The organism is Afipia massiliensis (genome assembly GCF_001006325.2).
GTDB classification, from domain to species: Bacteria; Pseudomonadota; Alphaproteobacteria; order Rhizobiales; family Xanthobacteraceae; genus Afipia; species Afipia massiliensis_A.
Genome location: NZ_LBIA02000001.1, coordinates 2,004,640 through 2,060,241 on the forward strand (window position 1 = coordinate 2,004,640; position 55,602 = coordinate 2,060,241).

A 55,602-nucleotide genomic window follows, 5' to 3' on the forward strand; every position below is an offset into this window, starting at 1 on the left:
TCGCGGGTGTGGCAATCGTTGTAGCGGATGTTGAAGCGTGCCCGTGCCTGCGCGGGGATGACGTTCCATGCGGTGTTGCCGACATCGACCGAGGTGAACTCAAGGTTCGACGGCTGGAAATGATCGGTCCCCTTGTCCAGTGGGTCGCTGCTCAATGCCGCGATCAGCGCAGCGATATCCGGAACGGGATTCGACGCGCGGTGCGGATAGGCGACATGGCCCTGCACGCCATCGACAATCAGCGTGCCGGATTGCGATCCGCGCCGCCCCGTTTTAATGGTGTCGCCCATCTCGTTGACGTTGCTCGGTTCGCCCAGCACGCAATGATCGAATTTTTCGCCGCGCTCCGCCGCCCACTTCAGCAGCTTGACGGTGCCGTTGACGGCGATGTCTTCCTCGTCGCCGGTGATCAGGAACGAAATCGAACCTTTCGGCTTGCCGCCATTCGCGGCGAGATATTCAAGCGTGGCGGCGACGGAGCAGGCGATGCCGCCTTTCATGTCCACCGCGCCGCGCCCGTACAGCATGCCGTCCTTGACGTCGCCCGCGAACGCACCGTGGGTCCACGCCGCCTCGTCACCCGGCGGCACCACGTCGGTGTGACCCGCAAACGTAATGTGCGGGCTGCCGGTGCCGATCCGCGCATAGAGATTGTCGATGTCGGCCGCGCCCGGCTCGGAGAAGGTGACGCGATGCATCTCGAACCCGGCATCGCCCAGCAATTTTTCGAGCACGCCGAGCGCGCCGGCATCCGCAGGCGTGACCGACGGGCAGCGCAACAGATCGCGGGCGATGGAGAGGGCGTCGTTCGACATCAGGCTTTCTTTATGTGCGAGCGAGACCGGAGCGTCAGTCCCGCAGCAATTCGTTGATGCTGGTCTTGGAGCGGGTGCGCTCGTCGACGCGCTTGACGATGACCGCGCAGGCCGTGTTCGGACCGGGTTGGCCATTCTTCAGCGGCTTGCCCGGCAATGAGCCCGGCACCAGCACCGAATATTCCGGCACTTCGCCGATGAAGGTTTCGCCGGTTTCGCGGTCGACGATCTTGGTCGATGCGCCGAGGAACACGCCCATGGCCAGAACCGCGCCCTTGCGCACGATGACGCCTTCGGCGACTTCCGAGCGAGCGCCGATGAAGCAGTCGTCCTCGATGATGACGGGGCCTGCCTGCAACGGCTCAAGCACGCCGCCGATGCCGACGCCGCCCGAGATGTGGACGCGCTTGCCGATCTGGGCGCATGAGCCGACGGTGGACCAGGTATCGATCATGGTTGCTTCATCGACGTAGGCGCCGAGATTGACGAACGACGGCATCAGCACGACGTTCTTCGCAATGTGAGCAGAGCGGCGCACGATAGCGCCGGGCACGGCGCGGAAGCCGGCTTCGCGGAAACGGTTCTCGCCCCAGTCGGCGAACTTCGACGGCACCTTGTCCCACCACTGCGCGCCGCCGGGGCCGCCGGTGATCGGGGACATGTCGTTGAGGCGGAACGAGAGCAGCACCGCCTTCTTCAGCCACTGATTCACTTTCCACGCTCCGTCCGCCTGCCGCTCTGCGACGCGGGCCTCGCCCTTGTCGAGCAGATCGAGTGCCAGCTCCACGGCGTCGCGCACCTCGCCTTTGGTGTTGGCGTTGACGGTATCGCGGGCCTCAAAAGCGGCATTCAGCGTGGTTTCAAGCGCGGACAGAGACATCGGGATTCCTTGGGTATTTCTCGGGACGAGAGCGGTCGTTGGATGCGCTTTTGTCGGGATTTGGCGGCGTTGAGTCAAGCTGACGGGGTCAGTTTGAGGCCTTTATGGCTGCCAAAAACCCCGTCAGATCGTCGGTGATATGATCGACATAGGCGGCGTCGCGGCCTTCCAGCTCCCAGTCCTCGCGGACCACGCTTTTGGTGCCGTCGGGCACCACCAGAACGGTGGTCATGCCCAGATCGTGCGGCGTCACCAGATTGCGCGCCAGGTCCTCGAACATCGCCGCCTTGGCGGGATCGACGCCGTGCAGCTTGAGGAACTTCATGTAGGTTTGCCGCGCGGGCTTCGGCTCGAGTTCTGCGGCGACAATGTCGAACACGTCCTCGAAATTCTTCGCGATGCCGAGGCGTTCCAGCACTTTGCCGGCGTGGGCACGCGAGCCGTTGGTGAGGATCAGTTTGCGGCCGGGGAGCTTTTCGATCGCAGCGCCCATCGCGGGGTTGGGTTCGAGCGGCGAGTGATCGATTTCGTGGACATAGGCAAGGAAGTCGTCGGCGCGCAGGCCGTGCTCGGTCATCATGCCGCGCATGGTGGTGCCGTAGCGGCGATAGTAGTCCTTCTGGATCCTGAAGGCTTCGTCCTTCGGCACATTCAGATACTGCGCGACGAAATCACGAATCCGCACGTCGACTTGCTGCCAGAGATTGACGTGATGCGGGTAGAGCGTGTTGTCGAGATCGAACACCCACGTCTCGACATGGGAGAAGTTGCGTTTGTCTTTGTCTGTCATGGCATTCCGAACCGGATTGTTTTGCCGGCGCCTGCGGTCATGTCGACGCGCTCGTAGCCGCTCGCATTCAGTCCGCGCGGGCCGCAATCGCCCTGTTCGGTGAATTCGAACTGCGCTTCACGCGTGCAGAGCATGGTCGAACCGCCCCAGTTCAGCGGCCGGCTGTTGATCTTGATGGTGCGGCCGTTGCTGTCGACCGCTTCCGCGAAACTGAAAATTCGGCGCGGCTGTCCCGTCACATCGGGATGTAGGCATTTGCCGGGCTCGATACGATACCAGCCGCGGCTGGTGACGGCCTTGCCGTCGTCGGTGGCGATGGAAGCCATCACGCGGTACTGCGTGTCGTTGCACCAGGTGAGGCCGGTCGCGGACGGTGTCTCCACCGCTGCGATCATGGTCTCGAAGAAATTCGGAGCCTGCGCAGCGTCCGCGCCGAGGCCGCGCGCCTTCAGGAATGCGGCCAGCGCGTTTTGCGTCTTCCGGCCGTCGACGCCGTCGATAGGGGCCGCGTCATAGCCAGCGATCACCAGCAACCGCTGGATGGCGGCCAGCCGCGCCTGCTCATCGTCATACTCCGCGCCTTCCGCCAGATACGCGACCTGATGGCCGTCCTCGCCAATGCTTGGCTTGATCTCGGTGAAAGGCACGGCGGTCTGGCTGCCGCGGCACTGCCGCCCGGCGATGACAAAATCCTTCGGCGCGATGCAGAGATTGTCGGTGCCGTTCTGCGGTGCGGGCGATGCGCCGTAGACCGGCAAGGATCGCGCGTGGAGGAGGATGCGCTCCGCCGTGATGTTGCCCTGCGCCACCACGCGACAGGCCGCCGGATCGATCCGGAACCAGCCGCGCGTTGCGGTGGCGGACTTGTCGTCGATGCCGATGGCGGCTTCGACCACGTAGCTCATGCGGTTGCAGAGCTTCAGGTCGGCGCGGGCGGGGGTGCTGAAAAGCAGCGTCGGTGTCGCGAGGAGAAAAAGCGCGGCGACCACAGTGGTTTTGCTGTCGTCCCCGCGAAAGCGGGGACCCATTGTGCACCATAGACTTCGCATCATGCCCATCGATGCTGCTGGTTCCCTGGCTGCCCGCTGGAAGAAAGATGGGTCCCCGCTTTCGCGGGGACGACATCGTGAGTGAACTCTTTTGGCCGTCTCACTTGTGGATCAGCGTTCCCGTGCCCTGATTGGTGAACAGCTCGAGCAGCACTGCGTGCGGCGTCTTGCCGTCGATGATCACCACGCCCTCGACGCCGGCTTCCAGCGAATAGATGCAGGTCTCGACCTTCGGGATCATGCCGCCCGAGATCGTGCCGTCGGCGATCAGCTTGCGTGCGTCCTTGATCGACAGTTCGGGAATGAGCTTCTTCGATTTGTCGAGCACGCCCGGCACGTCGGTCAGCAGCAAGAGGCGCTTGGCCTTCAGCGCACCTGCGACAGCGCCTGCGAACGTATCGGCGTTGACGTTGAAAGTCTGGCCGTTCGCAGACGATGCCAGCGGCGCCAGCACCGGGATCAGTTCGTAGCCGATCAGCTGGTTGAGCAGCGTGAGATCGACCTTGTCGGGTTCGCCGACGAAACCGAGGTCGACTACCTTCTCGATGTTCGAGCCGGGATCGACCATGGTGCGGGTCGCCTTGGTGGCGGTCACCATGTTGCCGTCCTTGCCGCAGAGGCCCACGGCCTTGCCGCCGGCTTCGTTGATGTGGCTGACGATCTGCTTGTTGATCGATCCCGCCAGCACCATCTCGACGATCTCGATGGTCGCCGCGTCAGTAATGCGCAGCCCGGATGCGAATTCCGACTTGATGCCGAGCCGGGTCAGCATCGCCGCGATCTGCGGGCCGCCGCCATGAACCACCACGGGGTTGATCGCGGTCTGCTCCAGCAAAACGATATCGCGGGCAAACTGCCGGGCAAGGTTTTCCTCGCCCATGGCGTGGCCGCCGTATTTGATGACGATGGTTTCTTCGTCGTACTGCTGCATGTGCGGCAGTGCTTCCGACAGGATGCGGGCCTGATCCTGCGGGCTGATATTCGGCGGCAGATCCATCATGGGGAATTCTCGTTCACGCGGCGGGCTGGCAAGGTTTGCCGAGGGTTTAGCCGATTGCGGCAGCGGCGCAAAGCACCCTCGGTGCAAGTCAGCCTGCGCGGCGCGGCCAGGCCGCGGCGATGGCCAGCACCAGCCAGCTCAGGATCAGCAGCGTGCCGCCGGTCGGTGCTGCCATTGTGAACAATCCGTGACCGGCATACTGGCGCATCGCCAGATCGCCGGCGAACAGCGCCGCACCCACGATGAAGCCACAGGTCGCGGTCAGTCCGAGGTGACGCTGGGCGATGCCGTGCCCGGTCAGCAGCGCCGCGCCGATCACGGCGCTGGCGTGGAACAGCAGCATCGACGACGCCGAGGCAAGCCGCCCTGCGTCGGGTTGATGGGCGGACGCCGCCGCCAGCACCACACCGGCAGCGCCCATCAGCCCGGCAAGAACAACGGCAAGCCGCAAGACGCCATTCTGGGTCATTATTTTTCCTTCCGGTCGGGCATGTTCTTATCCGAAAACCGGTGCCCACTTTGCGCTAACGCGGCTCTTCGGGTCGGGATCATGCCCTAAACTCGCTCCCTGAGCAGGCGGATCATGGCGGCGCGCAGTTCGGGCATGCCGTTGCCGGTGCGCGACGATGTCACCAGCACCTCCGGAAACGCCGCCGGATGCTTGGAGAGCGCGGCGATGGTCGCTGCGAGTGTTTCTTCAAGCTCGGCTTTCTTGACCTGATCGGATTTGGTCAGCACCACCTGATAGCTCACCGCAGATTTGTCGAGCGTCTTCAGCACGTCGTGGTCGACGTCCTTGAAGCCGTGACGCGAGTCGATCAGCACGTAGACGCGGGCGAGATTGGCGCGGCCCTGCAGGAATTTGTGGATCAGCATGGTCCACGAGGCGACCTTGGTTTTCGGGGCGGAGGCGTAGCCGTAGCCCGGCATGTCCACCAGCCGAAGCCCTGCGTCCTTGCCGTCCGCAGGCGTCGGGCCTTCGAAGAAGATCAGCTCTTGCGTGCGCCCCGGCGTGTGCGAGGTGCGCGCCAACCCGTTGCGGCCCGTCAGCGCGTTGATGAGGCTGGACTTGCCGACGTTGGAGCGGCCCGCGAAAGCGACCTCGACGCCCTTCATCGGCGGCAGTGCTTCGATCGATGGCGAGGCCCAGAAAAATTGCCAGTCGCCGGCGAAGATCTTTCGCCCGGCTTCGATCAGCTCCGCATCGGCTTTATCGGTCATGCGAAGGTTCTCGGATATGAGACGCCCGGCGGTTCGCCGGGCTGGAATTGCAAAGACGTCAGGTGGTTTTCTTCGAACCGGCGAAGGTCGACCTGATGTTGTCGAACAGTTCGATCTTCGCGCCGTTCTTGTTCATGATGTAGCCTTGCTGGAGCACCGAGAGCAGGTTGTTCCAGGCCCAGTAGATCACGAGACCGGCGGGGAAGCCCGCAAGCATGAAGGTGAAGATCAGCGGCATCCAGTCGAAGATCATCTTCTGCGTCGGATCCGGCGGCGTCGGGTTCAGCTTCATCTGGACCCACATCGTGATGCCCATGATGATCGGCCAGATGCCGAGATGCAGGTAGTAGCCGAGAACCGGAAGCTGCGTCGGATCGAACGCCAGCAGGCCGAACAGGTTGAACAGGTTGGTCGGGTCTGGCGCCGACAGATCCCTGATCCAGCCGAAGAACGGCGCATGCCGCATTTCGATGGTGACGAACAGAACCTTGTAGAGCGAGAAGAACACCGGGATCTGGATCAGAATCGGAAGACAGCCCGCGATCGGGTTGATCTTCTCCTTCTTGTAGATCTCCATCATTTCCTGCTGCTGCTTCACCTTGTCGTCTGGATACTTGTCCTTCAGCGCGGCGAGCTGCGGCTGCACGGCCTTCATCTTCGCCATCGACGCATAGGACTTGCTGGCGAGCGGGAAGAACACAAGCTTGACCAGCACCGTCACCGCCAGGATCGCGACGCCGAAGTTGCCGACGATGTGGAAGAACCAGTCGATCAGGAAGAACATCGGCTTGGTGATGAAGTAGAACCAGCCCCAGTCGATCAGGCGATCGAACTTGTTGAGGCTGAGCTGCCTGTCGTAGGTGTCGACCACGGCGTTTTCCTTGGCGCCGGCGAACAGGTTGGTCGTGGTCGTGGCCGTGCCGCCAATCGCAACCGTCAATGGGTCGAGCAGGTAATCGGTCTGATAGGTGCGCAGCGTGCCGACGAGGTTCGACGAGAAGCGCGCCTGAACGTTGGCCTTCGGGCTCGGCAGCAGCGTGCCGGCCCAGTACTTGTCGGTGATGCCGAGCCACGCATTGGTGACCTTGAACTCGACCGCCTTGGCCTCGTCGATGGCCTTGTAACCGTATTCCTGCAGGCCCTTTTCGCCGAGAACGCCGATCAGGCCTTCATGCAGGATGTAATAGCCCGACACCGGCGGTACGCCGTGACGCGAAATCAGACCGAATGGATACAGCGTAACCGGAGCGTCGCCGACATTGGACACGTCGTCCTTGATCGTGAACAGGTACTTGTCGTCGATCGAAATGGTGCGCTTGAAGGTGAGGCCTTGGCCGTTGTTCCAGGTCAGTGTGACCGGCTTCGCCGGCGTCAGCGCGCCCGTGCCTTCCTGGGTCCAGACGGTGTCCTTGGTCGGCATTTTGACCGTGGAGCCTGCCGACGGCACGAACCCGAACTCGGCGTAGAACGGCTCCTTGGTGCCCGACGGCGAGAACAGTTCGATGGCCGGCGATTTCGGATCGACGGTCTCGCGGAATTTCACCAGCGCGACGTCGTCGATGCGCGCACCGGTCAGCGCGATGCTGCCGCTGATGCTGGGCGTTTCGATCTTCACGCGCGGCGAGGCCGCGATCACGGTGGGCCGGGGCTGCACAGGCGCGGCCGCTGCCGGTGTCGCAGGTGTTGTCGGTGCGCCGGCCTGCTGCGCGGGAGCCGTGGGCGTGGTTCCGGGAGTTGGGGTCGCGCCCGGCGCAGTCGTCGCGGGATTGGCGGCCTGCTTCTGCGCCAGTTCGGCCTGCTGCGCGGCGCGCTGCTTTTCCATCTGCGGGATATTGTAGAGGTACTGCCACGCGATCAGCACAAGGCCCGACAGGATGACGGCGAGGATGGTGTTGCGATTTTCGATCATCGTTCAGGTCTCGTCATTCGCTCGAGCGGGTTCGGGAATTGGCGTGTGGCTTTGGGTCGCTGGGCTGTCTTGGCGTCTGTCGCTCGAGGCGGCTGAGCGCCGAGCGCAGATCGTTGAACATGGTTTCAAAGCCGCGGTCCAGCGCGGCCCGACGGCCCACTATCACATAATCATGGTGCGGTCGCATGGATATGACGTCCAGCCGCTTCACCAATTCGCGAAGCCTGCGGCGGACGCGGTTGCGTTCCGTCGCAGTGCCGACTTTTTTAGTAACGGTAAAACCGACGCGGACCGGGCCGGCGTCGTCGCGCGGGCGGCTTTGCACCACAAAGGCAGGGCTGGCCATGCGCGGTCCACTGGCCGCGGCGACGAAATCCGCGCGCTGCCTTAACCGGTCCATGATCTCAACCGGCGCATGGGAAAGGGTCTCGGGTGAGGTCCGCTCAGGCGCTCAGACGCTTGCGGCCACGCGCGCGGCGGGCGGCGAGAACCTTGCGGCCGCCGGCGGTCGCGAGACGGGCACGGAAGCCGTGACGGCGCTTGCGCACCAGTTTGCTGGGTTGATAGGTCCGCTTCACGGTCGTTCTCCGCTGCCGAATGGCTCGTTCGACGGTGTCGTCGAAGGCAATTCGCCGATAAATGAGATGAAATCCTGCGATGTCGGCCCTGAAGTGGACCAATTTCGGTCCAAAATGAACCGGCCCGGTCAAGCCGGGCCATCGAGGACAGTTGGCGCGGCTTATACGGGAGCGGTCTGTTTTCGTCAATCTTGGGGTTTGGTCTGGCGCTTAAGTCGCATGGCGCCGCCGGGTGCTTAAACCATAACAGTTCCGGGGGTTTGACCCCGGTCGCCAGCGGGCGCATCCTGCGGCGGCAAATCTATATAGAGGGTGGGCGATCGATCAATGGCGGTATCCGGCCAGGAACCTGATCGGACAATGGCAAAGCCCCCGCCGGGGCTGCGTTTCGGGCTGTCCGGAAAGCTGCTGTTGCTGACGATTCCGTTGATCCTGATCGTCGAAGTTCTGATCTACGTTCCCTCCATCGCCAACTTCCGGGTGAACCGGCTCAACGACCGGCTGGCGGCCGCGAATACCGCCGCGCTGGTGCTGGACGCCGCGCCGAGCGGCATGGTTCCGGACGCGCTGGCGCGGCAGATTCTCGCCAGCATCGGGGCGCGGGCCGTGGCCATCAAGAGCGGCCAGCAGCGTCGGCTTTTGGCGGCGGCGGACATGCCGAAAAAAATCGACCATGACGTCGACATGCGCGAGATCGGTGTCGGATCGGCCATCATCGATGCATTCCGGGTGATGCTCGACAGCGGCGACGAGGTCATGCGCATTCTGGGTCCGGCACCCGGCAGCGGACAGTTCATCGAAGTGGTGGTCGACGAGAAGCCGCTGCGCGATGCGATGTTCCGCTTCTCGCGCAACGTGTTGTTGTTGTCGCTGGTCATGACCAGCATCACCGCGGGCCTGATCTACTACGCCCTGCATCACCTGTTCGTGCGGCCGATGCGGCGGGTCACCGCCAATCTCGTCGCCTTCCACGAGAATCCGGAAAGCACCGCGCGCATTATTGAGCCGTCGAAGCGCACCGATGAAATCGGCGTCGCGGAGCGCGAACTCTCGGACATGCAGCGCGATCTGGTGTCGATGCTGCATCAGAAGAGCCATCTTGCAGCACTCGGCCTCGCGGTCTCAAAGATCAACCACGATCTGCGCAACCTGCTGGCGTCGTCGCAACTTTTGTCCGACCAACTCGCCAGTGTGCCCGATCCGCGCGTGCAGCGGTTCGCGCCGAAGTTGATGCGCTCGCTGGAGCGCGCCATCGCGTTCTGCCAGTCCACTCTTTCCTATGGCAAGGCACAGGAAGCCGCGCCCGACCGGCGCATGGTCCTGATCGAGCCGGTTATCAACGAGGTGCGCGAATCGGCCGGGCTTGCATCCGATACGTCGATCGAATGGATCAACGCCATCGAGCGCGGGCTCACCGTGGATGCCGACCCGGATCAGTTGTTCCGGGTGCTGCTCAATCTGGTCCGTAATGCCGCGCAGGCGCTCGAGAGCGATAAATCCGGAGCCGGGGTTGCGCGGCAGATTCGCGTCACCGGCCGCCGCGAGGGCGCGGTGACCATCCTTGAGATCTCGGATACGGGCCCCGGTATTCCGGAAAAGGCCCGCGAGCATCTGTTCGAGGCGTTTCAGGGCTCGTCGCGGGACGGCGGCACCGGGCTCGGGCTTGCGATTGCGGCGGAACTGGTCCGCGCTCACGGCGGCGAATTGAGCCTGGTGGAAGGCACCCTCGGGGCGACGTTCCGAATCATGATTCCGGATCGCGCCGTGGAGCTTCACCGGCTGCGGGATGCACGGGCCCGGGGCTGAAAAACTGCCAATTTGGCCAGAAATCGATGCCGTATCGATCTTGCAAAGCGATCCCGGAGCCGGTAGCTATGGCGCTCTTTCGCGGCGGGCCCTTTGGGCTCCTTGGCCCGCGAAATGCGCGCCCGTAGCTCAGCTGGATAGAGCACCAGACTACGAATCTGGGGGTCAGGAGTTCGAATCTCTTCGGGCGCGCCAAATTGCCACCATTCAGAACAAAACAGCGAACCCTGATTATTCCGTGCTCAGCGCCGAATAAGCGCGACGGGCATAAGGACCGAAGGGTTCGAGTATAGCGAACGGACCGAGCGTCACGGCATACCGACGGTTGCTCATGCTCACCAGCGCTGAACCAGTTTCACCAATTCGCCTGGAACGAAGTTCTGACGTTTCTTTATGGTAAGAATGAAGGTCGATCTCGATCATCACGGGGTCGTTAGCCTGAAAGGCTTCCAATTTCGATGTATCTGTGGGATTTTCGGGTGTGACCCGCCAAATTGCCATCCGCCAGCTAGTTGCGATCTCCATGATCGCAGGTCTGGTACTGGCTCCGTTGTCCCGGCCTGTCATGGCGGAATCGCCATCGGCTGGTGCGATAGCCGCCATGCCACACGATATGGCGGCGTCGGCGCGGACAGACGAAATGGCAAACGACATGCCGTGCTGTCCGTCGAAAGCTCCGGCGCCAATCGACTGTGAGAAGTGCCTGCTCATGGCGGTCTGCATGACCGCGAGCTTCGCGGCCGTGCCAGCATTCACCTTGCTCCGGTTTCCTGTTTTGTCCAGCCGAAGTTCGCGGCCGAAAGATGATTCCTGGCTCCAGAGCCTGGCCCATCCACCCCCCGACCACCCTCCTCGATTCCTGATCTGATCGGCGCTATCGCGCCGGCTCGCTGCCGCGTGGCCTTCGGGCTGCGCGGATAAACGCATGCCGCCTCGCGGCATCAGGATATTGAGGATCTCAAAATGAAGACGTTCAAGTACATACGCGCCATTGGTGCTGCGCTCATCGGTATTGCCATGACCGGATCGGTCACTGTCGCTCGTTCCGACATCAAGGATTACGAATTCCAGCTCGTTGATCAAACCGTCAAGGCCGGCCCGGACAGAACCGTTACGGTTCGGCTCTTCAACAAAGCCACCGGCAAGCCGGTGCCGGATGCGGTGGTCTTCGCAACCCGTCTCGACATGGCTCCGGATGCCATGCAGGAGATGGCAACCAAGGTTGTGCCCGTCCCCGGCGCGGAGCCGGGCAGCTATAAATTCAAGGCCACGTTCGGCATGGCCGGCCGATGGCTGCTTTCGCTCGGCGCGAAAGTGCAGGGCGAGAACGGTACCGTCGAAGGCAAACTCGTCATCACGGCGCAGAAATGAGAACCGCGAGCCTGGTCATCGCGACCGTCGCCGCTGTGATAGCGGCGGCAGGTGGCGGATTCATGAGTGGTCGCGGGGTTCTTCGGACCGCTGATGCCCCAAGGATCGCTGTGGTCTCACAAGCGATTGCGCAGACGAGCAGCGAGCCGATCTACTACCAGGATCCGGACGGCAAACCGTTTTATTCTCTAACCCCCAAGAAGACTCCGGACGGACGCGACTACCGGGGCGTGCCTGCCGGCGCGGACATCAGCTTCGAGGAGGCATCCGCCCCCGAGACCATGCCGACGGCGCCGATGGACCGAAAAATCAAATACTACCGCAATCCGATGGGGCTGCCCGACACGTCGCTAACGCCGAAGAAAGATTCGATGGGGATGAATTACATCCCCGTCTATGAAGGTGAAGACAGTGACGACAGATCGGTCAAACTGTCGCCAGGAAAAATCCAGCGCACCGGCGTCAAATCCGAGCCGGCAGCATTGCGTGTCATCCGCACATTGATCAAGGCGCCGGGAACGATCCAGCTCGATGAGCGCCGCATCTCGGTTATTTCGATGCGCGCGGAAAGCTGGGTGCAAAAGGTTGCGAACGTCACCACCGGCGCAAAGGTCAACAAAGGCCAGCCGCTGATGGAAATTTACAGTCCTGCGGTTGCAACAGCATCGGCTGAATACATTGCGACGATCAACTCCAAGACAACGGGTGGGGATGGATTTTACGGACGCGGCTCGCGGCAGCGGCTGATGAATCTCGACGTTCCGGATGCGGCGATTGTCGCGATGGAAAAGAGTCGAACCGTTCCAATTGCAATCGAGTGGTCGGCACCCCGCGACGGGATAGTGCTTGAACGAAACGCTATCGAAGGCATGCGCGCGCAGCCGGGCGACGTTCTGTTCCGGGTTGCGGACACGTCGGTGGTGTGGGCGATGATCGATGTCGCGGAACGTGATCTGGGAATGCTTGCGGTCGGACAGGCGGTAATCGTGAAGGCGCGCAGTTTTCCAAACCGGGAGTTCGCCGGGAAGATTAGCGTCATCTATCCGCAAGTGAATCGCGAAACACGAACCGCCCGGGTGCGGATTGAACTGTCCAATTCGGATGGCGCGTTGCTTCCCGATATGTATGTGGATGCGGGCATCAACACTGGCAGCTCCGAGCCGGTCCTGACCATCCTGGAAAGCGCCGTTCTGGATACCGGGGCGAAGCAGGCGGTCTTCATCGACAAGGGGCAGGGACGTTTTGAGCCGCGCGACGTCATGCTTGGTCATCGTGGCGACGGTTATGTCGAAGTGCGGAAGGGTATCACCGAAGGTGAGCCAGTCGTCGTCTCGGCCAATTTTCTGATCGACGCGGAAAGCAACTTGAAGGCCGCCCTCAAGGGCTTCTCGGAAGCGGGAACTCAACCATGATCGCCCGCCTGATTGCCTGGTCGGCGCGTAACCTGTTGCTGGTGTTCTTTGGCGCCGGATTTGCGGCGGCTGCGGGAGTCTACGCCCTCGCACACTTGCCGCTCGATGCGATTCCGGATCTCTCCGACACGCAGGTGATCGTCTACACCGAGTATCCCGGACAGGCCCCGCAGGTGATCGAGGATCAGGTCACCTATCCGCTGACCACAGCGATGCTGACCGTGCCAAGGTCAAAGGTCGTGCGCGGTTTTTCCTTCTTCGGGGTGTCGTTCGTCTACGTCATCTTCGAGGACGGTACCGATATCTACTGGGCGCGTTCGCGTGTTCTTGAATTTCTCAACGGCGCGGCATCGCGGTTGCCGTCTGGCGTAACGCCGACGATGGGGCCGGACGCTACCGGTGTGGGTTGGGTTTACCAATATGCGGTGATGTCGAAGGAATTGAACCTCTCCGACACACGCGCGATTCAGGACTGGAACCTGAAATTTGCGCTCGCCAAAGCCGAAGGCGTAGCTGAGGTGGCGAGCGTCGGCGGATTCGTCAAGCAATACAACGTCATTCTCGATCCGCAGCGCATGCGTGATCTCGGCATCACCATGCAGAAGATGCGCGATGCGATCCGCGCCAGCAACGCTGATGTCGGCGGCCGCACCGTCGAACTCTCGGAGTTCGAATATGTCATCCGCGGTAAAGGTTATCTGAAAGGTATCAATGACCTTGGCAACATCGTCCTCAAGACCAGTGGCGGCACACCGGTCCTGCTGCGCGATGTCGCCCGGGTCGAACTCGGTCCGGACGAGCGGCGTGGAATTACCGAACTCAACGGAGAGGGCGAGGTCGCCAGCGGCATCGTGCTGCAACGGTTCGGGGTCAACGCCCTCGATGTCATCGACAACGTCAAGAAACGCTTCAGGGAGATTGCCAGCAGCTTGCCCAAATCGGTCGAGATCGTCCCGGTCTATGACCGCTCCGAGTTGATTAATGCGGCCATCGCCACACTCAAGCATACGTTGCTTGAGGAGAGCGTGGTCGTAGCACTGGTCTGCATCGTCTTCCTGCTGCATGTCCGCAGCGCCTTGGTGGCTATCATCATGCTGCCGGTCGGCGTGCTGATGGCGTTCGGCGCGATGAAGCTGCTCGGTATCGGCTCCAACATCATGAGTCTCGGCGGCATTGCCATCGCCATCGGCGCCATGGTCGACGCGGCTATCGTTATGATCGAAAACGCCCACAAACACCTTGAACGGGCCGAGCCCGGACGCTCGCGGATCGATATCCTGATCGAGGCCGCCTCCGAGGTCGGTCCGGCGCTGTTCTTCAGTCTGCTGATCATCACCGTCTCGTTCATGCCGATTTTCACGCTGGAATCGCAGGAAGGCCGGCTGTTCAGCCCCTTGGCATTCACCAAGACGTTTGCGATGGCGGCGGCAGCTTTGCTGTCGATCACGCTGGTGCCCGCTATGATGGTGATTTGCGTTCGTGGCCGGATCATCCCGGAGCACAAGAATCCGATCAACCGATTCCTGATCTGGATTTATCGGCCGGTGATCAAGACCGTGATGCGCGCCAAAACATTGGTGATCCTTATGTCGCTTGGCGTGCTTGCCGTGACCGTGTGGCCCGCGCGGCAACTTGGCACCGAGTTCATGCCGAACCTGAACGAAGGCACGCTGCTCTACATGCCGACGACGCTGCCCGGCATTTCGGTTACCAAGGCGGGCGAACTCCTGCAGACGCAGGACAGGATTATCAGGTCATTTCCGGAAGTGACGTCGGTTTATGGAAAGGCCGGACGCGCATTGACCGCCACCGATCCTGCGCCGTCCGAGATGTTCGAAACTGTGATCAATCTGAAGCCGAAGGAGGAATGGCGGCCCGGCGTCACCATCGACAGCCTGACCACCGAGATGGACCGCGCGTTGCAATTCCCCGGCGTCTCAAACGCCTGGACCATGCCGATCAAGGCGCGCATCGACATGCTGTCGACCGGCATCCGGACGCCGGTCGGGGTCAAGGTGATTGGCACCGATCTGATCGAGATCGACAAGCTGGCGAAGCAGGTCGAGCAAGTCCTGAAAGCTGTACCCGGAACATCGTCGGCGTATGCCGAGCGGGGCATCGGCGGATACTATCTCGATGTAACTCCGGATCGGGCGGCTTTGGCGCGCTACGGCATCATGATTCAGGACGTCCAGGACGTCATCGGGACCGCGCTTGGCGGCCAGACCGTGACGACGACAGTGGAGGGCCGTCAGCGGTTCAGCGTCAACATGCGTTATCCTCGCGACTTGCGTGACAGTCCGCAGGCCATCGCCAACGATGTTCTGGTGCCGATGCCGGCCGGCGGCGCGGTACCTCTCGGCGAGGTCGCCAAGGTTGCGCCGTCACGCGGCCCGACCTCGATCCGCACCGAGAACGGCCAGTTGGCCGTTTACATCTACGTCGATATTCGTGATCGCGATCTCGGTGGTTATGTGACTGACGCGCAGCAGGCAGTGAAGGCGAGCATCCAGTTCCCGCCGGGCTCTTACGTGGTCTGGAGCGGGCAGTACGAATATCTCGAGCGCGCAACTGCGCGCCTGAAGATTGTGGTGCCGGTCACGCTGCTGATCATCTTCCTGCTGCTGTATCTCAACTTCCGCTCGGTCACGGATACGATGATTGTGATGCTGTCGCTGCCGTTCGCGCTGGTCGGCGGCATCTGGCTGATGTGGTGGCTGGGTTTCAACCTGTCGGTGGCCGTCGTGGTCGGCTTCATCGCGCTGGCGGGCGTGGCCGCCGAAACCGGCGTCGTGATGCTGATCTACCTCAATCAGGCGCTGGCGGAAATCAAGGCGCGACGCGATGCCGAAGGACGAGAGCTGACTCGCCACGACCTTTATGATGCTGTCATGGAAGGCGCTGTCGAACGGGTGCGACCCAAGATGATGACGGTGGTCGCCATAATGGCGGGGCTGCTGCCGATCATGTGGAGTACCGGCGCCGGCTCCGAGATCATGCAGCGCATCGCCGTGCCGATGATCGGCGGCATGATCTCATCGACGCTGCTGACACTGATCGTGATTCCGGCGATCTACGGATTGATTAAAGAGGCGGGCCTTGAGAAAGCGCACCCGGTGGCGGCTGTGAATTGAACTGGTGGAGCCTGTCGCACGTCGACCAGAACGCGAGGCGTGAGACCTCCATGTTGCAGGTCGATGGCCTCGGTGGTTCGTTACGCTGGCGAGAAATCCCCAAGATAAGAAGGCCTTCGCGGTGACTACCAACTCGACCGGAATGTCCGCGAAGCGGACGATCGAGATTGATGGCTTATCAAATGGCTTCGAGTAATCTGGCTGAAAATTATAAAGCAATTTCAATGATATAAGAGTTCGTGATTATATTCTGAATGGCGCGCTAAAATGCCACCATTCAAAATAAAACAGCGAACCCCGCGGCTACAGAGATGCGACCAATATTGGCGAGCTTCCGGTACCGAGTGCAAACGGACGTTTCGTGCAGGCTGATTGTTCTTCGCATTCGGACCCAATGCTGACTTCTGGTCTGCTTCGGAACTGATGCGCCCAACTAGAAGAGCGTGCATCAACAGCGATCTCACGACGGTGTCTCGCCTCCATGAGATCACGGCGGTCGGAGTGGCATGTGGCGCCAGCGCGCGTGATGACGGCTGCAAAGCTGGGCCTGCCGAATTTCGATAAAACAGCGAACTCGCGTTAGCTTCAAGGAGGTATCGTACTTAACTGGCAGCAAATGCTGAACGACCTATGTACGATTGATATCTCGCCGATTGTGGCCGTTGCCCGGACGGCTCGCTGGACGGCCGGCATGACTCGTCGGTTGGCCGCCGACGACGATCAGTTCGTCGTGATCGGTGGCGATCATTCTTGCGCAATCACGTGGAGCGGGATGTCTGACGCACTGCGAAAAGACGGATTGCTTGGTTTGGTGTGGATTGATGCACACATGATACGCACACGTGCCGCGAACGACACATAGCGGCGCCATCAATGGAAGGCCTGTTGCGTGCCTGCTCGGCTATGGGGCGCGACCGGCTGATGTGCGACGTGATCTCAGCCAGGGTTTGAAAGAGGTGTGTCATGAGTGATCTCGCCAACCTCGAAGCCCGTTTCGGAGCATCCAACTATGCGCCGTTGCCGGTCACGATCGTCCGCAGCAACGGAGTTTATGTATGGGATGAGAGCGGGCGACGTTACATCGATATGATGGGGGCGTACTCAGCGGCCAGCTTCGGCCATTGCCATCCGCGTCTCGTTCAAGCACTCACCGAACAGGCCCGGCAGCTCGACACGGTATCCCGCGCCTATTTCAGCGATCGATTAGGGCCCTTCCTAGCGCGGGCCTGCACCCTGACCGGCATGGATCTGGCGCTGCCGATGAACAGCGGCGCGGAAGCGGTGGAGACTGCGCTCAAGGCTGCGCGCAAATGGGCCTACAAGGTCAAGGGCGTGCCGGGCGATCGGGCCGAGATCATTGCAGCAGAGGGCAATTTTCACGGCCGGACGATTTCCATCGTCGGCTTTTCATCCGTTGCCCAGTATCGCGATGGTTATGGGCCATTCCCGCCCGGCTTCAGACTCGTTCCGTTCGGTGACGCAGCCGCGCTAAAAGCCGCGATCACACCGAACACTGCGGCCTTTCTGGTTGAGCCGATACAGGGGGAAGGCGGCATCAACGTGCCGCCGCCGGGTTACCTCGCGGAAGCCGGGCGCATCTGCCGTGCAAACAACGTGCTGCTGCTTTGCGACGAGATCCAGTCTGGCTTGGGACGCACCGGCCGGCTCCTTGCCTGTCAGCATGATGGAGTAAAGCCTGACGGTTTGATGCTTGGCAAAGCGCTCGGCGGCGGACTCTTGCCAGTGTCGCTGTTTCTCGCGCGTCGCGAGGTGATGGCGGTTTTCACGCCGGGAGATCACGGCAGCACGTTCGGTGGAAATCCGATCGCTGCTGCGGTCGGATTGGCCGCTCTTGAAACGCTGATTGACGAGGGATTGATCGAGCGGGCTGCGACTGTCGGCGCCCATCTTCTGAATCGGCTCGCTTCGATTAAGAACCCGATCATCCGCGATGTGCGAGGCCGCGGTCTGTTCGCGGGGGTTGAACTGGATCGTGACTTTGCGAGTGCGGGTGCAGTGGCCGCGCGCCTGTTACGCGCGGGCGTGCTGACCAAGGATACTCACCGCAACACGATACGCTTTGCTCCGCCCTTGATCATCGATCAAGCGCAAGTTGACTGGGCGGTGGATCGGCTCACCGAAGTTCTGGAGGACGTCGCCAAAACGGATACTCTTCTCAGGCAATGATACGATCACCCGACGTCAGTCGACGTCGAATCTGACGCTCCTTGGCGAGCGGAAGGTCGTGGCCGAAATTGATGGTGCTGATGACCCGGGCGCATACAGGTCTTCCATGCGTCTGAGCCTGCCTAACTGTGCTATGCTGAGATTTATGAGAACTGCTCATGCCGGGTTGCACAGGGTCCTAACCAGGGAGGATGACCATGGTAACGTATGTCGTGCTTGCCAAGTTCACCGATCAAGGAATCCGCACCGCAAAGGAGTCTCCAAAGCGGGCAGATGCCTTCAAGCAATTAGCGAAGACGTTTGGAGTGACCGTGAAGGACATCTTCTGGACGCAGGGGCGGTATGACGTCGTGACAATCGTCGAAGCGCCAGATGAGGCTTCCGCCATGTCGCTTAGCTTGAGTCTTGGCGCACTTGGCAACGTCCGCACCGAATCGTTGCGAGCCTTCTCGGCTGCGGACATGACGGCGATCGTCGGCAAGATGGTCTGACGACGGACGTCTTTGACCGGCATCCATGGCCGCAGCCACATTAGGTTGTCTGCGTGGAACTGAAATCGCTCTAATACACCGCAACTGAACGTCTTCGTAAGCGCGGTTATCTAACGTCAAAGGCAGTTTCGCGTTTGGCTATAATTAGCTCGGCCGACGGACGCGTCGTGTCTTCCTAAGGTTTCACATCCGCGTCGCAGCTCTAGGAAGCCAGCTCAAGATCCGACCTTAGCGCCACCAGAAAGCGAGCGGCCTCGCCGCCTGTCACAACGCGATGATCGAACGTGAGTGACAATGGCAGCATGCGCCGGACCGCCGGTTGGCCGTGATGCGCCACCACCAGCTGGGTAATTCGCCCAGCACCGACGATCGCCACCTGTGGTGGCACGACCACGAGATTGGCGAAGCGGCCGCCGATCATGCCGAAGTTCGACAACGTGATGGTTGCGCCCCGGAGCTCTTCCGGCGGAATTGAGCGCGCGACCGCGTCGGTGCGCAGCCTGTCGAGGCCGGCTCGCAGGTCCCTTGCGTCGCGCTCGGCGACATTGCGCATGACCGGCACGATGAGGCCGCCCTCGGTATCGATCGCGATGCCAATATCGATGCGCTTGACCAGACGCCGCGCGCCCGCGCCGGAATTGTACCAGGCATTGAGCGCGGGCTCCGCCTTGCAGGCTGCCGCAATCGCGCGCATCAGCCGGACACTCGCATCTTCATCCTTTCGCCATTCGTGGATATCGGCGTCGTCGGTGACCGTGGCGGGAACGACTTCGGCATGTGCCGCAGCCATACGCTGGGCCATCGCGCGCCGCATCCCGCGCAAGGTCTCGGCCGGTCCTGCCTCTGCGAGACTTTTCGAGGCCCGCTCGACGTCAGCCCGCGTGATGGTGCCGCCGGATCCTGTGGCCTGTACAGCGTTGAGATCGACGTCGAGCTTTCGTGCGAGGGCGCGCACTGCCGGAAGCACCTGAACCATTCGGCCTGTCGCGGGCGCGGCCGGGATTTTGGTTGATATATCTCGCTTCTCGCTGGTGTCGAGTTGACCGACCACAGTGCCGGTATCCTGCTCCGCGCCCTCGGCAAACTCGACCAAGGGGGCGCCAACTTTCACTAGGTCACCGGTGGCGCCAAACAGGTGCGCGATGCGACCGCTCTGTGGCGATGGCACCTCGACCACGGCCTTGTCGGTCTCGACGGAAACGAGCGGCTGATCCGTAACCACGTGATCCCCTTCGTTCACATGCCATGTCACGATTTCAGCCTCTTCGAGACCCTCGCCAAGATCCGGCAACAAGAACTGTCGCATGGGACGCGTCCCGCATGTCTTAACTGAACTCGTTAGCCTTGCGCGCTGCGGCTACAATACGGCCGACCGACGGCATATAATGCTGCTCAAGCCGCGGCAGCGGCATGACCGTATCGTAACCCGTGACGCGGGTGACGGGGGCGAGAAGGGACGTCAGCCCGCGCTCGGCAATGAGCGCGGCGATTTCGGCGCCGAAGCCGCCGGTACGTGCAGCCTCGTGCACGATCACGCAGCGTCCGGTTTTTGCCACCGAGCCTAGCAGGGTGTCTTCGTCATAGGGCTTGAGAGTCGCAAGGTCGATAACCTCTGCACTGATGCCTTCGGCGTCGAGCGTCTCGGCAGCCGCCAACGTCTCCTTCACCATCGCGCCCCAACTGATCAGGGTCACGTCCCGGCCTTCCCTGAGAACAAAGGCGACATCGAGCGGCAGGGCCTCGCCGTTGTCTTCCACCTCGCCTTTCGCTGCGCGATAGATGCGTGTCGGTTCCAGGAACACAACCGGATCGGGATCGCGAATGGCGGCGAGCAGCAGGCCGTAAGCGCGCTCCGGCGAGGATGGTATGACCACGCGCAGGCCCGGAATATGCGTGAGCATGGCCTCGGTGCTCTCTGAGTGATGCTCGGGAGCGCGAATCCCGCCGCCATGCGGGGTGCGCAGGACCATCGGACAGCTGAGCCGCCCTTGTGTGCGGTTGCGCAGCCGTGAGGCGTGGTTCACTAGCTGATCGATGCAGGGATAGATGAATCCCATGAACTGGATCTCGCCGACCGGCTTCAAGCCTTGTGCCGCCATGCCGACACAGAGCCCACTGATGAGGAGCTCGGCAAGCGGCGTATCGAACACGCGCTCCGATCCGAAACGCTGCTGCAGTCCGACGGTCGCGCGGAAGACGCCGCCGTTGATGCCGACATCTTCGCCGAACACGACGACGGCGGGATCATCCTCCATCGCGCGGGCGAGCGCTAGGTTGACTGCTTCGACCAGGGTTACTTCAGCCATCAGCTGCCCCCTTCGAGTTCGCGGCGCTGTGCGGCATAGGCCTTCGGCAGCTTGGCATAGAGGTGATCGAACATGGTCTCGGGTGCCCGTGGCTCCACAGCCAGATAGCGCTCGACCGCGGCGTCAATGCGCTGCTGGCATTCGGCGGCAAGCCGCTCTTCTTCCGTCTTGCTCCACACATTCTGGCCGGCGAGAAATGATCTCAGCCGCGCGATCGGCTCCTCCTTCCAGCGCGCCTGGACCTCTTCGGTCGGACGGTAACGCGCCGCGTCATCTGCGGTCGTATGATCGCCGAGCCGGTAGGTAACCGCCTCGATAAAGTGGGGGCCTTGTCCATTTCGGGCTGCGTCGATCGCGGCTTCGGCGGCTGCGTGCATGGCCACGACGTCATTGCCATCCACCTGCTCGCCGATGAAACCCGCGGCGATCGCCTTTTGCGCCAGCGTTTCGGATGCGGTCTGCAGCCGCAGCGGCACGGAAATAGCCCACTGATTGTTGGTGACAACGAACACGACCGGCAGCCTGTGCACGCCCGCGAAGTTCATCGCCTCCCAAACGTCGCCCTTCGAGGTTGCACCATCACCGAACAGACATACGGCGACTCGCGGCTCCTTGCGCAGCTTGAAGGCATAGGCGACACCGGCGGCTTGCGGTGCCTGCGATCCGACGGGAATGCAGAACGGGAAATCCTGGACCGGCCCGGAGAAGCGGTTGCCCCGCTCGTCGCCCCCCCAAAACAGCAGGATATCTTCCAGCTTGACGCCGCGCCAGATCAACGCAGCATTGTCGCGATAGGAGGGGAGCAGCACGTCCTCCTCACGCATGGCACTGGCGACGCCAACCGACACAGCCTCCTGGCCAAGCGATGCGGCATAGGTCCCGAGCCGGCCGGTACGTTGCAACGCCACGGCCTTGAGGTCGAAAGCACGGACCAGCACCATTGCCCGATAAAGCGTGACAAGCAGGCGGGTATCGGAGGCGAAGGCAGGGAGTTTCCGGTTGATCGCACCATCCGGCGCGAGATAGTTGCGGTACCGCACCTCGAAACGCGCGATCACCGGGAGTTGTTCGTCTGCGCGCCCGCTTGCGATCATGCTCGTCTCCCGCCTCGAAGACCCTCAGGGGCATTACTTGATGTGCCCATAGTAAAGCCAGCTACAAAACGAGCGACGAAGAAACTATAGATAATGGCAAATGGCGCGCTCGCAATCAGGCAGGCCGGGCCCTGACGTGACTTTTAGACCAAGCATTGTGAGAGGATGAGCTTGCGAACGTATGCCTGCCTCATCGGTCACCACCGCGGATATGCGAGCACCACTTTGGGCGCAGTCGACTAAAAGCCCTGACGGGGACCACTCAGCGCGCCAATGAGAAAATTTCGATGCGAGAGTCGAAAACCGAACGGACGCCTCCGACTTTAGTCACATACCCTGGTCAGGAACAGTCGGACGCAAGTCTGGATGTTGTTGGTTGTAGTTTCGTTTGAAAGGGTGAAGTCCAGTGAATGGTAGCAATATGAAAGTCGAAATGAAAACTAATCCGACAAATGCCAGCATCGATGCCGACGAGAAGCGAGGCTTCGAGATGCCGTTTTTCGAATTATTGAAAAGGGCAATGCCGGGGGTCTTCCTCGGGGTCGCCGAGCAGAGCGCCGGGCGGGTGAAGGTAAACTGCGAGAAGATGAAGGCAGCCTCGGAAGAAATGGCTGACGTTCTCCGAGAGACCTATTCGATCAACGCAAACGGCATGGCGGACTACGGGGCCAAAGTTATCGAGATATCGGGCGCCAACACCGCCTCCGCTTTCGATTTTCTCACCAATCTCATGGGCACGAAGTCGCCGACGGAAATCATGCAGCTTTCGGCTGCTCAAGCACGCAAGAGCTTCGACGTGACATCCGCGCAGAACAAGGAGCTTTGGGACCTCGCTCAGAAAGTCGCGGTCGAGAGTGCCGAGCCGATCAAGAAGAGCGTCGCCAGGGTCCTACAGAAAGTCATCTGAATCAAACTTACACAGAGGTCGCCTGGACGGTTGGAGTGATCTCCATCCGCTGGTGGAAGATGCAGTCCAACCGGCTGGCGACCTAGCATTTACTGAGAAGGAAAATACGAAGAAGAAAACAAGGAGGCCAACGTGGGTATGGTCATGATCAAATGTCCTCAAACGGGACGCGCGATTCCGACGGGCATTAAAGCGGATCGCGAAAGCTTTCGATGCAGTGTGGTATTCGTCGCGCGCACCCATTGCTCAATCTGCCAGACCAATCACGAATGGTTCGCCAAGGAAGCTTGGGTCTACGAGCCAAGTTAGGTCGCGCGGACGATGGGGTCGCCACACGGCACGCCGGAGACGAGGAGGGTATGGCGCTGGCCGAAGTCAGGCAGGACCCCGCTATATGGCTCACCGCGTTACGCAGATGGATTTCGGCGCCGTCGAGTCGCCAGCCGCCGCCTTGGCTTTGCAGATCAAGCGCCCACAGCAGTGTTCGACATCGCGCACCACCGGCAGAAGAGGACAATTCCGATCATCTAGGGCTCGGTCGCGGCCACATCCACCGCGCGCAACCCTCAAGGAACCCTAGCTTTTCGGCAACTCCGCTAATGGTCATTTCGCTCGCCGGCTATTTGCCCTGTGTGCTCGCGTACTGCTGCGCTTCATCCTGCCGCGCCGGGCGTTTCGCGTGCCGGCTCACCGTTGATGCGAGGCTTCGTTGTTTCCTGCGGAAAAATCCGATCAAATTTGCGGCGCATGATCTCGTAGCATTCGCATGCCGCTTCTTCGAGCCGGGGCCTGTCGATCTCAATCAAGCCTCGCCGGTCAGATCGGACAGCACCAGACGCCCGGAGCTTGCGTACAACCAGCGTCACTGTCGTTCGCCGGACCCCGAGCAACTGCGAAAGCGCCTCCTGCGTCAGCGGAATGACGTTGCTATCAATTCGATCGTGGATGTGGAGCAACCATCGGGCCATGCGTGCATCAACAGGGTGCAGCGCATTGCAGGCGGCCAGGTGCTGGAACTGCACCAGCAGCGCCGTCGTGTGGGTCTGGACCGCATGCCTGATGGCGGCACTATGGGTGAAGGCTGTATGAAATCGTGATGCGGGAATCCGCGATGCGATGCCGGCCACGCGTACAACCGCCGTAACGGAAGATCGGGAGGGTCCCAGAACTGACAGGATGCCCGCGGCTCCCTCATGCCCAATGAGGCCGGTTGCTACTGTTTGCCCGCTCGGCATGTCGAGCATGAACGCAATCGCCCCGCTGAGGGGAAAATAGACCTGTTCAATCCGATCTCCCGACTGCAGCAACACCACGTCTTGTTCAAGCGGTACTTTCTGAAGGTGAGGGGCGAGCAAGCGAAAGTCCGCTGGCGGCAGCGCTGCCAACAGTCGATTACCGACGATGACAGAACGATCCATCATGGGAAGCTTCTCCCCTCGACGGAATGCTCGCCCCGCAAAGAATTTTCGGCGCTTCGCTTGGCGCAAATTATTGCGGACAGTTTGCTTCTGAGTACTAGAACGAACCATACCGCATAAAGTTCCGTGATCGAGGTACGACGGCTCGTTATCCGCGACGCTTGCGGCTCATGCCTTAATCATCGGTACTGATCTGCGCCTGTGCTCATCTTCCCAAGGAGGCGCCGATAGTTGTGAGCGCGGTGATCTGTCTCATTGGAGTTCTCTAATCGCGAAAATTTCGAACCTGACGCACGTATCGGACTGGTCCTGACCCCGATTTCGCCGCTACACGGGCAAGCGAAGGGGATGTTCTGCCATTGGCGGATCATTTCGGATTGTGTTGTTATTTCAATTACATAAGAGTTCGTAGTTTTATTCTGACTGGCGCGCCATTTATCAATGATTTCAGGCATTGTAGCTGCTCGCTGTTACCGAGTGTACCACAAGGCTCGACGCCCTTCAGGGCCGCAGCTACTTCGATCAAAGTACTTCGTCGAACAACTCTGATTTGAAAAATCGGTGCTCCGTGTAGTGCTCGGTCAAATCGGTGATCTCGGTTCTTACCTTCTGCTTTTTGCATCGCCCCATTGCTGTTCGGTGGAGTGTCATCCGGGCCGAACAGCATAACGCTGCTGTCTCCTGCCGACGTGAGCCATAGAACGACGGCGAAGCACGGAAGATCGTCGCGCCGAGAACCGATCGGGTCAAACAACTGCAAGGCGGTCTCCGCCATCGGCGGTATCCAACGGTCGACCCGAGCGGACCTGCGATCTCACATAGCCTGCCGGAGGGATCTCCATCGGAAGCTCCGCAATCCGGACTGCCAAGAATTGTTCGAGCGTGTCGCCGACCCTTTTTGCACCGGCTTCAGCCTGGCAAACTGCCTGAGAACGTCGACGGAATCTTTTGCAGAGGGCTATGCTGGCGTGCTCGGCGAAAGGGATTCCGTGGGCGTGCTGGTACGAGCATCCAAATTTGTGTCGCCCCTGACGACTGGGTTCGTGTCGCGCTACGGGTTGCCGATCATCGGTTGCTTTTGCGATGGCCACACCGCTTGAAACATGGCGAACAAGAATGCCGTGGTCAGGCCGAACAGAAGCAGTCCGGCGAGTGATTGAAGGACTCCCATCATCTGCCAGTTGGGCGGCAAGGAAACGTCCCCGGCCTCGAAACCGGTCATCGCACCAAGCGAGTAGAGCATCGCCGACTTGCTGTCCGGGAGTGCGCCCAGAGAAAGATAGGCGAGGGCCCAGGTGACGGCCTCCAGTCCATGCAGAGCGACGATCAGCAGTATGGAAACGCTCATGACTTTGGCGAACTGGATCACAAACCGATGACGTATCTTTTCTTTCCGCACGAGCAGGGTGAATGCGTCAAAGATCAATGCAAGACCGAAGACGTGAATAATAACATTGAACAGGATCAGCGGCAGGCTCCAGGCCCAGTCCGTGCCCCACGGGGTCGCATTCAGAACATCCATATGGCGCCATCAAGCCGTCGGTTCGCAAATGTCAGATCTTAAATTTGCATGCGGCGCCAGGACGAGACCTGACGCTCGGACTCCTATAGCGGACAGACGGTGCCGAAAATTGCCATTATGCGCCAATCGAAAGCGAACGTTCATATTACTGGGACAGCACCAATTGCGATTTCGATTTGCCGCGAAACTCTCTCGGCGTCACCCCGGTAAATCGTCGAAAGGCACGCGTGAAATGGGCAGGGTCGGTGTAGCCTGAGGAAAAAGCGACATCGATGATCTTGGCATCCGTGCCGCGCAGAAGCTTGGAGGCGTTTTCAAACCGGACTCTGTCAAGAAGGTCGGAATAGGAAACGCCTGAGTTTGAAAGTTTTCGTTGAAAGCTTCTGATGCTGATGCCTGCCATTTCTGCGACTTCCGCGACGGTTGGAATTTTATCGTCCAGGTAGGAGGGCAGCATCAATTTGATTGCTGCGACGATTTCGTGGCCGGATGGCCTAGCCTCATCGTCATGTGAGGTTGCCGGGGTCTCGCTTGCGAGGTTGGGGAGATCCAGGATTGATATGGGAACATCGATCCACGAGGCGCTTTGATTTGATATGAAGCGAGTATTCTTCCAGACCGACCGGGTTTCAGGGCTCGGTTCATAGCGGACCCCGAAGGCCATCGTCGCCGGGACCCAGTCGGGGCCAGCAAATTGTCTTACAACATGTATCGACATAATATTCTGAAGCCACTGCTCATTCTCAAGATGCGGCAAGTAGGGCATTTCCGCAGACTTGCAAATCCTCACGCGATCGGCGTCATGCTCCAGCCACGCATTCACATTCGTGTCTTCAAGAGGAACCCATTTACAAAATTGCTGTAAGGCAACAAAGAGCGTCGGCGAAAAGCAGATGACGGCGCGTAGTTTTTCGCTCAGGTGACGGAATTGCAGCCGCCGAGCAGCCTGGAATCCGATATCCGTAATGCCCTGCGATCGCTGTGCTATCTCGGCGAAGCGTAGAGCCAGTTGGTTTGGGATATAGTGATCAGCTTTCTCTTCCAAAGAGCCTGGGAGGCGGAGCTTGCTGAGCAGCGCCTCCGTGGGAGCGCCGATCTCGTCACAAATGTCAACGAAAGGAATGAGAAATTGGCAACGAGTCAAAGGAAGTGCGGGCATTTCTCTGGCTCTCGTGCAGAATTTAAGTTTGGGCGGTTTCCCCGTCGCGAAGTGCGGTTTGCCTGAACTGCCGAAAGCTTATCAGTTCCCAGTTGGCGCGTACTGTAAAATTGTAAATGCTGGGGGGAGGGGTCTGGATTGGCTTGGGAGCCGGCGCTCCCTTAACGCGGGCGTGCATATCACTGGGGCGTCACTAATTGCGACTTCCATTTGCCGCGAAACTCTCTCGGCGTTACCCCGGTAAATCGTCGGAAAGCACGCGTGAAATGGGCAGGGTCGGTGTAGCCGGAGGAAAAAGCGACATCGATGATCTTGGCGTCAGTGCCGCGCAGAAGTTTGGAGGCGTTTTCAAACCGGACTCTGTCAAGAAGGTCGGAATAGGAAACGCCAGCGTTTGAAAGTTTTCGTTGAAAACTTCTGATGCTGATGCCTGCCATTTCTGCGATTTCCGCGACGGTTGGAATTTTATCGTCCAGATAGGAGGGCAACATCAATTTGATTGCTGAGACGATTTCGTGACCGTCTGGCCCAGCCTCATCGTCATGTGAGGCCGGCGTCTCGCTTGCGAGGTTGGGGAGATCCAGCATTGATACGGGAACATCGATCCACGAGGCGCTTTGATTCGACATGAAGCGAGTATTCCCCCAGACCGACCGGGTTTCAGGGCTCGGTTCATAGCGGCCCTCGAAGGCCATCGTCGCCGGAACCCAGTCGGGGCCAGCAAATTGCCTTACGACATGCATCGACATAACATTCTGAAGCCAATGCGAATGCTCAGGATGCGGCACGTTGGATGTCCCCGCGAGTTTGGTGCAAATTCTCACACGATTGTCGTCGCGCTCCAGCCACGCACCCAAGGCCGTGTCTTCAAAAGACGCCCATTTGCACAATTGCTGTAAGGCAACAAAGAGTGTCGGCGAAAAGCGGATTGCGGTGCGCAGTCTTTCGCTCAGGTGACAGAATTGCAGCCGCCGCGCAGCCTGGAATCCTATATCTGTGATGCCCTGCGATCGCTGTGCGGTCTCGGCGAAACGTACAGCCAGCAGGATTGGGATATAGTGATTAGCCTTTTCCTCCAAAGAAACTGGAAGGCGGAGCTTGCTCAACAGCGCTTCCGTTGGAGCGCCGATCTCGTCACAAACATCAGCGAAAGGAATCAGGAACTGGCAACGAATCAAATGAAATGCAGTCATTTTCTGGCTCTTATGCAGAGTATGAGTTTGGGCGATTTTCCCCGTTTCGAAATCGGATTTGGCTGAACTGCCGAAAGCTTATCAGTTCCCAGTTGGCGCGTATTGTAAATTGTAAATGCTGCCTGATGCATTGGGAGGCGGATGGGAAAAGGTCTGGGTGGCCCGGGAGCCGGCGCGCCCCTTAGGGTCTCAGCTTGGCGGCTTATGGCAAGACCACTCATGATTCTCCACTCATGCTCCAGCAAAAGCGGAGGCTAGACGAGGCGTTACGGCGGTCTTCACCACATGTCTTCGGTCCCATGAAGCCTGTTCATGCACCTACCCTGTACTCAGTGCGTGCGGCGATTGCTGCCTCGCTGTATCATGGTGACGCAGCCATTCAACGTACAGCGCTCCAACTGGGGCTGAGCCCGCGCTCGTTGCAGCGCCATCTTGCCGGGATGGGCACCAGCTACAGTGACATGGTCGCGGAAGTGCGCCTCGATACGGCCTGCCACCTGCTGCTTCAATCCAACGAGCGCATATCGGAGATCGCCCTGCGCCTCGGCTATGCGGGAGCGAGCAGCTTCAGCCGTGTTTTCATGCGTTTGACAAAAATACAGCCTGGCATCTATCGGCGGCTGCGAACTGTTCAAGGAAATAACAGGTCCAGGCTCAGGAAAGAGCCGGATGCAGGAAATCAGGACAAGCCGTCACGATTGGCGCGAAATGGCAAGACGCCTTCCTTGCCAAGCGGGAATACCGTTGCAATTCCCCGACAGGGGAAAAAGTAGCGCTTTAACGGCGCTGACGGAAGGGCCTTAGCGTCAGCCTGCCACCCTGCGACAGGACAAACGATGTTCGTCATTCTCGTCAGCTACCTTCTCCTTGTCTGGCTGGTCTTTTCAAAATTCAAATTGATGCGCCTCACCTGGTCGTCCGGAATCGTCGCGGGCCTCGCAGGTATTTTCATTCTCGCCGTCTTCATGGCGATGCTGAATTATCTCACCCCAACCGGGCGCGTTGTAATCGTATCCCGCGTGGTGGAAGTGACGCCCAACGTCAGCGGCGAGGTGGTTGCGATCCCTGTTAAACCGAACGTGCCAGTAAAGGCGGGCGCGGTTTTGTTCGAAATTGACCCGACGCCGTTTCGATACAAGGTTCTTCAACTTGAAGCCGCATTGGTAGCTGCGCAGCATCAGGCTGAAGTGCTGAAGGCGAATTTCGATCAGGCCAGCGCGAATGTAGCGGGTCTCGAAAAGCAGGCTGCGTTTCACGAAAAGAGATTGAATGACATTGCCACCTTGACAAATACCGGAGCCGTCACGGCGTTTCGTGAACAGGATACGCGCGAGCAGCTCGATGCTGCGAATGCCCAGTTGCAGTCCGCAAAGGCGCAACAGCAGAGTGCGAAGGTCTCGTTCGACTCTTCCATCGGCGGTGTCAACACGACCGTGCTGCAGACTCGCGCGCAGCTCGATGATGCGAAATGGGAGCTTGAGCAGACGACTGTCAGGGCGCCGTCGGACGGCTACGCAAGTGTCGTGGCGCTCGCGGTTGGCGCCCGCGCTCTGCAGGCGCGTGCGGCGATGTCCTTTATCGTCGAGTCTGACACCTCCATTATCGGTGTGTTTGCACAGAACGGCTTTCGCACGATCAAGCCCGGCGCGCGGGTGGAGCTTGTTTTAGACAGTGACCCGGGACGCATCTATGAGGCCAGGATCACGGAGATTCCGGAAGGCGTAGGGCAGGGTCAGATCGCGGTATCAGGCACGCTTGCTCGTGTCGGTTCAATCGGCGGCACGAGTGCGTATCCCGCGGTGATTTCGATTCCAGCGAATGCGGACCGCTCAACCTTGCGTCTTGGTACATCGGGCACGGCGACGGTGTTCGCCGAGAACGCGGGACCCATCGGACTGATTGCCCGCATCGTGCTCTGGATCCACTCCTACACCGCCTACCTGTAAGGTTTTGGGAGTGGCGGGTCGCCTACAATTGGCGCGATTTTTTTGACCCTTTTGTCACAACGATTTCAAAGCTTCGCGATCCGGCCGCAAAATTTTGGCGGGTCGTGGCCATTGGCGCGAAATGGCAAGACCTCCGCCCTGATCGTTGTGAAATAGGGGGATGAGAAGCACTCTCGGCGCTCCCGGAAAGGTGAACCAATGACGATACTACGTGCTGCCATTTTCTCCGTTGCAGTTGCTGGTATGGCATGTGTGCCGACAGGCGTTTCCGCTCAATCGGCGGCCGAGTCGAAGCCGCACGTGCCATTGGAGAAATCCATCGGAAAGGCGAAGCCTGAGGTCGTTCCGTCGTTGTTTGTTCTGAACTCCAAGGGAGTCAGTCTGAAGGACGGAAAGCTTGTTCTGGCCGGAATTTCCCCGAATGCAATCGTGTTTGCGGATCGCCCGGTGCGGTCTGCTGGGCATGATCTGACGGCGCGGATCGTTGAGGACTGGGGCAACGGAAGCGACAATTTCGCAAAAGACCCGCCGAACGCAACAGTTTCCGGGTTCAAGAAGGACGGATCGGCTGTTGTCGACGCCGTGGTTGTGCTGAAATCACCGAAGCTCGAAGGCGACAAGCTGACTTTCGATGTTGATGTGCTCGAAGGCGACCTGACGGGGTCCGATGGTCCGGCGTCGGTCTTTATCGATATCATTGGCCGCCCGTTTACGCCGATGTCGTTTGCCGGTGTTGCCCGCAGAACGGCATGGCGCGGCGCTTACTATCGCGGCGCTGCGGTTGCCGGGGCCGCGGCTGTTGGAGCGGCCGCTGTCGCCTATCCTTATTACGCGCCGCGCTGCGGCTACTACCCCTATCCACCTTGCTACTAAGGAGTACGGCAAATGTTGACGAAGCGAGAATTACTTCGCTCCACCGCGGTGATCGCCGCAGGCGCCGCGATTGCCAGGCCCAGCCTTCTGATGGCGCAGGGCTACCCCGGCATCATCGAGGCCAAGGACATCGCCGAAGCCGGATTCATCTACGGCCTGCCGATCGTGATGAACTACGGCATCATGTACGAATACGCCGTCGATCGCGGCTCCGGACAATTCAAGGCGCCGTTCAATCAGATCAAGAACGAGTCCAACGTTTACACCTATAAAGACACCGCCGTCGTTTCGCCGAACAGCGACACGCCTTATTCGGTTGTGTGGATGGACCTGAGAGCGGAACCAATGGTGCTTTCAGTTCCGGCTGTGGACCCAAAGCGCTACTATTCCATCCAGCTTATCGATGGCAACACATACAATTACGGATATATCGGCAGGCGCGCCACTGGGAACGATGCCGGCGACTATATGATTGTCGGGCCGGAGTGGAAGGGAGAAACTCCGGCGGGAGTCAAGAAGGTGTTCCGGTCGAGCACGCAGTTCTCTCTCGCACTCTACCGCACTCAGCTTTTCGATCCGGGCGACATTGGCAACGTGACGAAAGTGCAGGCTGGCTATAAGGCGCAGCCGCTTTCCGCCTATCGGAAGCAGCCGGCGCCAACCGCTTCGCCGGTCGTGAACTTTCCGAAGATCGACAAGGAACTCGTGAAGACGAACTTCTTCGAGTATCTCGATTTCTGCTTGCAGTTCGCGCCGGCGCTGGAGAACGAGAAGGATATTCGCGCGAAGCTTGCGCGCATTGGTGTGGGCGCAGGAAAGACCTTTAACTTCAAGGATCTCCCGCTTGCGCACAAGGCCGAGATTCTCATCGGAATGAAGCAAGGAGAACGAAAGATCGACGAGGCCGTCGACAAGGCGGGCGTGTCGGCCAACGGATGGCGGATCAGTTCTCTCTTTGGCGACGCTGCATCCTTCAATGGCGAATGGCTGAAACGCGCCGCGGGCGCCAAGGCGGGCATCTATGGAAACGATTCTGTGGAAGCGACCTATCCGCTCGGAAAATTCGATTCGGAAGGCAAGCCGCTCGACGGCAGCCAGCACAACTACATGCTGACCTTCCCGGCCGGCCAATTGCCGCCGGTCAACGCCTTCTGGTCGGTGACGATGTACGATGGCAAGACGCAGCTTTTGATCGAGAATCCGATCAACCGCTATCTGATCAATTCGCCGATGCTCCCGACCATGAAGAAGAACGCGGACGGGTCGCTGACGCTCTATATCCAGCACAAGTCGCCGGGGGCGGACAAGGAATCGAACTGGCTGCCGGCGCCGAACGGCCCGATTTACACAGCCATGCGACTTTATTGGCCGAAAACAGAAGCGCCTTCAATTCTACCGGTCGGCAAGGGTACCTGGCAGCCGCCTGGCATCAAACGGGTTTGACGGCACTTGGAGCAATCCCGCTGATGCATTTTGCAGATTACAAGATCGGAGAATCTAACATGAAGAAACTTATCATTGGGGCGGCATTTGCTGCCGTCAGTTCTGTCTGCGCCTTTGCCGCAGACCTTCCCACGCAAGCCTATAAGGGGGCACCCGTGGTGGCCCAAGTCTATAATTGGACCGGCCTTTATGTCGGTGTAAACGGCGGTTACGGCTGGGGCACGCAAGATCCGTTGACGCTCTTCTCTAACAGGTTCGACCGTAGCAGCTTCAATGTCAGTGGCGGGATGTTCGGCGGCACCGTGGGTGCCCAAATCCAGCAGGGATATGTGGTGCTCGGCCTTGAGGGCGATCTTGATTGGGCTAACATCAAGGGCAACGGCATCTCAAATCCGGCTATCGCTGGCATCGGGCAGGGTATTACGCTCAATATCGCATCCAACATCAGCGCCGTTGGAACGGCAAGAGCACGCGTCGGCGTCGCTATGAATAATACGCTGTTCTACGTGACCGGCGGTGCGGCATTTGTGAAATCGAGCGTCAATGGCACCTCAATTGCTGGCGCGCCGTGCGGTACACTCGGTGTGTTCCCGAATTGCGCAGCCTCCGCCTGGCACCCTGGAATCGCTGCAGGCGTGGGCATGGAATATGGCTTCACACCTAACTGGTCCGTGAAGGGTGAATATCTTTACACGCAGGTGATCGGTACAGGCGCAAGCACTGACAAGCTCAACACCTTCCGTGGCGGCATCAATTATCGATTTTGAAATAGAAGATGAGGGCGGGACGTTATTATGAATCCTAAGGCGTTGGCTCTTTGTGCAGCGTTGGTTGCGCTTGCCGGTCCTGCTTCAGCCCAGACGCCGGGATGGACCCAGACGGGTATGCTCACCTGCAAGCTTAACCCGAGCATTGGATTCATTATCGTTGGCCATCAGTCGATGGAGTGCCGCTTTGTGCCATCCATGCCTGCTCCCCCACAACTTTACGAAGGCGCCCTCAACACGGTGGGAATTGATATTGGGGTAGTCGGTGGCGGCGCTTTGGCGTGGGGCGTTCTGGCGCCTACCGCTGGCGTTCCTGCCGGCGCTCTGGCTGGCAACTATGTTGGTGCAAGCGGTGACGTGGCGTTGGGGATTGGTGTCGGGGCAAACGTTCTGGTCGGCGGATCAAATAGAAGCTTCGCGCTGCAGCCACTTTCCGTCGAGGGTTCGGTAGCGCTGAATGTCACGCTGGGCCTGTCAGCGCTTCAACTGCGATGGGTCCCTTGAGCAAAGCGCGTCTGTCGCGGAACACTCAAGCCGAACAAGACGCGAGATAGAGGATTTAGAATGCGGTATCGCTATCTTTTTGCGGTTGCTACGACAATTGCGAGCCCCAGCGCTCTCGCCCAGACGCCGCTTTCGGCCTATGTCGACAGCAACGGCTTCATTGATGTTCAAAAGCTGACATGCGCCCAACTTGCGGGTACTTACCAGGAAGACGCGGACGCCCTGACAGCCTGGTACAGTGGTTGGTACAACGGCTTGGCCAAGAAGCACCACATGGATCTCAGGAAGGGAAAGATAGCGGAGCATGAGGTGATCCAGTACTGCAAGGCAAATCCAGACAAGCTCATCATCGAAGCCATTGCTGTCGTGTTTAAGGACATGCGCGCGACGCTTGGCATCAAGATGAAGCCGTAGGCGCTTCCGTCCGGGATGGAAGGTCGGGGCAGGCGTGGAAACGAAGTTTGCGCCGAACTGGTCCGCGAAGGTTAAATACCTTTACGTCACCGGCGCGGACACGTCTCTCACATCGGTCGACGACAAGACCAAGCTGGATACCGTTGTCGGCTGCCTGAGTTACAAGTTCGATTCGTTCGGCGCAGTTGCCAGCCGCTGAGGCTTCGTCTCTCTCTATTGCCTCGCGCGGGCAAACGTAGTGGATGGCAGTTCTCCGAACCGCTGGCGGTAGGCCGCTGCGAAGCGTCCGAAATGCGTAAAGCCATAATGCGTCGCCACTGCGGTGACGCTGGTCGTTTTGCTGGGATGGAGCAGCGCGCGATGCGCTGCGTTCAGCCGCAACTCGGCGAGGAGGGAGGCCGGTGGCCGGCCGAAAGCCTCGACGCAGCTCAAGTGAAGCGTCCGCTCTCTGGCGCTGACTGCGACGCACAGATCCGTAATGCTGGGTGGATCGTCCAGTCGTTCCTTCAATATTTGGAGGACCTCCCGCGCAATCCGCGCGCGGCTGTGCAACGGTTCGATAACTTCAGCCGACGGGATCATGTCGAGAATAACGTCGAAGATCTTCGATTCGACCGCTGAAAGACCGCGTTGACCAAAATCACATGGTTGCGCCGTCAGCGTTTGCAGCAACCGGTGCAACTCACCTGCACGCAGGGTCATCTCGGCAACAGACACCTGCCAGCGTGGCGAAGGAAGATCGACGTCAAAGGTGTCGCTCCCCCGCCGCGCCTGAACCCATCGATCGATCAGCGGAGTGGGCAGCACCACGACCATGACGTCAGCCAATCCGGTGGAGGTGAAGCCGACATCATCGCGCGATGTCGCCGCCAGAAGTTCGCCGGGATGTACGGGTCGGCGCCTGATGTGCAGGGAGCCTTCCGAAACAAGCGGAAGGCCGAACATCCACGTGCCGGGCGGGGCGGCTCCTCGCTGCAACACGCCGGGCGACCAGACGACACGTCCCAATTGCATGCGATCCAGCATGAGCTGGCTTAGATGACCCTGAAAGCGACCGCGTCCGATCTGCTCGTATTCCAGATCCCAAGCCAGTGGGCTCGCCGCCATGGCATCGATGTTGTCGAAGTGGCCTTCGACGAACTGAAGTCGTGACGATGATTCATCAAGCGTCGTCATAAGTGGTCCACCCCGTGCAACCCCGGCAGCCTAGCATGAGGTTTTGCAGAAAGCGGATAGTCCGGGCGGGATTTTGCAGAATCTGGATAGTCCTTTCAGCCTTCGTGAGATGTCGTGTGGATTGCAGGTGACCCGCTCCGCTACGGAGAAAGAAGGTCACCACTAATGACCCATTGCACCGGGGATGGCGCGCCGTGACAGCGACACCTGTTCGACATCGAAATCACGTAGCAAAGCCGCACAGACTCGGCCGCGGCTGCGATGTTAGGCTGCGCCCCGTCGGCGTAAGCGTTTTAACCGCTTTCCATTGCCTCAACGTCAGGTGAGGTCTCAATGAGCCGGGTTTGTGGGTTTAGACCGTTTCAATAACCGAAGGAGAGAGCGATGAAGCGAATGAAAGAGGCCGCGAGGGGAGCAGCGAATTGTGCGCTGCGGCGGCCGGGGATCGTGGCAGGCGCGCTGCTGGTTATGTTGTCGATATCTTCAGCCGGTGCCCAGGGCAACGACGCCGACAAGCTGCTCAAGGCGATGTCCGACTATGTGGCCAGTCAAAAGGCGATTTCGGTCACATTCGATTCCGATGTCGAAGTGATCACGTCCAACTTGCAGAAAATCCAGTTCACCAGCTCAGGCCAGGTCCAGTTGAGCCGGCCGGACAAGCTGCGCGCCACGCGCACGGGCGGGTACCGGGACATCGAGATCGTGTTCGATGGCAAGACGTTCAGCATCAACAACAAGGACAACAAGGAATACACGCAGGTCGACGCGCCGGGTACGGCTGATCAGCTGATCGACGTGCTGCGTGAAAGGCATGGGGTTACGGCGCCGGGCGCCGATCTTCTGCTGTCGAATGTCTTCGACGTCATGATGGCGGATGTCATCGACGGCGCTGTGATCGGCAAGGGCGTCATCGATGGCGTCGAGTGCGATCATCTGGCGTTCCGCAATGTCGATACCGACTGGCAGATCTGGATCGAGTCGGGAGCCCGGCCGATCCCGCGCAAGTATGTGATCACCAGCAAGGCGGTCGCCGAAGCGCCGCAATACACCCTGCGCATCAAGGATTGGAAGAACGATGTGCCGGCCGACGCATTCGTGTTCAAGCCCGATCAGTCAGCCAAGAAGATCGCAATCAACGAACTTTCGGACATCGACGAAGTGCCGCAGGGCATCACGCAGGCAGGAGCAAGGAAATGACGCGCGCATCAACAACTCTCATTCGTCTCTCCGTTGCGACCATTCTCGGCGGTGCCGCCATGCTCTGGAGCGGACATTCGCCGCTGACTACGCAGGCGTCGCTCGTATCATCAGCTGATGCGAGGATCGGCCGCCCGCTGACGCCAATGAGTTACGCCGGGGTCGCGCGACGCACGACACGCCGCGCCGTGGTGGGTGGTGCAGTGGCGGCGGGAGCCGTCGCGGCAGGAACTTATTATGCGGCGCCGGTCGTCGTCGCGCCTGCGGTCGTACCCAGATGCGCTCAGGTGGTGGATGCCTATGGACGGATCGCCACCGTTTGCCGGTGAGTCCGTCGGAAAATCAAACAGGACACAACTGGAGGAGGCAAGATGAAGCTCTCGATAGCACTGTCGGCGCTGCTGACAGCTGGCTTTGTGATGGCCAGCAGTGAGCAGGCCAGCGCCGTGGTCTACTGCCAATACGTTGCGTATCCGGTTGGATGCGTCGTAAGGCCAGGCGTCGTGCTGCGGCCGCGGCCGGTCGCGCGAGCGGTGGTGACCCCCGGCGTCGGTGCGCCGGGAGTGGGCGTACGGCCAGGAACGCCGATGAATCGTGGCGGCCCTGTCAATCGCGTTGGCAGGCGCTGAACGCTGCTTCGGAGTGCGGCGGCGCCGCACTCCGTCATCTCATCAGTCATTTCGAAGCGTTGGAGATATTCATGTCCCAGAGAACGCGCCTAGCCGCTTGCCTTCTGTTTGCTTCGACCGTTGTGGCCTTGAGCGCTGCGATACCGGCCTCGGCGCAAAGCCACTCGATCCGTCAGGGCGTGCTGACCTGCCGCACATCCGCGAGCGTCGGACTGGTCGTCGGCTCGCGTCAGCGACTGCGTTGCCAGTTTAGATCGGCAAGCGGACGAATCCAGAATTACACCGGCACGATTGGCCGCCTCGGTCTGGATCTCGGCATCACGGCAGGTGGCGTGATGACCTGGGCCGTCCTGGCGTCCACGGCCAACATTCCCACGGGCGCGCTTGCAGGGGAATTTGTCGGCGCAAGCGGTGACATCTCTGTCGGTTTGGGCGTCGGTGCGAATGTGCTTGTCGGCGGCACACGCAAATCCGTCTCGCTGCAGCCGCTGTCCATAGAGGGGCAGGTCGGCGCCAACCTCGCACTCGGCGTTGCACGAATGAGACTCACGCCGGTCACCTGAATATTCAATCACATTAAAATGGGAGTTATTTTATGATCAAGAAAACACTGGTTCTGTCTTCGGCAATTGTCGCGCTCGCAACGCCTGTCTACGCGCAGGTTGAACTGAAAACCTATGCTGATCGCAACGGTTTCATCGACGTCCAGAAGCTGACCTGCGCCCAGCTGGCAAACACGTTTCAGGAAGACGCCGACCATCTGACCACCTGGTATAGCGGCTGGTACAACGGCCTCGCCAAGAAGCACATGATGAATGTCGGCCGGGCGAAAGCGCTGGAGCACGAACTTATCGTTCATTGCAAGGCGAATCCGGGCAAGAAAATCATCGAAGCCATCGACGTGGTTTTCAAGGTGTACAGAGCCGAGAACAACATCAAGCTCAAGCAGTAACTTTGCTCGGACTCAGAAGCCCGGGCACCTGGAAGTGCCGACACCAGTGAAGTCTGGCGACTACCCTTAGTGGAAGGACATGGTCATGGAAATCATCTGCAAGAAGCTGCTCGCCGCAGCCGCGATATCGAGCGCGCTGAGCCTCACCTGCGCATATGCGCAAGTCCCGAAGCCGGGCGAAAATCCCACGCCGGGATTCAACAACAAGATTCCCGACAAGATTCTTACGCCGGACAAGATTGAGACGCGGATCGGAACGCTCAATTTCGTCGATGGTGTGCCGACGGTCGAGACGTCACAGAAGGTGTACGATCATCTCGATTTTCTCCGCGGCGTCGAAGTCTTCCTCAATTTCATCCCGGCCGCTTCCGTCGAAGCCATCCGCTTGGGCAATGCCGAGTTGGGCGCAGTCAAAAGCAACCAGGGAATCATTTTCGACCAGTTGCTCGATTCCAGTCCTCTCCTGCTCACCGGAAACACCGACACCGTCTACTGCCTTGTGACGCTGGACCTTAAGGCCGACGGGCCGACCGTTGTCGAGGTGCCGCCGGGCACCGGCCCGGGCACGGTCGACGATGCGTTCTTTCGCTTCGTCGTTGACATGGGTGCTCCGGGTCCGGACCGGGGCCAAGGCGGAAAATATCTGATTGTTCCTTCCAGCTATAAGGGTGAGCTACCAAAGGACAAGAAGGATGGCGGCGATTACTTCATCGCGCACTCTCCGTCGAACGTGAACTTGCTGGTGTTGCGCGGCTTCCTCGTGGACGGCAAGCCAGATGCGGCGTCGAAACTGTTCCGCGAGGGATTGAAGGTTTACTCGCTGAGCAAGGCGAGCAATCCACCGAAGATGGAGTTCTTCAATGCGTCGAAGGTGCCTTACAACACCGTTCATGCTAATAATTTCGAATTCTTTCAGGAAGTCGACCACGTCATTCAGAATGAGCCGATGGAGCTGTTCGATCCCGAGCTTCGCGGAATCGCGGCTTCCATCGGCATCCGCAAGGGTCAGAAATTTGCCCCCGATGCGCGCATGAAGGCGACACTGACCGAATCCGTCGCCGTGGCAAACGCCACCGCGCGGTCGATCGGATTCCGCAATCGCGATCCGCGCTCGGCTATTTATCCGAACAGCCAGTGGAAGAGCGGTTTCGTTGGCAGCGATTACCGCTGGATGGATATCGACGGCGTATCCGGGCGCAATCACGATGCACGGACAAATTTCTTCTATCTTGCGACCGTCAATACGCCGGCGATGGCTGCCAAGATTATCGGCCGCGGCTCGCAGTATGCGATGACCTACGTCGATGCCGCAGGCAACCCGTTCGACGGGGCGAAGACCTACAAGGTGAATATCCCGAAGAATGTGCCAGCGCAGGACTTCTGGTCGGTGGTACTCTACGATCCGCAGACGCGCTCCGAGTTGCAGACTTCGCAGCCATTCCCGAGCAAGAATAACAAGCGTGATAAGATGGCGGTGAATGCCGACGGCTCCGTCGATCTTTATTTCAGCCCGAAGGCGCCCGCGGGCAAGGAAGCGAACTGGATTGCTTCGGTTCCTGGCAAAAGCTGGTTCACGATCTTCCGTCTTTACGGCCCTCTTGAGCCGTGGTTCGACAAGACCTGGCGACCCGGCGAAATCGAAGAGGTGAAGTAGTTCCGATATGAGAAGGGCTGCACCAAGTGGTAGCCCTTGCCTTAACGGAACGGGTTTTGCGATTTCATTGGTCGCGACGATCGTGATCGTACTGAAAATTCAATGGCACGGGAGGACCAGCGATGAAGGTCGTGTATTATCTGACCTACGTGATGGCTTTCGTCTTTCTCGTCGGGGAAACCGCGCGTCGGGGCATTGGTTATTTGTCAGTCAATGCGACCACGATGATCGAGGATTATCTGTGCGGAGCCTTGATGCTGTGGGCCGCCTGGGTCTGGTCCAGAGGATATGATTCAGCAGCCAGGATCATGGCCGTTGCGTGGGCCTACGCGACAGGCGGCATGTTCGTTCCGTTCGCCGCTCATCTTGAGGCATGGCTTCGAAATGAAACATTTCGCCCGGATCATCCGCATACGGATGTTGGATCTATAATTCTGAAGGGCGCGATCTGGGTGGTTTGTCTCGCGTGCCTCATCGTTACCTTGAGAAGCCAGCAGGGTAAAAAATCAACCGCCTAGACGGCGGCAGAGTTACGGATGCAGGTGGTTGAGGGCATCGCGCGCCATCGCTCTACTGGGATTGGGTGCGCGGGTCGGGACGTGGTAACCTCCCTTGCCGGTGATCCGATCTGCAGCAATTCCCATCTTCTTCCCCGAACGGTGTTTGATGACAACGAGATTTCTATTCGACGGACCCGAAGACGCCGGGACGACGATTCTTCTGGCGCATGGTGCCGGCGGGGCGATGGATTCCGTGTCGATGACAGCGAGTGCGAAAGCGCTTGCGGAAGCCGGTTTCCGCGTCGCTCGCTTCGAGTTTGACTACATGGCCGCGCGCCGGATATCGGCCTCCCGAAAGCCGCCGCCGCGTGCGGACCGGCTGAACCCGGAATACATCGCCGCGATTGATGCGCTGAACCTCAAAGGGCCGCTCATCATCGGCGGAAAATCGATGGGCGGGCGCGTCGCGAGCATGGTCGCCGACGAGTTGTATGCATCCCGGCGAATCGCGGGGCTTCTCTGTCTTGGCTATCCTTTCCATCCGCCGGAGAAGCCCAAGCAGTTGCGCACCGAGCATCTTGCAGAACTCGAAACGCCAACGCTCATCGTGCAAGGGACACGAGATGTGTTTGGCTCGAGGGAAGAGGTTTCATCGTACGCGCTGTCGAAGGCGATTGAAATTCTCTGGCTGGAGGATGGCGATCACGATCTCAAGCCGCGGAAAAGCATATCCGGGTTCTCGGCGGCTGATCATTTGAAGACAGTTGGAGAGGCCGTCTCATCCTGGGCCGACAGGATCGTTCGCTAGGCGCGATCTGCGGAGATTGCGGCGCATACTTCAACGGTGCCGACCTGGCACCGTTGACCGATCAGGGATGTATTACCCGCGATTATCGCAGTGGCATTGGCGGCCGTGGAACGCTCGTGTCGCCGGGCGGGGGCGGAAGCTGCGAGGGCGCAGATTGTTGTGGTGGTGCCGGCGGGATGTAGGCTTCGCGCTGAGGATAGCTTTGCGGGTAGCTCTGCCCTTGCGGATAGGCTTGGGTTGAAGCGGGCTGGACGCTACGCGTAGCAGGAGCGGGAGCCGGCGCGGATGTTGACGCCCGCTGTGGTCGCGGTGCTGCGGCCGGCTTCGCGGCAGGCTTGCGGCGCACTTCATGCTCTGCGGCTTTCGCGACATCACGGCTCAGTTGCTGCTGGCCGGCCTGCAGTTGCTCGACCGTTTGCTTCAACGACGCGATTTCGCGCGCCATGGTTTCAATCGACTGCGCAAGTTCTGGTGTCAGCGCCGCCGGGGTTGGAGGAGTCTCCGCCGCCGGCGTGGAAGCCGCTGTTGCAGGCTCTGCGGGTGTCGGTGCCGCTGCGGCGGTGTCTTGCGAGGGCGCCGATTCGGCAGCCGGTTCAGATGCCGTGATCTGAGAGGTTGTGTCCTGTGACTCGGCGGCGTCGGCGCTTTGCGTCGGAGCGGTCGTGCCTGCGAGAAGCTGCGGCACGAGGTGAGAAAGCCGCTGCTTTGCTTCGTCACCGTAGGAATGCCAGGCCGCAGCTGCGGCAATGCCTGCGCAGACGATCAGTCCCACGACACCGCGAGCGAGCTTCCCGCGTGGCGCCGGATTGAGGATGTCGCCGACGTTATCGTTCAGCGGCGCGGTGTGGAGCGGCGGCTCACTGGCCGGTTCCGGCGATGGCGCAGGCGTGACGTTGACCTCAGACGGGGCATGGACTTTGGACGGATCATGCACGATGCGCGGCGCCAGCTCGCGGAGCTGTGCCACAATGGCGTCGTGCGGATCGGCGTGCGGGTCTACGTGTTGCAATTCGAGTTGCATTGACGCTCCGTGATTGTGCGAGGTGCGATGCGCGGCGGGCATCCGGCCATCTGCCAGCAACAGGAGGCATCGCGCTTTGACCATAGCAAGGCGGTACGATGAAAAGTCTGAGGCAGGGGAACCGAGGTGGCAGAATCGTGCGGTGACGCTCACCGCGCGACTCTTTTGAGGCCTTATCGTGATCTTCGATCAAACGGGATGCTGGCTCGCTTCAGCGCCGCGTGCAGACGATCTCCAGATACTCGCTGGGAATAATGACGGCGTCATCGCCTGAGCGGTTGAAATGGCTGAGCAGCGCCCTGATGTCGCTTTCGAGCGCCGATTGAGCGGCGGGTTCGAGCGCAGCGAACGCCTTGAGCACAGGTCCGTAGTAGCCTTTGAAGATCTCTAGCCAATGGTCCGTCGAACGGTAGCGAAACACGAAATGACGTTGTGCCACCTTGATGGATGAGGCGTTAGCCGAAAACATCTCGTCGATACGTGCGCGGGTGCCCCAGAGCGCCGGTGACTTCACGCCGGGAGGCGGCGGCAGGTGTTTGCCGATGGTCTTGAAAAGCTGGCCGATGAAGCCTTCCGGCGTCCAGTTGGCGAGACCGATCTTGCCGCCGGACTTGCAGGCGCGGATGAGTTCGCCCGCGGCGCGGTCGTGATCCGGCGTGAACATCACGCCAAAGGTCGAGACCACCGCGTCGAAACTCTTGTCCGGAAACGGCAGCGCCTCGGCATCGGCCTCACGAAAGGTGATGTTGAGCCGCTCGGCGTGAGCGCGTTCCTGGCCACGTTCGAGCAGGGCCGGCACATAATCGGTGGAGGTGACGTCACACCAGCGGCGCGCGGCAGCAAGCGTGACGTTGCCGTTCCCGGCAGCGACGTCGAGCACGCGCTGGCCAGCACGGAGGTCTAGTGCTTCGCACAGCTCCTCGCCGACGATTTGAAGGGTGGTGCCGACCACGGCGTAATCGCCGGACGACCAGGCGCCTTGCTGGCGGGCCTTGACCGCCGTAAAGTCAACGGGAACTTTGCTGATGGTATTGGTGGTATCGAGCATGGTTCTTCTCCGTTCGGATGTGTTGTCTCGCCTGCGCGAGTAGGGCTGGATCGGGCGCCATAAAGCGCCATTGCCATCGATCCCAGCCGTAACGGCCACACATGGAGACGAGCGTGGTACGCGGCGTGGAAATGCGCGTGGAATCGGATCGGTCCGGCGGCCCGGCCTTGCATGTGCAATTGCTCGGACCACTGGCGATTGAGCGGGGCGGCGCCCCGGTGGCGCTGCCGACGTCGCGCAAGGTGCGGGCGCTGTTGGCTTATCTCGCGCTCGCGCCACGCGCGGTGCCGCGAAGCCAGCTTTGCGAACTTCTCTGGGATGTTCCGAACGATCCGCGCGGAGAGCTGCGCTGGTGCCTCAGCAAGCTGAGGTTTGTGGTCGATACGCCCGACCGGCAACGGGTTGAAACCCAGGAAGATACCGTCGCGCTCGATCTGGCCGATTGCTCTGTCGATGCCATCGAGGTCGCGCGCGCAACCCAGCAGGGCATCCAGCAATTGTCGCCCGAACGGCTGCGAGCGCTGGCCTCGCTGTACGTCGGAGAATTTCTCGAAGGCTTCGAGATCGATCGTAATCCGGATTTCAATGCATGGCTTACAGCACAGCGCCGCCAGTTTCGCGGCCGCCACGCAGCCCTGCTGGAGCGCCTTGCCGGAGCAGAGACCGGCGACGACATCTTCGGCTATCTGGAAAAGTGGCTGGCGCTTGCGCCATTCGATCTGCGCGTCCACGAAATGCTGCTGGATGCATTCGCGCGTCGCGGCAGGCTGCGCGAAGGTGACGAGCATTTGTTGTCAACCGCACGGATGTTCGAGGCCGATGGTCTCGATCACGGGCCAGTGCGCGAGATGTGGCGGGCAGCGAAAGCGCGGGGCGACGGTGCGAAGGTTCGCGCGGCCGATCTTTCGCCGGGGCTCGCATTGACGCCGCCGGATGCGGACAGCGCGATTGCGTCACCGCGCCGTGCCTCCATTGCGGTGATGCCGTTTGTCGACCGCAACGCTGCGTGGCCCGCGCAGGGTGGCGCGGCCGGAGGCCTCGCGCACGATCTGATCACGAGGCTCGCCAAGCTGCGCAGCCTCTTTATCATCGCGCAGGGCACTGTGTTCGCACTCAGCGAGCGGCACGTTGGTCCGGAAGAAGCAGGTCGAATGCTGAACGTGGACTATGTGGTCAGCGGCTCGCTGCAGCGCCAGGGCACGCGCATGACCGTCGCGGTCGAACTCGCCGAGACGCGCTCCGCGCGCATTGTCTGGACCGAGGTTTTCGACCAGAGGATCAGCGATTCATTTCTCGTGCTCGATGAAATCGGCAACAGGATCGTGGCATCCATTGCCCATGAGATCGAAACGATCGAGCGCAACCGGGCGATGTTGAAGCCGCCGAACTCGCTGGATGCGTGGGAAGCCTATCATCGAGGGCTGTGGCATGTTTACCGGTTCAACAAGGCCGACAACGAGCGCGCCCGGGAGTTTTTCGAGATGGCGGTGCAGCGCGACCCCACCTTCGCACGGGCCTATGGCGGGCTGTCCTTCGCGCATTTCCAGAGCGCGTTTCAGGGCTGGGCCCCGCGCGAGCCGGAAGTCGACCGGGCCTTCGACACCGCAGGACAGAGCCTGATGGCCGACGATCGCGACCCGGGCGCGCATTGGGCCATGGGCCGGGCGCTCTGGCTGCGCGGACAGCAGGACCAGTCCCTGATCGAACTGGAGCAGGCAATCGACCTCAGTCCGAATTTTGCGCTTGGGCATTACACGCTGGCTTTTGTCCATTCGCAGGGCGGCGATCCGCAGGCGGCCGTCAAATTTTCCGACCACTCGCGTCACCTCAGTCCGTTCGATCCGTTGCTGTTCGGCATGCTCGGCGCGCGTGCGATGGCACTGGTGCGCCTCAGGCAATTTGATGAAGCGGCCGACTGGGGTTTGAAGGCAGCCGCGCGGCCGAACGCGCATGCGCACATCCTGGCGATTGCCGCCTATTGCCTGGCGCTGGCGGGCCGGCTTGAGGAGGGACGCGCGCAGATGGTCGCGATCCGCAAGCGGCTTCCGGGCTATTGCGTCGACGATTTTCTCACTGCGATGCAGTTCGCACCGGAAGGCGCTGTGCTGTTTCGCGAAGGCGCAAGGCGCATCGGATAAGGGGGCAGAAGCTTAACGGCCGTGCAGAAACGCGAGCAGTACCACGATCACGCCGGCGAGGAGTGCGGACAGGCATTTCCAGAACAGCAGGGGATCGCGTTCGATCAGCGGCGTGGGGGATGCGTTGAGGTAGCGTGCGTTGGGATGGCGCAGGTCGAAGGTGTATTCCGACAGTGCCTCATAGCGCTTGAGCGGGTCCGGATGGACGGCGCGCTTCAATGTCTCATCAATCCACATCGGGATTCCGCGGCTGTCGTCGAGCGCGGAATTGTATTTCAGTTTCCTGTAATGCGACTTGGTCCGGGCCTTTGCGATCTGTGCGCCGTAAGGCAATTTTCCCGTCAGCATCTGATAGGTGATGACGCCGAGCGAGAACAGATCGGAACGCGGTGAGCCGCTTTCGCCCTGAAAGTATTCCGGCGCAGTGTATTGCACCGTGCCCAGAATGTCGCTGGCGCCTGTGGGCGGTGTGGCTTCGACAACGCCGGTGACCTTGGTCGAGCCGAAATCGATGATCTTCACCGTTCCGGTCTTGTCGATCATGATGTTGTCAGGCCTGACATCCTGATGCAGCATTTCCATCCGGTGAAAGGCGCGCAGGCCTTTGGCGATCTGCTCCACGATGCCGCGCACGGTTTCGACATCCGGCCTGGGATTGTCGATCATCCATTGGGTCAGCGTCTGGCCGTCGATGAATTCGGTGACGACATACAGATAGTTGCGCTTTCTGGATTGCAGGCAGGGCTTCAGCACATGAGGACTGTCGATGCGCCGGGCGATCCACTCCTCCATCATGAAGCGCTTCAGATAGGCCGCATCACCGCGCAGATCGATCGAGGGGATCTTGATGCTGACGAGTTCATCGGTTTCGGTGTCGACCGCGAGATAGATGTGGCTTCGGCTGCTGGCATGGATTTGCCGGACGATCCGGTAGCCGTCGAAAACTATCCGCGCGTCGAGAAGCGGCGGAGGCGGCAGCTCCGATGTCTGCCCGAGAACCTCGCTCGCCTCGCTGCGCGGCAACTGATCGATGCGGACGATCTGAACGGTCAGGTTGTCCGTGCTGCCCTGAAGATAGGCCTGCTCGACAACGAGTTTCGCGGCCCGATCCAGATCGCCGGCATTGTCATGGATGACCTTTGCAACGAAGCGATCGCCGACATATTCGTAGGCGCCGTCGGTTGCGAGCAGGAATACGTCGCCCTTCTCGATCGGGAGCGCCTGATAATCGATCTCGATCTGCGGATTGATCCCCAGCGCGCGGCTGAGATAATTCTGTTCGGATGAAATGACGACGCGGTGATCGTTGGTCAGTTGCTCAAGCGTGTTTCCGGAAAGGCGATAGATCCGCGAGTCGCCGACATGGAAAATGTGCGCGGTGGTGGACTTGATGACTATCGCGCTCAGGGTGCAGACGTAGCCCTTGTCCTTGTCGTAGCGGTACTGGCTTCGCCTTGTTTCGGAATGCAGCCAGGAGTTCGTCGCGGCGACGACACGCTGCGCCGAGGTTTTGACCGACCAGGATTCCGACGTGCAATAATAATCCGTCAGGAAACTTTTGACCGCCGACTCGCTGGCGACCGAACTGACGGTGCTGCTGCTGATGCCGTCCGCGAGGGCGACGGCGATGCCCTTCAGACTCAATAGCGGTTCGGCCGGAATCAGGACGCCGTAAAAATCCTGATTGGTCTCTTTACGACCCTTATCAGAATGCTGTCCGACCGATATCTGCAATTCGCGCGACATTGATGATGCCAGAAAGGAGCCCCGGCTTGCGGCCGGGGCTCCTTCCTGCAAGCCGGATCAGGCGGGCACGCGTTTCGGCGCGGTCCTGATATGGGTGGTGTACAGGGTCAGTCCCGTGAACGCGAGACCGCCGACAAGATTGCCGACCACGGTCGGGATCTCGTTCCAGATGAGATAGTCCACGAACGAGAACTTCGCGCCCAGAAGCAGCCCCGACGGAAACAGGAACATGTTCACCACGGAATGCTCAAAGACCATGTAGAAGAACACCAGGATCGGCATCCACATCGCGATCACCTTGCCGGGCACCGTCGTCGAGATCATGGCGCCGACGACCCCGGTCGAAACCATCCAGTTGCACAGCACGCCGCGGAAGAACAACGTCGCCATGCCGGCGGCGCCGTGTGCTGCATAACCGAGCGTTCGGGACTCGCCGGCGTGGCCGATAGCAGCGCCGACCTTGTCGGGCTCTTGTGAGAAGCCGTAGGTGGTCACGAATGCCATCAGGAAAGCCACCGTGAACGCGCCGCCAAAGTTGCCGACGAATACGAGCCCCCAGTTCCTGAGAACGCCGCCCAGTGTGACGCCAGGCCGCTTGTCGATCAGCGCAAGCGGCACCAGCACGAATACGCCGGTCAACAGGTCGAAGCCCAACAGATACAATATGCAGAACCCGACCGGGAACAGCAGCGCTCCGACCAGTGGCTGGCCGGTGTTCACGGTGATGGTGACGGCGAACCACGCGGCAAGCGCCAGGATGGCACCGGCCATATAGGCCCGGATGAGAGTGTCTCTTGTCGACATGAAGACTTTGGATTCTCCGGCATCGACCATCTTGGTGACAAATTCTGAAGGCGCGAGATAGGCCATCACAGATCCTCTTTGTTCGCAGTAGAAGCTAAATACGTTCAACGTCCGTCATTGGATTGCTGACGCTATCTCGACCGCATGATGTCGATCATGCGCGCCAGATTTCGAGTGACGGAGGTCGCGCGCGAGAAGGCGTGCAGTCCGTGCGCGTGTCGCGCACCTGCCTTGCCGCCATTCCATGTCGCGTATCAGGAGCTTTCGTCTCCGCGATCCTGCCGTCTGATGCATGTGTCCTGTCTGCCAATGATGTTCGGCCGGAAACAGGAACGCGCAGCATGCGTAAGTCAGGCATCGTGGCGAATGCGCCGAGCTCCCTTCGGACCGCAGTCGTCATTGACTGTATGGCGAGTGGAGCAATCGCCGTGCCAACACAGGTTGGCTTTGATCGCGCGATGTTTTTCGGGATTTCCGGGTGAAAGCTCTCGCCGGCTTTGTCAGCGGAATGATGCGAGTCTATGCAATTGCCCAGATCATGGGCATGGCGTGTTATTGCCGCATCGTCGCTGTCAGCCAGTCCCGGAACGCGGTGACCTTCGGCAAATTGGCCTTTTCGTGCGGCGTGACGAAATAGTATCCGGCATCTTCCGGCAATGTCACATCGAAGGGCGCGACCAGACGTCCTTTCGCGATATCGTCCTGAACGAAGGCGGTGTGGCCGATCGCAACGCCGATGCCGTCGACGGCGGCCTGAATCGTCATGAATGACAGATCGAATGTCAGTCCTGGATTCTTCGCGATGTGGGTGGGAAGTCCGGCGGCCGTCAGCCAGAACCGCCAGTCGTCGTTGTAGCCGGTTGTGTGCAGCAGCGTGAAACGGGCGAGGTCTTCCGGCTTTCTCAGGGCATTGTTGCCCTCAAGCAGCGCGGGGCTGCACACCGGAAACATCTGGTCCGTCATCAGCCATTCCGCGCGCAGGCCCGGCCATTGGCCGCGTCCGTACCGGATTGCTGCGTCCACCGTGCCGCGACGGAAGTCGACCAGATCGGTCGAGGTGGTGATACGGACATCGATGTCGGGATGTTTTTCCTGAAATGGCGCAAGCCGGGGCAGCAGCCATTTCACCGCGAACGACGTCAGCGTGCTGACTGTCAGCATCCGGTCGTTGCCGTTGCGCAGCAGGCGGTCGGTGGCTGTGCGCAGATCCTGAAATGCGGCGCGAATGCCCGGCAAATAGTCGGTGGCCTCGGGCGTCAAAGCCAGCGAGCGGCTTTGCCGGATGAACAGCTTGATACCGAGTTCTTCCTCCAGCCGCCGGATCTGGTGGCTGATGGCGGTCTGGGTGACGTTCAGTTCCTGCGCGGCAAGGGTGAAGCTGAGGTGCCGCGCGGCGGCCTCGAAAGCGCGCAAACCGTTCAGCGAGGGCAATCTGGCGGTCATGAGCCCCTCTAATATATGAGATTATCTCATATTACCAGGGACAACGTGTCGTTTGTCAATAGGGGTTCTTGAGCAGATATATGCAACATCAAGTTTGTTTTAGGAGGCTACCATGTCTGCTTGCACAACCGACCTGATGACAAATCATCATCATGACTTCATCCACCACCCGATCACGTCGATCTCCGACGTGCTGCACACTTGGCAGCAGCGCTCGCAGCGCCGGGCCGAGTTGGTCCGCCTCAGCGACCGCGACTTCCACGACGTCGGCGCGAGCTGGAGCGACTTCGCCTACGAGGCCAGCAAGCCTTTCTGGCGTGCGTAAGCCGCCTTCGCGAGTCTGATCCGTCCTCATTGTCCTCCCCGGATCAGGCTCGCTTTTTCCTCTCGCACAACAGCCGATGGAGTGCGCGATGCTGGCCGAACCCGATCATCGCTTTGTTCTGAGCAATCTCGGCCGCTTCACCGATGTCGTGCGGCTGAAAGGCGGCAGGTCGTTGACGGTGCGATTCCTCGAGCCGAAGGACGCCGACGCGCTGCTGTTTTACTTCCGGTCGCTGTCGCGCCAGTCGCGCTACAATCGCCTGATGGGGGCCGCCAGTGAGCTGCCGCCGTCGGAGCTCGACAAGGCGCTTCATATCGGCGAAGGCAGCCGTTTCGCGGTGATCGCCGAAATGAAAATCGACGGCGTCGACACGATCGTCGGAGAGTCCCGCTACAGCTACGACGCGCAAACGCAGAACACTGAATTCGGACTGTCCATCGGCGACGCATGGCAGGGTCAGGGTATCGGCACGGCCATGCTGTCCAATCTCGAATGCCGCTCGGCGGCGCTCGGCGCGCTGAGGCTGTTCGGCGAAACATTCCGCAACAACGACCAGATGATCGGTCTCGCCCGCAAGGCCGGATACGCCTTTGCAGGAGCGCCGAGCGATTGGCGACTGACACGCTTCGAAAAGCCGCTGTATCGCGCCACGGAAATTCCCTGCGAAAGCTGGAAGCAGGCCGCCATGGCAGGCTGGATGCCGAACGAAGCGCTGCTGGCTGCACGCTGACAGCTTCATGACAGCCCGGCGCGCCGTCGGCTTGTACGCCCTCCGCTGGATCGCCTAGTGTCCCGGAAGCGCCAACCAAGGCGTACGATCCGGGAGTATCCGATGGTGCAATCTGCAAAAACCGATGTGTGGCTGGCGGCAGGTGTTCGCACGCCGTTTGCGAAAGTCGACGGCCCGCTGTCGGGTGTCGATGCCATCGCGCTGTCGGTTCCGGTGGTCAAGCACATGATCGAGCGTCTTGGTGGCGGCAAGCCAGACTTCGCGGTCTGGGGCAACGTCGTGCCCAACCTCACCTGGAGCAATATCGCACGCGAAATCCTGATGGATGCGGGTGTCGATCCGACGGTGCCTGCCACTTCCACCGTCATGGCCTGTTCGACCAGCATGATGGGCGTGTTCGAAGCCGCCGGCATGATCGACGGCGAGGTGCGAAACCTAGCGCTGGTCGGCGGCGTTGACAGCCTCAGCCAGGTTCAGCTTGGGCTCGGCATGTCGCTGTCGAACTGGGTGCGCCAGTTTCAGACCGCGCGCTCGCTGGGACAAAAGCTTAGCCATGCCATCGATCTCAAGCTCAGCGATGTGCGTCTCTACATTCCGGCGGTCAGCAACCGCACCACTGGCATGAGCATGGGCGAGCATACGGAGATCACCGCCAAGGTGTGGAACATCTCGCGCGAAGCGCAGGACCAGATCGCGCTGGACAGCCATCAGCGCGCGGTGGCGGCGTGGAATCGCGGATTTTTCGACGACCTCGTGATCCCGTTCGACGGCGTGAAGCGCGACACGATTCCGCGCAAGGACACCTCGCTGGAGAAGCTGGCGCGGCTGTCGCCGTCATTCGATCGCACCAGCGGCAAAGGCACGCTGACGGCCGGCAATTCATCGCCGCTCACCGACGGCGCATCGAGCATCTGGGTGGCCTCAAGAAAGGGATTGGAGAAGCTTCCCGCCAACACACCGCGCGTAAAGCTGATCGACTGGGAAATCGCGTCGGTGGATTTTCGCACCGAGGGTTTGCTGATGGCGCCGCCCTATGCGATCCCGCGGCTGCTCGCGCGCCATTCGCTGACCTATGCGGACATTCACCTTTGGGAAATTCACGAAGCCTTCGCGGCGCAGGTGCTGGCGCATATCAAGGCGCTGGAGAGCCCGGAGTTTGTCCGCGACAAGGCCGGCGTCAATGCAGAGTTCGGAAAGTTTCCGCGTGAGCGCATGAATCCGAACGGCGGCTCTACCGCGATTGGCCATCCGTTCGGCGCCACCGGCGCGCGTATCCTCAGTCAGGCAGTCAAGGCGCTGGCGGCGATGCCGAAGGGAAGCCGCGCTATCGTCAGCATCTGCGCCGACGGCGGGCAGGGCACAGTGGCGCTGCTGGAAGCGGCTTGACGCTTACGGCTTCCACGCCATGCCGTAGACCTTTCGTCCTGACACCGGATTGACGTCGTCATGGGTGTGGATGAAGCCGTTGCGCTCATAAAAGCGGATCGCACGGGCATTGTCGGTGTTGACCAGTAGCGTAATGCCGTCCGGCGCCATCATTTTCGCCTCGGCGATGAGCACGTTGCCGAGGTCCGATCCCCATGCTTCCGGCGCGACCACGAGTTGGTCGAGATAGCCCGATGCATCGATGGTGATGAAGCCGGCCATCTTGCCGTTCTGTTCGGCGACGACGATTTGCGCGGCGGGAACCAGTTCATCGCGCCAGCGTGCGCGCCAGCCTTCAAGCCGCTGCGCGAAGTCGATCGACGGATAGGCCTGTTGCCAGGTGCGATGCCACAGGTCGATCGCTGCGTTCTCGTCGCCGGCCGCATAGGGCCGGAGCGTAAAGGGTGCGCTCATTGTCGCGTACAGATCCGAGACGCGCCGATCATCGCTCGGTGAGCTTCAATTCGATGCGACGGTTGCGCTTGTAGGCCTCTTCAGTCTTCTCGGGATCAAGCGGCTGGAATTCCGCGAACCCCGCCGCGACCAGCCGCTGCGCCGGTACGCCGAGTGAGACCAGATACTGCACCACCGAGATCGCGCGTGCTGATGAAAGCTCCCAGTTCGATTTGAACTGCGGGCTGTTGATCGGCCGCACGTCAGTGTGGCCGTCGACGCGCAGCACCCAGGCGATCTCTTTCGGAATTTGGTTGTCGAGATCGATCAGCGCGGTTGCGAGCTTGTCGAGTTCGGCGCGGCCTTCCGGCAGCAGCAGCGCCTGCCCGGTGTCGAAAAATACCTCGGACTGGAATACGAAGCGGTCACCGACGATGCGCACATCGGGGCGGTTGCCGAGGATGGCGCGCAGCCGTCCGAAGAATTCGGAGCGATAGCGCGACAGTTCCTGCACCCGCTGCGCCAATGCCACGTTCAGCCGCTGACCGAGATCGGCGATTCGGGTCTGGGATTCCTTGTCGCGCTTCTCCGAGGCATCGAGTGCTTCCTCAAGGGCCGCCAGTTGCCGGCGCAGCGCGCTGATCTGCTGGTTCAGCACTTCGATCTGCGCCAGCGCGCGGGCGGTCACCTGTTTCTCGGAGTCCAGCGCCTTGCCGAGTTCGGTGGCACGGCCCGCAGCACTGGCACCGGCGCCTGCGAGGCCGTCATACAGGCCTTTGACGCGATCGCGCTCGGCCTCGGCGGAGGCAAGTCCGGCGCGCATCTGGGAGAGTTGCTCGTCGAGGTTCAGCTTGCCGAGTTTTTCGAGCGACAGCAGATCGTTGAGCTGTGCGATCTGCGCGTTCAGCCGCTCGAGCGCCTTGTCCTTGCCGGTGACTTCCTGCGACAGGAAGAACTGCACCACCAGAAACACCGACAGCAGGAATACGATGGCGAGAACCAGCGTCGACAGCGCATCGACGAAGCCCGGCCAGTAGTTGAAGCCGCTGTCGTTCCTGCGTGAACGCGAAAGCGCCATAGCCAATATCTCCGGTCAGTTGGTCTCGGGCTGACGCGCGAGGCGCTCCAGAAGCTGCTTGATCTCTTTGTTTTGCTCGCCCTGGCCGTCGGCCCATTCGCGTATCAATTGCTGTTCGGTGCGCATGTGATGCACCAGGCCCTGGATCGCCTCGGCGAGATTGGCCATCGCGGTGGTCGCGGTTCGGTTCGATCCCATCTCCTCGACGGCGAGCCGCAGCCGGTCGAGCGCGGGATTTAGGTCGCCGGTGCTGCTGCTGCCGTCACCGGCATATTCCCGCACGGTTTCCGCCAGCCAGTCCTCGAGGTCGGTGTAAAAGCGGTTCTGCGCTTGGCTTGACTGTAGATCGAGAAAGCCGAGCACCAATGAGCCTGCGAGGCCGAACAGCGAGGACGAGAACGAAATGCCCATGCCGCCGAGCGGCGCGGCCAAACCTTCCTTGAGCGTGTCGAACACCGAACCGGCATCGCCGCCGACTTTCAGGCCCTCGATCACCTTGCCGACCGAGCCGACGGTTTCAATGAGGCCCCAGAACGTACCGAGCAGGCCGAGAAATACCAGAAGGCCGGTCATGTAGCGCGACAGGTCACGCGCTTCGTCGAGCCGGGTCGCGATGGAATCCAGCAGATGCCGCATGGTCTGTTGCGAAATGCTCATGCGGCCCGAGCGATGGCTCAGCATCGCGGCCATCGGCGCCAGCAGTGTTGGCCGCCGATCCACCGCAAGTCCGGGATCGGAAATGCGGAAGCTGTTGACCCACGAAATTTCAGGATAGAGCCGGATTACCTGCCGGAAGGCGAGGATGATGCCGATGGCAAGAACGCCGACAATCAGTGCGTTGAGCCCGGGATTGGCGAGGAACGCCACCCAGATCTGCTTGTAGAGGACCACGAGCAGCAGGCTGCACAGAATGAGGAACACCATCATCCTGACCAGGAAGATGCGCGGTGTTGACAGTTTCGTGACGCTGATATCGGCCGCAGTTTGGGATGGGGAAGTCTTTGCCATGGCGGATCTTCAATCCTTGTCCGTGGAACGTGTCGAGCATCAATATGGCACAGCGGGGGCGGGAAAAAAGACTCCATCGCCGATTTGACCCCAGCTACGGAACCTCGCCTGAAACCCGGGCTTCTTTGAAGCGTATTTCTTCTACGAAGTTGAGGCGAGGATTGTCATGGTCTGGTTCTTCCTGAGCGCGTTGGCCGCCATGGCGGTCGCGCTCGCTATCCTGATGACGGGCGCATGGCTGGTGCAGCAGCGCACCGGTAATTCGGGGTGGGTCGATACCGTCTGGACGTTTTCGCTTGGCCTCGTCGGAGCCGTCGGCGCGCTCTGGCCGATGGCCGGCGAGCCCATCGCGCCGCGTCAATGGCTGATCGCGGCCCTCGTTGTCATCTGGTCGCTGCGCCTCGGCATGCATATCGCCGTTCGCACCGCGGGCATCACCGACGATCCGCGCTATGCGGCTTTCGCGAAGGAGTGGGGTGTTGATTCGCCGCGCCGGATGTTTGTGTTTCTGCAGAACCAGGCTTTCGGTTCGATCCCGCTGGTGTTCTCGATCTTCGTCGCCGCGCATGTTCCGGTCGCAGGACTACGTGCGCAGGACTATCTCGGCGCGCTCATTCTGTTGACGGGCATCGCGGGCGAGGCGCTGGCCGATGCGCAGCTCAAGTCATTCCGAACAGATCCGGCGAACAAGGGCAGGGTCTGCGATGTCGGGCTGTGGGCGTGGTCGCGGCACCCGAACTACTTTTTCGAGTGGTTCGGCTGGCTTGCCTATCCGGTGATCGCGATCTCGGCGGGCTATGGCTGGGGCTGGTTCGCGCTGCTCGGTCCCGTCTTCATGTACTGGATTCTGGTGCATGTGACCGGCATTCCGCCGCTGGAAGAGCAGATGCTGCGTTCGCGCGGCGACGCTTACCGGGCGTATCAGTCGCGCACCCGCAAGTTTTTTCCGCTGCCGCAATAGCTTCCTTGAAAGATTGAGCCGATCCATGAGTCTGATCTCGCGCATCATCGGTACCACCGAACGCACGCCGCTTCCTGATGTCATGATCCGCGCCCGCATCAATGCGCTGTGCTCGCGCACGGCCGCCAAGCTCGCGACGGGCAATGCGGAGACCGACGCCGCTTTCGCGCGCGTGCGGCGCTGGCGCTGGTTCTTTCTCGCGACCACCGGACTGTTCGGCCACGCCGACGGCACCGAATGGGGCATCAGCCACTACCGGATGACGCGCGCTTAGCGCAGCATCATAGCGGCTTGAGGATCTTCACCAGTTCGCGCTGGATCGTCTCATTGCCGCAAACGACATGGCCAGTGGCCATCGCCGTATCACCGCCCTCGAT

General features: G+C 60.4%; 59 protein-coding genes and 1 tRNA gene (2 of these 60 cut by a window edge). 31 read left to right on the plus strand and 29 right to left on the minus strand.

Annotation, left to right across the window (positions count from 1 at the left end; genetic code table 11):
* The 10 genes from dapE to rpmH form a co-directional block, all read right to left on the minus strand.
* Nucleotides 1-815: the 5' portion of a succinyl-diaminopimelate desuccinylase gene (dapE, locus tag YH63_RS09470; protein ID WP_046827817.1), read on the minus strand. The gene continues 343 nt to the left of window position 1, outside the view; only the first 815 of its 1,158 coding nucleotides appear in the window; it begins with the start codon at nt 813-815; its stop codon lies beyond the left edge, outside the window.
* A 34-nt stretch (nt 816-849) separates the two neighbouring features.
* Complete coding sequence (gene dapD / locus YH63_RS09475; protein WP_046827816.1) at nt 850-1,695, minus strand: 2,3,4,5-tetrahydropyridine-2,6-dicarboxylate N-succinyltransferase; 846 nt, start codon at nt 1,693-1,695, stop codon at nt 850-852.
* 88 nt (nt 1,696-1,783) lie between these two features.
* Nucleotides 1,784-2,485 carry a pyrimidine 5'-nucleotidase gene (locus YH63_RS09480; protein ID WP_046827815.1) on the minus strand — a complete coding sequence of 234 codons (702 nt, stop codon included), beginning with the start codon at nt 2,483-2,485 and terminating at the stop codon, nt 1,784-1,786.
* A complete protein-coding gene (locus YH63_RS09485) occupies nt 2,482-3,513 on the minus strand; it encodes a DUF1036 domain-containing protein (protein ID WP_246658034.1) in 1,032 nt (343 codons plus the stop codon). The genes YH63_RS09480 and YH63_RS09485 overlap by 4 nt, the downstream gene beginning before the upstream one ends.
* A gap of 121 nt (nt 3,514-3,634) precedes the next feature.
* Entirely contained in the window at nt 3,635-4,531 is an 897-nt protein-coding gene (argB, locus tag YH63_RS09490) for an acetylglutamate kinase (RefSeq protein WP_046829630.1), read from the minus strand.
* Nucleotides 4,532-4,622: 91 nt separating this feature from the next.
* Nucleotides 4,623-5,003 carry a DUF423 domain-containing protein gene (locus YH63_RS09495; protein ID WP_046827814.1) on the minus strand — a complete coding sequence of 127 codons (381 nt, stop codon included), beginning with the start codon at nt 5,001-5,003 and terminating at the stop codon, nt 4,623-4,625.
* Between the two features lie 86 nt (nt 5,004-5,089).
* Nucleotides 5,090-5,755 (minus strand): ribosome biogenesis GTP-binding protein YihA/YsxC, encoded by a 666-nt coding sequence (gene yihA / locus YH63_RS09500; protein WP_046827813.1) that lies wholly within the window; start codon nt 5,753-5,755, stop codon nt 5,090-5,092.
* Between the two features lie 58 nt (nt 5,756-5,813).
* Nucleotides 5,814-7,664 carry a membrane protein insertase YidC gene (gene yidC / locus YH63_RS09505; protein ID WP_046827812.1) on the minus strand — a complete coding sequence of 617 codons (1,851 nt, stop codon included), beginning with the start codon at nt 7,662-7,664 and terminating at the stop codon, nt 5,814-5,816.
* A 13-nt stretch (nt 7,665-7,677) separates the two neighbouring features.
* Nucleotides 7,678-8,064, minus strand: coding sequence for a ribonuclease P protein component (gene rnpA, locus YH63_RS09510; RefSeq protein ID WP_083992593.1), 387 nt, complete (start codon nt 8,062-8,064; stop codon nt 7,678-7,680).
* Nucleotides 8,065-8,107: 43 nt separating this feature from the next.
* Entirely contained in the window at nt 8,108-8,242 is a 135-nt protein-coding gene (gene rpmH, locus YH63_RS09515) for a 50S ribosomal protein L34 (protein ID WP_008542748.1), read from the minus strand.
* Between the two features lie 327 nt (nt 8,243-8,569).
* On the opposite strand from rpmH, the gene YH63_RS09520 reads away from it, so the two are divergent.
* Nucleotides 8,570-10,048, plus strand: coding sequence for a sensor histidine kinase (locus YH63_RS09520; protein ID WP_046827810.1), 1,479 nt, complete (start codon nt 8,570-8,572; stop codon nt 10,046-10,048).
* Between the two features lie 118 nt (nt 10,049-10,166).
* Nucleotides 10,167-10,243, plus strand: a tRNA-Arg gene (locus YH63_RS09525).
* A 36-nt stretch (nt 10,244-10,279) separates the two neighbouring features.
* Here the strand turns inward: YH63_RS09525 and YH63_RS09530 are convergent.
* Nucleotides 10,280-10,975 (minus strand): hypothetical protein, encoded by a 696-nt coding sequence (locus YH63_RS09530; protein WP_046827809.1) that lies wholly within the window; start codon nt 10,973-10,975, stop codon nt 10,280-10,282.
* Between the two features lie 36 nt (nt 10,976-11,011).
* Here YH63_RS09530 and YH63_RS09535 point away from each other — a divergent pair, with 36 nt between their 5' ends.
* From YH63_RS09535 to YH63_RS09560, 6 genes are all read left to right on the plus strand, one after another.
* A complete protein-coding gene (locus tag YH63_RS09535; RefSeq protein ID WP_046827808.1) occupies nt 11,012-11,419 on the plus strand; it encodes a FixH family protein in 408 nt (135 codons plus the stop codon).
* Complete coding sequence (locus YH63_RS09540; protein ID WP_046827807.1) at nt 11,416-12,831, plus strand: efflux RND transporter periplasmic adaptor subunit; 1,416 nt, start codon at nt 11,416-11,418, stop codon at nt 12,829-12,831. The genes YH63_RS09535 and YH63_RS09540 overlap by 4 nt, the downstream gene beginning before the upstream one ends.
* Nucleotides 12,828-15,965, plus strand: a complete 3,138-nt coding sequence (locus YH63_RS09545) for an efflux RND transporter permease subunit (protein ID WP_046827806.1) — start codon at nt 12,828-12,830, stop codon at nt 15,963-15,965. Before YH63_RS09540 ends, YH63_RS09545 begins: the two co-directional genes overlap by 4 nt.
* A gap of 616 nt (nt 15,966-16,581) precedes the next feature.
* Nucleotides 16,582-16,827, plus strand: coding sequence for an arginase family protein (locus YH63_RS22020; protein ID WP_052753832.1), 246 nt, complete (start codon nt 16,582-16,584; stop codon nt 16,825-16,827).
* 101 nt (nt 16,828-16,928) lie between these two features.
* A complete protein-coding gene (rocD, locus tag YH63_RS09555; protein WP_046827805.1) occupies nt 16,929-18,152 on the plus strand; it encodes an ornithine--oxo-acid transaminase in 1,224 nt (407 codons plus the stop codon).
* Between the two features lie 197 nt (nt 18,153-18,349).
* Complete coding sequence (locus YH63_RS09560) at nt 18,350-18,643, plus strand: GYD domain-containing protein (protein WP_046829629.1); 294 nt, start codon at nt 18,350-18,352, stop codon at nt 18,641-18,643.
* 202 nt (nt 18,644-18,845) lie between these two features.
* Here the strand turns inward: YH63_RS09560 and YH63_RS09565 are convergent, their stop codons facing one another.
* From YH63_RS09565 to pdhA, 3 genes are read right to left on the minus strand one after another with little or no spacing between them, the layout of a single operon-like run.
* Nucleotides 18,846-19,949, minus strand: coding sequence for a dihydrolipoamide acetyltransferase family protein (locus YH63_RS09565; protein WP_046827804.1), 1,104 nt, complete (start codon nt 19,947-19,949; stop codon nt 18,846-18,848).
* Between the two features lie 19 nt (nt 19,950-19,968).
* On the minus strand, nt 19,969-20,949 hold the full coding sequence (locus YH63_RS09570) for an alpha-ketoacid dehydrogenase subunit beta (RefSeq protein ID WP_046827803.1): 981 nt from the start codon (nt 20,947-20,949) through the stop codon (nt 19,969-19,971).
* A complete protein-coding gene (gene pdhA, locus YH63_RS09575) occupies nt 20,949-22,043 on the minus strand; it encodes a pyruvate dehydrogenase (acetyl-transferring) E1 component subunit alpha (protein WP_046827802.1) in 1,095 nt (364 codons plus the stop codon). Before pdhA ends, YH63_RS09570 begins: the two co-directional genes overlap by 1 nt.
* Before the next feature lie 490 nt (nt 22,044-22,533).
* On the opposite strand from pdhA, the gene YH63_RS09580 reads away from it, so the two are divergent.
* Nucleotides 22,534-22,950: a phasin family protein gene (locus tag YH63_RS09580; RefSeq protein WP_246658036.1), complete on the plus strand. Its 417-nt coding sequence runs from the start codon at nt 22,534-22,536 to the stop codon at nt 22,948-22,950.
* Between the two features lie 653 nt (nt 22,951-23,603).
* On the opposite strand, the gene YH63_RS09585 is transcribed toward YH63_RS09580, so the two are convergent.
* The 5 genes from YH63_RS09585 to YH63_RS09605 all read right to left on the minus strand — a co-directional run bounded on the left by YH63_RS09585 (nt 23,604) and on the right by YH63_RS09605 (nt 28,242).
* Nucleotides 23,604-24,371 carry a Crp/Fnr family transcriptional regulator gene (locus YH63_RS09585; RefSeq protein ID WP_083992591.1) on the minus strand — a complete coding sequence of 256 codons (768 nt, stop codon included), beginning with the start codon at nt 24,369-24,371 and terminating at the stop codon, nt 23,604-23,606.
* Between the two features lie 391 nt (nt 24,372-24,762).
* Nucleotides 24,763-25,143, minus strand: a complete 381-nt coding sequence (locus tag YH63_RS09590; protein WP_137325170.1) for a hypothetical protein — start codon at nt 25,141-25,143, stop codon at nt 24,763-24,765.
* A 276-nt stretch (nt 25,144-25,419) separates the two neighbouring features.
* The gene (locus YH63_RS09595; protein ID WP_046827800.1) at nt 25,420-25,890 is read right to left on the minus strand and encodes a hypothetical protein; all 471 of its coding nucleotides are present in this window, start codon (nt 25,888-25,890) and stop codon (nt 25,420-25,422) included.
* Nucleotides 25,891-26,035: 145 nt separating this feature from the next.
* Nucleotides 26,036-27,049 carry an AraC family transcriptional regulator gene (locus YH63_RS09600; protein ID WP_046827799.1) on the minus strand — a complete coding sequence of 338 codons (1,014 nt, stop codon included), beginning with the start codon at nt 27,047-27,049 and terminating at the stop codon, nt 26,036-26,038.
* Nucleotides 27,050-27,228: 179 nt separating this feature from the next.
* On the minus strand, nt 27,229-28,242 hold the full coding sequence (locus tag YH63_RS09605) for an AraC family transcriptional regulator (RefSeq protein WP_083992590.1): 1,014 nt from the start codon (nt 28,240-28,242) through the stop codon (nt 27,229-27,231).
* 299 nt (nt 28,243-28,541) lie between these two features.
* Between YH63_RS09605 and YH63_RS09610 the strand changes: the two genes are divergently transcribed.
* The 8 genes from YH63_RS09610 to YH63_RS21605 all read left to right on the plus strand — a co-directional run bounded on the left by YH63_RS09610 (nt 28,542) and on the right by YH63_RS21605 (nt 34,388).
* Complete coding sequence (locus YH63_RS09610) at nt 28,542-29,015, plus strand: helix-turn-helix domain-containing protein (protein WP_170978676.1); 474 nt, start codon at nt 28,542-28,544, stop codon at nt 29,013-29,015.
* A gap of 63 nt (nt 29,016-29,078) precedes the next feature.
* Nucleotides 29,079-30,188, plus strand: a complete 1,110-nt coding sequence (locus YH63_RS09615; protein ID WP_046827798.1) for an HlyD family secretion protein — start codon at nt 29,079-29,081, stop codon at nt 30,186-30,188.
* A gap of 198 nt (nt 30,189-30,386) precedes the next feature.
* Entirely contained in the window at nt 30,387-31,061 is a 675-nt protein-coding gene (locus YH63_RS09620; RefSeq protein ID WP_246658037.1) for a hypothetical protein, read from the plus strand.
* Nucleotides 31,062-31,073: 12 nt separating this feature from the next.
* Nucleotides 31,074-32,504 carry a DUF1254 domain-containing protein gene (locus tag YH63_RS09625; protein ID WP_046827797.1) on the plus strand — a complete coding sequence of 477 codons (1,431 nt, stop codon included), beginning with the start codon at nt 31,074-31,076 and terminating at the stop codon, nt 32,502-32,504.
* A gap of 59 nt (nt 32,505-32,563) precedes the next feature.
* Nucleotides 32,564-33,271 (plus strand): outer membrane protein, encoded by a 708-nt coding sequence (locus tag YH63_RS09630; protein WP_170978677.1) that lies wholly within the window; start codon nt 32,564-32,566, stop codon nt 33,269-33,271.
* A gap of 27 nt (nt 33,272-33,298) precedes the next feature.
* On the plus strand, nt 33,299-33,775 hold the full coding sequence (locus YH63_RS09635) for a DUF992 domain-containing protein (RefSeq protein ID WP_046827795.1): 477 nt from the start codon (nt 33,299-33,301) through the stop codon (nt 33,773-33,775).
* A 60-nt stretch (nt 33,776-33,835) separates the two neighbouring features.
* Complete coding sequence (locus tag YH63_RS09640) at nt 33,836-34,189, plus strand: HdeA/HdeB family chaperone (protein WP_046827794.1); 354 nt, start codon at nt 33,836-33,838, stop codon at nt 34,187-34,189.
* Nucleotides 34,190-34,223: 34 nt separating this feature from the next.
* Nucleotides 34,224-34,388, plus strand: coding sequence for a hypothetical protein (locus tag YH63_RS21605; protein WP_170978678.1), 165 nt, complete (start codon nt 34,224-34,226; stop codon nt 34,386-34,388).
* Between the two features lie 14 nt (nt 34,389-34,402).
* Here the strand turns inward: YH63_RS21605 and YH63_RS09645 are convergent, their stop codons facing one another.
* On the minus strand, nt 34,403-35,365 hold the full coding sequence (locus tag YH63_RS09645; RefSeq protein ID WP_046827793.1) for a helix-turn-helix domain-containing protein: 963 nt from the start codon (nt 35,363-35,365) through the stop codon (nt 34,403-34,405).
* 384 nt (nt 35,366-35,749) lie between these two features.
* Between YH63_RS09645 and YH63_RS09650 the strand changes: the two genes are divergently transcribed.
* The 8 genes from YH63_RS09650 (at nt 35,750) to YH63_RS09685 (ending at nt 41,105) form a co-directional block, all read left to right on the plus strand.
* On the plus strand, nt 35,750-36,562 hold the full coding sequence (locus tag YH63_RS09650) for a DUF2092 domain-containing protein (RefSeq protein WP_246658038.1): 813 nt from the start codon (nt 35,750-35,752) through the stop codon (nt 36,560-36,562).
* 59 nt (nt 36,563-36,621) lie between these two features.
* Entirely contained in the window at nt 36,622-36,891 is a 270-nt protein-coding gene (locus YH63_RS09655; protein WP_083992708.1) for a hypothetical protein, read from the plus strand.
* A 42-nt stretch (nt 36,892-36,933) separates the two neighbouring features.
* Nucleotides 36,934-37,191, plus strand: a complete 258-nt coding sequence (locus tag YH63_RS09660) for a hypothetical protein (RefSeq protein ID WP_137325171.1) — start codon at nt 36,934-36,936, stop codon at nt 37,189-37,191.
* A gap of 71 nt (nt 37,192-37,262) precedes the next feature.
* On the plus strand, nt 37,263-37,754 hold the full coding sequence (locus YH63_RS09665; RefSeq protein ID WP_046827791.1) for a DUF992 domain-containing protein: 492 nt from the start codon (nt 37,263-37,265) through the stop codon (nt 37,752-37,754).
* A 32-nt stretch (nt 37,755-37,786) separates the two neighbouring features.
* Complete coding sequence (locus YH63_RS09670; protein WP_046827790.1) at nt 37,787-38,143, plus strand: HdeA/HdeB family chaperone; 357 nt, start codon at nt 37,787-37,789, stop codon at nt 38,141-38,143.
* Nucleotides 38,144-38,228: 85 nt separating this feature from the next.
* A complete protein-coding gene (locus tag YH63_RS09675) occupies nt 38,229-39,797 on the plus strand; it encodes a DUF1254 domain-containing protein (RefSeq protein ID WP_046827789.1) in 1,569 nt (522 codons plus the stop codon).
* Between the two features lie 122 nt (nt 39,798-39,919).
* Nucleotides 39,920-40,315, plus strand: coding sequence for a hypothetical protein (locus tag YH63_RS09680; protein WP_046827788.1), 396 nt, complete (start codon nt 39,920-39,922; stop codon nt 40,313-40,315).
* Between the two features lie 148 nt (nt 40,316-40,463).
* Nucleotides 40,464-41,105 carry an alpha/beta hydrolase family protein gene (locus YH63_RS09685; protein WP_046827787.1) on the plus strand — a complete coding sequence of 214 codons (642 nt, stop codon included), beginning with the start codon at nt 40,464-40,466 and terminating at the stop codon, nt 41,103-41,105.
* Between the two features lie 82 nt (nt 41,106-41,187).
* On the opposite strand, the gene YH63_RS09690 is transcribed toward YH63_RS09685, so the two are convergent.
* Nucleotides 41,188-42,126 carry a hypothetical protein gene (locus YH63_RS09690; protein ID WP_046829622.1) on the minus strand — a complete coding sequence of 313 codons (939 nt, stop codon included), beginning with the start codon at nt 42,124-42,126 and terminating at the stop codon, nt 41,188-41,190.
* Between the two features lie 211 nt (nt 42,127-42,337).
* Nucleotides 42,338-43,174 (minus strand): class I SAM-dependent methyltransferase, encoded by an 837-nt coding sequence (locus YH63_RS09695; RefSeq protein WP_046827786.1) that lies wholly within the window; start codon nt 43,172-43,174, stop codon nt 42,338-42,340.
* Nucleotides 43,175-43,275: 101 nt separating this feature from the next.
* Between YH63_RS09695 and YH63_RS09700 the strand changes: the two genes are divergently transcribed.
* Complete coding sequence (locus YH63_RS09700) at nt 43,276-45,312, plus strand: transcriptional regulator (RefSeq protein WP_046827785.1); 2,037 nt, start codon at nt 43,276-43,278, stop codon at nt 45,310-45,312.
* 12 nt (nt 45,313-45,324) lie between these two features.
* On the opposite strand, the gene YH63_RS09705 is transcribed toward YH63_RS09700, so the two are convergent.
* The 3 genes from YH63_RS09705 to YH63_RS09715 all read right to left on the minus strand — a co-directional run bounded on the left by YH63_RS09705 (nt 45,325) and on the right by YH63_RS09715 (nt 49,305).
* Nucleotides 45,325-47,058 (minus strand): bifunctional protein-serine/threonine kinase/phosphatase, encoded by a 1,734-nt coding sequence (locus YH63_RS09705; RefSeq protein ID WP_046827784.1) that lies wholly within the window; start codon nt 47,056-47,058, stop codon nt 45,325-45,327.
* A 57-nt stretch (nt 47,059-47,115) separates the two neighbouring features.
* Nucleotides 47,116-47,928, minus strand: coding sequence for a formate/nitrite transporter family protein (locus YH63_RS09710; protein ID WP_046827783.1), 813 nt, complete (start codon nt 47,926-47,928; stop codon nt 47,116-47,118).
* A gap of 486 nt (nt 47,929-48,414) precedes the next feature.
* Nucleotides 48,415-49,305 (minus strand): transcriptional regulator GcvA, encoded by an 891-nt coding sequence (locus YH63_RS09715; RefSeq protein ID WP_046827782.1) that lies wholly within the window; start codon nt 49,303-49,305, stop codon nt 48,415-48,417.
* 112 nt (nt 49,306-49,417) lie between these two features.
* On the opposite strand from YH63_RS09715, the gene YH63_RS09720 reads away from it, so the two are divergent.
* The 3 genes from YH63_RS09720 (at nt 49,418) to YH63_RS09730 (ending at nt 51,746) form a co-directional block, all read left to right on the plus strand.
* Nucleotides 49,418-49,630 (plus strand): DUF1127 domain-containing protein, encoded by a 213-nt coding sequence (locus YH63_RS09720; RefSeq protein ID WP_046827781.1) that lies wholly within the window; start codon nt 49,418-49,420, stop codon nt 49,628-49,630.
* Between the two features lie 88 nt (nt 49,631-49,718).
* A complete protein-coding gene (locus tag YH63_RS09725; RefSeq protein WP_046829621.1) occupies nt 49,719-50,360 on the plus strand; it encodes a GNAT family N-acetyltransferase in 642 nt (213 codons plus the stop codon).
* A gap of 102 nt (nt 50,361-50,462) precedes the next feature.
* Entirely contained in the window at nt 50,463-51,746 is a 1,284-nt protein-coding gene (locus YH63_RS09730) for an acetyl-CoA C-acyltransferase (RefSeq protein WP_046827780.1), read from the plus strand.
* Between the two features lie 3 nt (nt 51,747-51,749).
* Here YH63_RS09730 and YH63_RS09735 read toward each other — a convergent pair whose 3' ends face one another.
* From YH63_RS09735 to YH63_RS09745, 3 genes are read right to left on the minus strand one after another with little or no spacing between them, the layout of a single operon-like run.
* Nucleotides 51,750-52,199 carry a GNAT family N-acetyltransferase gene (locus YH63_RS09735; protein WP_046827779.1) on the minus strand — a complete coding sequence of 150 codons (450 nt, stop codon included), beginning with the start codon at nt 52,197-52,199 and terminating at the stop codon, nt 51,750-51,752.
* Nucleotides 52,200-52,227: 28 nt separating this feature from the next.
* The gene (locus YH63_RS09740) at nt 52,228-53,256 is read right to left on the minus strand and encodes a peptidoglycan -binding protein (RefSeq protein ID WP_046827778.1); all 1,029 of its coding nucleotides are present in this window, start codon (nt 53,254-53,256) and stop codon (nt 52,228-52,230) included.
* A gap of 15 nt (nt 53,257-53,271) precedes the next feature.
* Nucleotides 53,272-54,264 (minus strand): hypothetical protein, encoded by a 993-nt coding sequence (locus tag YH63_RS09745; protein WP_046827777.1) that lies wholly within the window; start codon nt 54,262-54,264, stop codon nt 53,272-53,274.
* Between the two features lie 166 nt (nt 54,265-54,430).
* Between YH63_RS09745 and YH63_RS09750 the strand changes: the two genes are divergently transcribed.
* Together YH63_RS09750 and YH63_RS21955 are read left to right on the plus strand one after the other, a co-directional pair.
* Nucleotides 54,431-55,225 (plus strand): DUF1295 domain-containing protein, encoded by a 795-nt coding sequence (locus YH63_RS09750; RefSeq protein ID WP_046827776.1) that lies wholly within the window; start codon nt 54,431-54,433, stop codon nt 55,223-55,225.
* A 25-nt stretch (nt 55,226-55,250) separates the two neighbouring features.
* Nucleotides 55,251-55,499 carry a hypothetical protein gene (locus YH63_RS21955; RefSeq protein ID WP_046827775.1) on the plus strand — a complete coding sequence of 83 codons (249 nt, stop codon included), beginning with the start codon at nt 55,251-55,253 and terminating at the stop codon, nt 55,497-55,499.
* 7 nt (nt 55,500-55,506) lie between these two features.
* Here YH63_RS21955 and YH63_RS09760 read toward each other — a convergent pair whose 3' ends face one another.
* A protein-coding gene (locus YH63_RS09760) for an inositol monophosphatase family protein (protein ID WP_046829620.1) crosses the window boundary here: on the minus strand, nt 55,507-55,602 show its 3' portion. Its footprint extends 693 nt past the window's final position; the window shows 96 of its 789 coding nt (coding positions 694-789); its start codon lies beyond the right edge, outside the window; the stop codon is at nt 55,507-55,509.

Coding starts and splice junctions, on each gene's coding strand:
- dapD (WP_046827816.1), bottom strand. CDS start 1,695: ATGTCTCTGTCCGCGCTTGAAACCACGCTGAATGCCGCTTTTGAGGCC.
- YH63_RS09480 (WP_046827815.1), bottom strand. CDS start 2,485: ATGACAGACAAAGACAAACGCAACTTCTCCCATGTCGAGACGTGGGTG.
- YH63_RS09485 (WP_246658034.1), bottom strand. CDS start 3,513: ATGGGTCCCCGCTTTCGCGGGGACGACAGCAAAACCACTGTGGTCGCC.
- argB (WP_046829630.1), bottom strand. CDS start 4,531: ATGGATCTGCCGCCGAATATCAGCCCGCAGGATCAGGCCCGCATCCTG.
- YH63_RS09495 (WP_046827814.1), bottom strand. CDS start 5,003: ATGACCCAGAATGGCGTCTTGCGGCTTGCCGTTGTTCTTGCCGGGCTG.
- yihA (WP_046827813.1), bottom strand. CDS start 5,755: ATGACCGATAAAGCCGATGCGGAGCTGATCGAAGCCGGGCGAAAGATC.
- yidC (WP_046827812.1), bottom strand. CDS start 7,664: ATGATCGAAAATCGCAACACCATCCTCGCCGTCATCCTGTCGGGCCTT.
- rnpA (WP_083992593.1), bottom strand. CDS start 8,064: ATGGACCGGTTAAGGCAGCGCGCGGATTTCGTCGCCGCGGCCAGTGGA.
- YH63_RS09520 (WP_046827810.1), top strand. CDS start 8,570: ATGGCGGTATCCGGCCAGGAACCTGATCGGACAATGGCAAAGCCCCCG.
- YH63_RS09530 (WP_046827809.1), bottom strand. CDS start 10,975: ATGCGTTTATCCGCGCAGCCCGAAGGCCACGCGGCAGCGAGCCGGCGC.
- YH63_RS09535 (WP_046827808.1), top strand. CDS start 11,012: ATGAAGACGTTCAAGTACATACGCGCCATTGGTGCTGCGCTCATCGGT.
- YH63_RS09540 (WP_046827807.1), top strand. CDS start 11,416: ATGAGAACCGCGAGCCTGGTCATCGCGACCGTCGCCGCTGTGATAGCG.
- YH63_RS09545 (WP_046827806.1), top strand. CDS start 12,828: ATGATCGCCCGCCTGATTGCCTGGTCGGCGCGTAACCTGTTGCTGGTG.
- YH63_RS22020 (WP_052753832.1), top strand. CDS start 16,582: ATGCTGAACGACCTATGTACGATTGATATCTCGCCGATTGTGGCCGTT.
- rocD (WP_046827805.1), top strand. CDS start 16,929: ATGAGTGATCTCGCCAACCTCGAAGCCCGTTTCGGAGCATCCAACTAT.
- YH63_RS09560 (WP_046829629.1), top strand. CDS start 18,350: ATGGTAACGTATGTCGTGCTTGCCAAGTTCACCGATCAAGGAATCCGC.
- YH63_RS09565 (WP_046827804.1), bottom strand. CDS start 19,949: ATGCGACAGTTCTTGTTGCCGGATCTTGGCGAGGGTCTCGAAGAGGCT.
- YH63_RS09570 (WP_046827803.1), bottom strand. CDS start 20,949: ATGGCTGAAGTAACCCTGGTCGAAGCAGTCAACCTAGCGCTCGCCCGC.
- pdhA (WP_046827802.1), bottom strand. CDS start 22,043: ATGATCGCAAGCGGGCGCGCAGACGAACAACTCCCGGTGATCGCGCGT.
- YH63_RS09580 (WP_246658036.1), top strand. CDS start 22,534: ATGCCGTTTTTCGAATTATTGAAAAGGGCAATGCCGGGGGTCTTCCTC.
- YH63_RS09585 (WP_083992591.1), bottom strand. CDS start 24,371: ATGATGGATCGTTCTGTCATCGTCGGTAATCGACTGTTGGCAGCGCTG.
- YH63_RS09590 (WP_137325170.1), bottom strand. CDS start 25,143: ATGGCGGAGACCGCCTTGCAGTTGTTTGACCCGATCGGTTCTCGGCGC.
- YH63_RS09595 (WP_046827800.1), bottom strand. CDS start 25,890: ATGGATGTTCTGAATGCGACCCCGTGGGGCACGGACTGGGCCTGGAGC.
- YH63_RS09600 (WP_046827799.1), bottom strand. CDS start 27,049: ATGCCCGCACTTCCTTTGACTCGTTGCCAATTTCTCATTCCTTTCGTT.
- YH63_RS09605 (WP_083992590.1), bottom strand. CDS start 28,242: ATGACTGCATTTCATTTGATTCGTTGCCAGTTCCTGATTCCTTTCGCT.
- YH63_RS09610 (WP_170978676.1), top strand. CDS start 28,542: ATGAAGCCTGTTCATGCACCTACCCTGTACTCAGTGCGTGCGGCGATT.
- YH63_RS09615 (WP_046827798.1), top strand. CDS start 29,079: ATGTTCGTCATTCTCGTCAGCTACCTTCTCCTTGTCTGGCTGGTCTTT.
- YH63_RS09620 (WP_246658037.1), top strand. CDS start 30,387: ATGACGATACTACGTGCTGCCATTTTCTCCGTTGCAGTTGCTGGTATG.
- YH63_RS09625 (WP_046827797.1), top strand. CDS start 31,074: ATGTTGACGAAGCGAGAATTACTTCGCTCCACCGCGGTGATCGCCGCA.
- YH63_RS09630 (WP_170978677.1), top strand. CDS start 32,564: ATGAAGAAACTTATCATTGGGGCGGCATTTGCTGCCGTCAGTTCTGTC.
- YH63_RS09635 (WP_046827795.1), top strand. CDS start 33,299: ATGAATCCTAAGGCGTTGGCTCTTTGTGCAGCGTTGGTTGCGCTTGCC.
- YH63_RS09640 (WP_046827794.1), top strand. CDS start 33,836: ATGCGGTATCGCTATCTTTTTGCGGTTGCTACGACAATTGCGAGCCCC.
- YH63_RS09645 (WP_046827793.1), bottom strand. CDS start 35,365: ATGACGACGCTTGATGAATCATCGTCACGACTTCAGTTCGTCGAAGGC.
- YH63_RS09650 (WP_246658038.1), top strand. CDS start 35,750: ATGAAGCGAATGAAAGAGGCCGCGAGGGGAGCAGCGAATTGTGCGCTG.
- YH63_RS09655 (WP_083992708.1), top strand. CDS start 36,622: ATGCTCTGGAGCGGACATTCGCCGCTGACTACGCAGGCGTCGCTCGTA.
- YH63_RS09660 (WP_137325171.1), top strand. CDS start 36,934: ATGAAGCTCTCGATAGCACTGTCGGCGCTGCTGACAGCTGGCTTTGTG.
- YH63_RS09665 (WP_046827791.1), top strand. CDS start 37,263: ATGTCCCAGAGAACGCGCCTAGCCGCTTGCCTTCTGTTTGCTTCGACC.
- YH63_RS09670 (WP_046827790.1), top strand. CDS start 37,787: ATGATCAAGAAAACACTGGTTCTGTCTTCGGCAATTGTCGCGCTCGCA.
- YH63_RS09675 (WP_046827789.1), top strand. CDS start 38,229: ATGGAAATCATCTGCAAGAAGCTGCTCGCCGCAGCCGCGATATCGAGC.
- YH63_RS09680 (WP_046827788.1), top strand. CDS start 39,920: ATGAAGGTCGTGTATTATCTGACCTACGTGATGGCTTTCGTCTTTCTC.
- YH63_RS09685 (WP_046827787.1), top strand. CDS start 40,464: ATGACAACGAGATTTCTATTCGACGGACCCGAAGACGCCGGGACGACG.
- YH63_RS09690 (WP_046829622.1), bottom strand. CDS start 42,126: ATGCAACTCGAATTGCAACACGTAGACCCGCACGCCGATCCGCACGAC.
- YH63_RS09695 (WP_046827786.1), bottom strand. CDS start 43,174: ATGCTCGATACCACCAATACCATCAGCAAAGTTCCCGTTGACTTTACG.
- YH63_RS09700 (WP_046827785.1), top strand. CDS start 43,276: ATGGAGACGAGCGTGGTACGCGGCGTGGAAATGCGCGTGGAATCGGAT.
- YH63_RS09705 (WP_046827784.1), bottom strand. CDS start 47,058: ATGTCGCGCGAATTGCAGATATCGGTCGGACAGCATTCTGATAAGGGT.
- YH63_RS09710 (WP_046827783.1), bottom strand. CDS start 47,928: ATGGCCTATCTCGCGCCTTCAGAATTTGTCACCAAGATGGTCGATGCC.
- YH63_RS09715 (WP_046827782.1), bottom strand. CDS start 49,305: ATGACCGCCAGATTGCCCTCGCTGAACGGTTTGCGCGCTTTCGAGGCC.
- YH63_RS09720 (WP_046827781.1), top strand. CDS start 49,418: ATGTCTGCTTGCACAACCGACCTGATGACAAATCATCATCATGACTTC.
- YH63_RS09725 (WP_046829621.1), top strand. CDS start 49,719: ATGCTGGCCGAACCCGATCATCGCTTTGTTCTGAGCAATCTCGGCCGC.
- YH63_RS09730 (WP_046827780.1), top strand. CDS start 50,463: ATGGTGCAATCTGCAAAAACCGATGTGTGGCTGGCGGCAGGTGTTCGC.
- YH63_RS09735 (WP_046827779.1), bottom strand. CDS start 52,199: ATGAGCGCACCCTTTACGCTCCGGCCCTATGCGGCCGGCGACGAGAAC.
- YH63_RS09740 (WP_046827778.1), bottom strand. CDS start 53,256: ATGGCGCTTTCGCGTTCACGCAGGAACGACAGCGGCTTCAACTACTGG.
- YH63_RS09745 (WP_046827777.1), bottom strand. CDS start 54,264: ATGGCAAAGACTTCCCCATCCCAAACTGCGGCCGATATCAGCGTCACG.
- YH63_RS09750 (WP_046827776.1), top strand. CDS start 54,431: ATGGTCTGGTTCTTCCTGAGCGCGTTGGCCGCCATGGCGGTCGCGCTC.
- YH63_RS21955 (WP_046827775.1), top strand. CDS start 55,251: ATGAGTCTGATCTCGCGCATCATCGGTACCACCGAACGCACGCCGCTT.